The organism is Paenibacillus sp. J5C2022, assembly GCF_025567625.1.
GTDB lineage: Bacteria > Bacillota > Bacilli > Paenibacillales > Paenibacillaceae > Pristimantibacillus.
On the sequence record NZ_JAOQJC010000021.1, the window covers coordinates 1 to 57,671 of the forward strand.

Here is a 57,671-nt window from a genome sequence, read left to right on the forward strand (position 1 = left end):
TTCTATAATTTCAAAACCCATTAATTTATAGTTTTGTTCCTTCAAGACATTTATTTTCTTTAAATAGAACTCCTTAGCTTCTTCATGAGATATTGTAGTTCCTTCTGTATAATGACCATCTCCAGTCTTAGCATCATAATCATATAGCTGTAACTGTTCAAACGCTTTTAACATTTTTTTCTTGTTCGATAAGGTATTCTCATTCCTTGCTGTCTATATAACGAAACCAATCTAAACAATGTTGCAAATATTTGGTTACAACACCATTGAAGCGGTTCATCCATTTCTTCAAGCGACTGTGATAGCTGTTAACAATTCCTCTCATTTTATTCTCCACCAATGCGTTATCCATGGCCTGCTCTTATTTCATGCATTTATTTAAGATTCGTTAAAGGTTAGCCAGCTAACATACAATCATAAGCCGCAACAATAATGATTGGGAGAGGATGGATGCCATAGATGGCCATTGAAGTGTTTAACCGGTATGAGAACAAATATTTGCTTGATGACGCAGCCTATCGATTATTTTTTAACGATTTGCTTGCTTATATGGAGCTTGACGATTACAACAAAAAGCATGAATTTTATTCCATCACAAACCTGTATTTTGACACCAAGCATGATTCCTTGATCCGCAACAGTTTGGCGAAGCCGAAATACAAGGAAAAGCTTCGTTTGCGTGCTTACGGCATACCGAATGAAGAAACAAAGGTGTACTTGGAAATTAAGAAAAAGGTGTTCGGACTGGTGAACAAGCGAAGAACGGCTCTGAAGCTGCAGGAGGCGTATGCGTTCGTCCGCACCGGAATTGCACCGGAATTCAGGGCTTATATGAACAAGCAGGTGCTTGAGGAGATCGGGTACTTGCTTCAGCGGTACGACTTGCAGCCGAAGGTGTATATGGCTTATGAACGCAAAGCTCTGTTCTCCAGAGAGAGCCGTGACTTGCGAATCACGTTCGATACGAATATCAGAAGTCGGCGGTACGCGCTCAATATGGAGCAAGGCGATTTCGGGGAGCCGCTAATCGAGGATGGGAGATGGCTAATGGAGGTCAAAGCAGAGAAGACGATTCCGCTCTGGCTGTCTAAACTGCTTTCCGAGCACGGGCTTTACCGCACAAGCTTCTCCAAATACGGCAATGAGTACAAAAAAATAATGAAATCTACTCACACAGAAAGAGAGAGTGTCTTATATGCTTGATACTTTGTTTAGCGATACGCTAACGAGCACGAGCTTTAGCTTTTGGAGTGCGCTCATGACCATTGCAATAGCTATTGTGCTCGGGGGTCTTATCAGTGTGACCTATATGAAAACGAATCCGAATGGCTATTCGCAAAATTTCACCTTAACGATGATTATTTTGCCCGTTATCGTCGCCATGATTATCCTCTTGATTGGAAACAATATTGCGAGAGCATTCAGCCTTGCCGGGGCATTCTCCATTATCCGGTTCAGAAGCGCGCCCGGCGATCCGAGGGATATCGCATATGTGCTGTTTACGATGGCGGCGGGACTTGCGTGCGGTGTCGGGGCATTCGGCTATGCTGTATTGTTTACGGTGATCCTATGCCTGCTCATGGTTATGCTGAGCCGGTTCAATTTCGCCGCGAATAAGAAGACGCAGAAGCTGCTTAAAGTGACCATTCCAGAAAACTTGGGTTACGAAGATGCATTCACCGAAGTGTTCGAGCAATTTGGCGTTGGATATGAGTTGAAGAAGGTTCGAACGACTGAGCTTGGCAGCTTGTACGAGCTGGTATATAACGTAGTGATTAACGATTCCATTAGCCAGAAGGCATTTCTCGACGCGATCCGGTGCCGGAACGGCAATCTGGATCTTTCACTGACGATGGTTCCTAGCGGAAATACAGACTACTAACTAATTTCGGTCGAAAGGGTTGAACTGCGATGAAAAAACAATGGCAATCAAAAAGCAAGCTGGCTGCTGCTGTATTGTGCTGCATGGCGTTGACCGTATCGGCTTGCAGTGAAGGTGACAGTCTACCCGTTAGTACAACATCGACAGCGACTGCAACACCAAAAACCACTGCAGAATCGGTATCTGCAACAGCCGATACGCAGACGAATAAGCCAGGTTATGTGAACGAGATGGACAAAACGAACATTATGACTATTTCCATCAACGTGGACGAAGCCCAATGGCAGGAGATGCTGGACAATGCATCGGAAGAGGAATATATCTCAACTGATATTACAATTAACGGCACAACGATCAAAAATGTGGGCATACGCCCAAAAGGCAACTCCAGCTTAAGAAAGGTTTTAGACAACGACACAACGGACCGATTCAGCTTCAAAATTAAGTTTGATAAGTATGTGGAGGATCAAACCTGGCTAGGTCTTGATAAAATTGTCATTAATAATATGGATGCCGATAAAAGTTATTTGAAGGAATACATCAGCTATGACATTATGAGCACAATCGGCGTTGATGCACCGCTGTATGCTTTCGCAGATATTCAAGTAAACGGGAAGGCATGGGGATTCTACTTAGCTGTTGAAGTGCTTGACAGCGCTTATCTCGATAGAACGAAGGAAGGCGAGGGCGAGCTGTACAAACCGAACAATGATGGAGACATGGGTCAGATGGGGGGATTTGGGGGGCGCGCGCCGGAAAATGGAGAAGCGTCCGGGAATTTGCAACAACCGTCGGACATGCAGTTCCCAGAAGGCATGCGGCCGCCGTCGGACATGCAGCTCCCAGAAGGCATGCAGCCGCCGTCAGATATGCAGTTCCCTAATGGGGATATGGGCGGTCGGGGTTTTCCGGGAGGGATGAATGGCGCTCAGAACGGGGTTTCTCTAGCGTATAGCGACGATGCCATCAGCAGCTATTCCGCTATTTTTGACAATGCCGATACCAAAACGACCGAAGAGGATCATCAGCGGATTATTACTGCGCTAAAGCATTTGAATGACGGGACTGATTTGGACACCTATGTGGATGTTGATGCGGTATTGAAATATTTTGCGGCTCACACCGTTGTCGTCAACATGGACAGCTATACGTCCACCATGGGTCACAATTATTATCTCTATGAGCATGATGGGCAAATCAGCATCTTGCCGTGGGATTACAATTTAGCGTTCGGGGGGTTCCAGGGAGGCACTGCAGGGGATGTCGTCAATCTTGCAATCGACACACCCGTATCTGGCGTCAGTCTCGAAGACCGTCCGCTGCTTGGCAAGCTGTTAGAGGTACCGGAATATAAAGAAAAATATCATGCCTATTTGCAACAAATTATGGACGGCTATTTTGCTAATGGGAAATTCGAACAAACGGTTGCCAGCCTTGATCAACTCATTTCAGATTATGTAAAGAATGACCCCAGCTCCTTTACGACTTTCGAAGCGTATAAGCAAGCAGTTGTCGAATTGACAAAGCTTGGCACGTTGCGGGCGGAAAGTATTCAGGGCCAGCTGAACGGTGAAATTCCGTCTACGACTGAAGATCAAAAAGCGGACTCCGGCAAGCTGGTCGACGCATCATCTGTTGATTTGTCGAAGCTGGGCGATATGGGAAGGGGAATGCCAGGCGGGAATCGATTCGGAGGAGGCATGCGCATGGGAGAGTCTCCGAACACCTCTGGATAAGTGCAACTGCAATGCCGTTGATACGTGGAAAACGGGACAGCACATAGCGGCTCTATAGAGTCGCTATGTGCTGTTATGTTATATGCCGATTAAAAATTGCTCATAAGTGCCGGCTTCCCAACACGGGGGTAATAATATCCCGCTTATATTGCTCTACCGCTTCGTCGGTATCGATCGTATAGCCGCACTCCAACCCGACGAATCCGGAGAAGCCGGTTTGTTTAATCGCGGTCAGTATGTTCACGTAGTTAAGCTCGCCCGTCCCCGGCTGCTTGCGACCCGGATTGTCCGCAATGTGGAAGTGGTTGATTCGGTCGATGTAGCCTGTTGCGTTCCGAATGACGTTCCCTTCCGTAATTTGCTGGTGGTAGACATCGAAGACGAGCTTGACGTTCGGACTGTCTACCCGGTCGATGACTTCCACCGATTCGTCCGAACGCTGGAGGAAGTGTCCCTTATGGTCGACAAGGCCGTTAAGCGGCTCGACTTCCAGGACAATTCCCGCTTCTTCTAGCAGTGGCGCGCAATGCTTGAGCGTCTCCACCATGACAGACCTTTGATCTTCGCGAGGTACACCGGCCAGCTCATTGCCCGTCTGAGAGATAATGGAGGTGACATTCAGCATCTTGCACGCTTCAATCGTATCCCGTACGCCGGCAATATAGGCGTCCCTGAGCGATTCGTCGACCAAGCTGATAAATCTTGTGCATGTCGCGTTGATGCCAACGCCGATGCGCTCCTGCTCTTTCGCGATCCTTCTCAGATCGCCAAGATCCCACCACGCATAATACTCCAAGCCGTGCAGGCCATGCTCCTTCAATTTCTCCAAATGATAGATGACATCTTTGCCGCTATAAGCGCCGATGCACAATGAAAATTTCATAGTAAATTCCCTCCATTCTATAAAATTATGCAAGTGATACGGGTTTGCCGGAGACGGCGGATTCGTTGGCTGCCACCGTAATTTCGTGGGTGCGCAGCGCATCTTCGTAATCGGACAAAATAAGGGAGGTGTCACCAGTCCGAAGCGCGTGGATGAAGGCTTCATCTTCGGCGGCAGTAGGCTGCAGCTTATTGGTATGTGTCTGAACGCCTTCCGTCCCGATCTCCTTCAGTGAATGTCCGCCAACCTCCAGCACGCCTTTGTCCGTGTAGATATTTAGTCCGACATGGTGTCCAACCGGCATCATACATGTATTGGAGATGGTGGCGACCATGCCGTTCGCAAGCTTCATGGTAACTGTTCCGACATCGGGAACGTCGGTCCCTTCCACCTTCTCACCCATGACTTTAAGCGAATATGCCGCGTAAACCTCTGTCACCTCGCCGCACAAGTAGCGAAGCAAATCGACGATATGCGTTGTTTGTTCGACGAACTGGCCACCCGATCCCGCCTGGACTCTCCACCAAGGCACCATCGGCATCCCGCCCATCCAATAACCGAGTGCCATGCCAGGAGTTCTATCCGCCAGCAGCTTTTTGGCCAAATGGGTGGCCTCGCTGTAGCGCCAGTGATAACCGACAGATGTGATCAGCATATTGGTTTTGATCGCCTGACTAATGGCGGAGGGTGTGTCACGGTCGATGCCAAGCGGCTTTTCTACCAGAAAGGGTATGGCCCGTTCAATCACTTGCCGTTCAACATCTCCGTGGGCCAGCGGTGGTACGCAAATGTAGACGCCATCAAGCTTATTGTCGTCAAGCATATCGTTCACTTTGGCATACGCTTTGGCACCTTGGTGTTCCGAAGCCGCTTTCTGCGCACGCCCAAGGTCGACATCGCAAAAGGCGCTTAGGGATACGCCCTCTATCTGAACTAAGTTGCCAATATGATGATTGGCGATGCCTCCGGTTCCGATAAACCCAATCTTCACAGTCATAATCGTTATCACTCCCATTCCTGAAAGTCGGATATTTTAACTATGTAAGTTATTTTAATTGATCCATTTCCGTATTAATATATCATATATAGCGCTTTCAATATCGAAAAATGAAACTGGAGGAGCGGTTATGAGCAGCAGCTACGGCAGGCATTTCGTAACAACGGAACGGGATAGGGGGCTGCCGCTGCATCTGGGCAGCGTCGGCCTGTCGACGCATCAGGGGGCCATCTATCGGGAAAACGGATTTCATAATTTCCATTGGCTGCACACAGTTGCCGGAGTCGGCGAGTTCTCTGTGAACGGAAAAACGGTGAAGCTGTATCCCAATCAGGGCATTCTGCTCAAGCCGAATGTCAGCCACAGTTATTATGCGGAAACAAGCGTCTGGTCGACATGGTTCATGACCTTTGACGGAGCGCTCGCCAATCCCATCACCGCATCGCTTGATCTTCAGCACATGCAGCCGCTGAGCTGGGATGCCGATTCTCCGCTTGCAGAGATCCACCAGCAATTCTATCGTAAATGCAATCACAGCTTCGACCTCGCAGGGGTCAACGGTTCGCTTGAGGTGTATGCCTTCCTGACGCTTATCAAGCAGTTCGGACAAGCCGGCAGGAAGCCCTCCTTGTCCGAGGGCCATGAGAGGCTGACGCCTCTTTATTTACTTATTGAAGAAGCATACGGGGACCCCGGTCTTGGGTTGGAACAGATGGCGAATACATTGCGGATTAGCCCACAGCATTTGAATGCGTTGTTCCGCAAGAGCTGGGGGATAAGTCCATATCAATATTTGCTGCAATTCCGAATTCAGAAATCGAAGGATATGCTTCTTTCCGGCAATTGTCCTGCTGTGAAGGACATTGCCATAACGGTGGGCTTCCAGAGCGATAGTCACTTTGTATATTCGTTCCGTAGAATGACCGGCATGACGCCGCTGCAGTTTCGAGCGCACTATGGGAATGGCTGAATCAGAAATACAACTTTACGGAGCAATCCAATCGGCTTCGAACGATTATGAGGAGGACGTGTTAGCATTGCGCTAGCAGCATTTGAATGGCACTCAATAGGGTGCCTCATCAGCCTGTTGAGAGAAACCTCTCAACAGGCTTTTTTCGTCCATTTTTTTCTATGTCCATGTCTTCCGGCGGCTCGTTTACGCTCTGTTTTTTCGATGTTATACTACTCTAAGAACAGAGAAATAGAATAGATTATGTCGAATTGTGGGGAATTTTAAATAAGCAGGGATGATTATGGCAGAAAAAATGGGAGAAACGGTTGTCCTTATTCCGTCGCTAGAGCCGGATGAGAGGCTGATATCATATGTGCATCAATTGCGAGAATACGGTCTGAAGAATATTGTCATCGTAGACGATGGATCCGGCGAGGAGTACCAGCCCATTTTTCACGAGCTTGATAAGAATGGTTGTGTCTTGCTGCAGTTTGCGGAAAATCAGGGGAAGGGTGCGGCGCTTAAGCACGGTTTTCAGTATATAGGCCAGCAGTTCGAGAAGGTGTCTTGCGTAGTAACTGCCGATTCAGACGGACAGCATGCCGCGGAAGATGTATATCGTCTTGCGGAAGAAGTGAAACGGTATCCTGAGGCGCTGATGCTCGGGGTAAGGGATTTTAGCGGGAAAGGGATACCGGCCAAGTCCTTGCTGGGGAATCGCACTACTTCTGTTATTTTTGCTCTGCTATACGGCAAGAAGCTGTCAGATACCCAGACAGGACTTCGCGCATTTGGTCCCCGGCTGCTCGCATTCATGCAGAATGTTCGAGGCACTCGATTCGAATACGAGTTGCAAATGCTCATTGCCTGTATTCAATCCGGCGTACCCATTGTTACTCTGCCCATTCAAGTCATCTACGAAAATGGAAATGCAGGGACTCATTTTAAAGCGGTCAGGGATAGCGCCAGAGTGATGAGAGTTCTGTTCTCCAACTTCTTGAAGTTTATTTCTTCTTCGGCTGCCAGTGCTATCGTCGACTTGGGAATTGCATGGCTTCTAATGGATTTACTGAAGCCCATGCTTGAAGATCAGGATTACTTGAGAATTCTATTGGCAACTGTAATCGCTAGAATCATATCCATTATGGTCAACTATTTGCTGAATAAGCATTTTGTATTTCATAAAGAGGAAAGCCGGGGAAGTCTATGGCGTTATTTGACGCTATGCGCATTGGTCATATTGCTTTCCAGCACAGGGGTATATTTCATCCATACAGTCTTCAACGTAAGTGAGAAATTAGCGAAACTCGTCTTTGATGCAATGCTGTTCCTGCTGAGTTTTCAGGTGCAGCGTCGGTGGGTCTTTGCAGCAAGGAGGCAGCGGCTCTAATGATTAACGAAAAGCGGCAGAATGTTATGTTTGTCGTCACAATGATCCTCATGTCAATCTATTTGCTATGGCGAATGCTGTTCACCTTGCCATTGGACCAAGGTTTTCTTAATCTCTTTTTTGGCATCCTGCTTTTGGCAGCTGAGACGGTAACGGTGTTGACAACCTTTGAATTGTTCATTCAGAAGATGCAGAAGAAGCGGACGAAGCTGGACTTTCCGACTATACCGCCGGACTATTATCCAGATGTCGATGTGTTCATAGCTACACACAATGAACCTGTCGATATATTATATAAAACGGTCAATGCCTGTACATGTATGGATTACCCGGACAAGCGAAAGGTTCATATCTTCTTATGCGACGATGGGGGACGACCTGAGGTTGAGGAGCTCGCCAGGCAGTTTGGCGTCGGTTATATCGGCTTTCCCGGAAACACGGAGGCCAAATCCGGCAATTTAAACAATGCGCTGAGCAAAACTTCCTCCCCGCTCATTGCTACATTTGATGCCGATATGATTCCGCAGCATACGTTTTTGATGAAAACCGTTCCCTATTTCCTGCTCTCGGAGTTCGTAAAGGAAAAGGGGGAATGGAGGCTCCGAAGAGCGGACGAACGGGATGATCACTTTAAACTCGGACTGGTTCAAACCCCTCAGAGCTTTTACAATCCGGATTTATTCCAGTTTAACCTTTATGCCGAGCAGGGCATTCCGAACGAGCAGGATTTTTTCTCAAGAGAAGTTAATATTTTGCGGAATGCCTCCAATGCCGTAGCTTATACAGGGAGCAATACGGTTATTTCCCGGAAGGCAATGGAGGAAATTAACGGCTTCCCACTGAAAACAATCACTGAGGATTTCGAAACGAGTATTCGTCTGCAGCAAGCGGGCTATATGACTTATGCAACCGAAGAGGTTCAAGCTGCGGGTCTGACTACGACAACGGTTCAAGGCATGGTTAAGCAGCGTATCCGCTGGGCAAGAGGTATTATCCAAAGCTTGCAAAATACACGAGCTATCTCTTCCAAAAAACTGCCCTTCTGGACGAGAATCACCTATATGAGCAGTTTCCTGTACTGGTGGTCTTTTTTTAATCGGTTAATTTTCATTCTCGCCCCTATTCTGTTTGCGTTATTCGATTTCCAAATTGTAAGTGTGAGTTTTTGGCAAATTTTGATTTTTTGGCTTCCGTCTTATTTTTTCTATAGCATGTCCATGCGTTATTTATCGAGCAATATTCGCAATCAGCGATGGAGTCAAGTGATCGACACGATTTTTATGCCGTATTTGATCGTACCCGTGCTGCTTGAAACCTTGCACATTCACGAAAGAAAATTCAAGGTGACGAACAAGAAGAGAGCGTCCGGCCAAGAATGGATGAGATCATTAAAGTATGCGATTCCTCATCTCTTCCTGCTATTTCTTTCGGTTGCGGCTCTCATTCGATATGTGGACGGCAAGTACGGTGTGGCTCTCTTCTATAGCAGTATCATCATTTTCTGGTTGGTTCATAATATGATTGCATTATGTTATGCCTTATTCTTCATGATCGGACGCCGCGCTTATCGAGAGACGGAGCGTATCCGGGCGGAAGAGGATGTGACGATCAACCATGAAGCGAGCACCCTTCGCTATGAGGCCCGAACCGTAGACGTATCGGAGCAAGGCATTGCTCTCTATGTCGCTCACCCTATTTATTTGCCGCCGAAGACAACCGTCTCCTTGCATGTTAGAAGCAAGCGCTACGAAGCGAATCTGGAGGCAGTCATCGTCTATGTCAAGAAGGATGGAGAGGGCTGGCGATATTCGGCAACGGTCAAGCCAGTCAGTGAGACGGATAAACGCCAATACATGCAACTCATCTATGATCGCAAGCACTCCTTGCCGGAGCAGATGAACTTATGGGATACGGCTTATGACGATATGGTTCGCAATGTGAAGCGGCGCGTGGTTCAGCCCCTATCGCATCATAGGAATATGCCTCGAATTCCGCTTGAATATCCAATTGTTTTTACGAATGGAGATAGCTGTACGCTGCGCAGCTTTAATTTCCTTTATTTTTCCGCCACCGATTTTCAAGGCGATACTTCGACCGGGGAGCGGGTTGCTTTTTACACGAGAAATAATATTGAGGTTATCTTGGAGCATACGAGAAAAACTAGAGCCCGTCGTCATGAGCTGCTTCTCTCGGTCGTTAATATTGACGATCTTGTGGAGCGCGGCCTTATCGATCTGTTGATGGATGATCTGGGCCATTCACATGCCGCGAGCGCTTTAGAGGACTAGGAGAGATAGAGATGCAGATTATGCTTCAACTTTTGATGGTAGCACTTCTGGTATTCTCCTGTTTGGGTTACATGCTGCTTGTTCGAAAAAAATTGTCATTGCCATGGGAGTTTATTCCTGTATTTGTGTTCTCATCGATTGCTTGTATTGTGTTTCTTGGCGGCTTGGCGGGACAGCTATTTTCGGTCAGCCTTGCAGTCCTGATTCTGGGCCTGCTTGTCTATGCGGTGATCGCGTTTCATTGGATGCAAAAAAGTGCTGCTATTTCTTTTCGATTCTCCTTCTCCATTTTCCATGTCGCTTTTTTGCTGGGAAGCTCAGTTTTTTTGCTGATGCTCCTCCAGAACAAATTGACGCACTACGATAACTTTTCTCATTGGGCGATTGTATTAAAGGTCATGTTGAGCACAGATGCTTTTCCGACCCCGGCCGCCGATCTTATTGATTTCAAAAATTATCCGCTGGGCGTCACATCGTTTCTTTATTACATCTGCCGGTTTGCAGGGCATGGTCAATCCGTTATGCTGCTTGCGCAAGGGCTGCTTATTTTTTCCGGATTCTATGCCGTGTTTGGCATCATTTCCGAGAGGAGGCGTTTTCTCCTTTATGCTTTTCTCGGATTAGGCTTATCTACGCTTTCCTTTTTTAATATCACGATTCGTATTACCAACTTGTTGGTGGATTTCTTGCTCCCGGTATATGCTTTAGCTATTTTTGCGGTAGTTTACCGGTATCGAGATGAGTTGACACGTGCGTGTATAATCATTCTCCCGCTTGCGGGACTGCTGGCGGTTATGAAGAGTACCGGTATTATTTTCGCAGCAGTCGGACTAACCTACCTCATCTATACATGGCTGACGCATTGGAGCAAGCCAGTGCGGAAGAATATGCTCGCTGTTGCCGGTCTGCTCTGCGGCGCCTTTCTTCCTTATTTCGGCTGGAGCTGGCGTATGTCGACAGTCTTCCATGGAGTTGAGAATAAATTCGACGTTTCTTCCTCTGGCTTGCAGAATATGGATCAGGCCAAAACTGCGGAGCAATTGCAGGATATTGTTTCGCTATTTCTGAAGTCCGGCACCGATCTTACGACAAGGCCGGCGATGGGGATCGTGGCCTTCGAGCTACTGGCAATTGCCGCTTCTATAATCGCGGCAGTTGTGTTCAAGAAGAAGTGGCATCTGTGGAAAGTGCTGCTTGCCCTTAATCTTGTGCTGTTGTTGTACTATGCAGGAATTCTGGGACTGTATCTCTATTCCATGCCGCTGGACGAGGCAATTCGGCTAGCCGGCTTCGAGCGTTACGCATCGAGTATCGTGGTACTCTTCGTCGGCGGTCTGGTCATGTGCGCAACGGTCGATCTGGAGCGTTCCTTTCATGTGCAAATCGGTGACGTGTCCGGATATCGCGCATTTAAGAGTGTCAAGACGAAAGGCTATTATCAAAAAGGCATTATGGCCTGTACGGCTGTTGCCATCATCGTGCTATTATCGGAATACAATGGCATTCTCACCATTGCCAAAAGCTACGAATCAACGCTGCCATACCAGATTCAAACGGTTACCGGCGATCGATGGTACGAAAGCGGTCGAGAGGATAACAGCAAGTACCTGCTTTACGCCACGGACACAGATGAACAGATAACGAGTTATTACATGCAGTATGTCGGGAAGTATTACTTGTATGCCCCGAGCGTGGACGGAATCTGCTGCTTCTATGAAGACAATATGGATAACCTGCTCGGCGGCTATGATTATTTGGTCGTCGTGGAGAGCGACTCTGACGGGAAACGGTTGTTGAAGAAGCATTATGGCATCGACATGCAGGAAGGTATCTACAAAATTACACGTTCCGGGGAGCAAATCGCTCTCACTTTAATGCCAAGCCCTCTCCCAACTTAAATCTTCCTGCCCACAATAAAATATTCTTGAGAGCTTTTCTTCAAGCAATCCACATCAACAATTGAAAAGCTCTCCTTCATTTCTGTGACACCTCTTCTCCTGAGCATTCCTTGAAGCCCTTCAGGATTAACCAAAGAGCCACAACCAATTGCTGAATGGCAATCGGCACGTTCAACAACATGTAGGCCGTATCCAGGCCGATGGAGCCAAGCATAAATAATAAGCTCGCCAATATGGACAATGCAGACCCGATGAGCCCTGAAAGCGACAGCCAGCGCGGAATTAATTCGGTGCGGTAGAGCTGGCAGTTGAATAAGAACATAGCTATAACAAACGCCAGTGTCGTAGCGACATGGTTGACCAAGTCACGTCCTTCACGCAGCAGTTCGCCGAGGGCCTGATAATACGATTCATGAGCAGTTCCAGCTATTGCGAAGTGATGGCTTAATGCCAAAAGCAACAGAAGGATGATGACACCCAGAACAATGAATACTCCCGCCATAATGCCGAAAGCAACCGATCCCAACGCAATCCCTTTATGATGATTGCTTACAATCGGATACAGCAAAATAGGTATGCCAACATAGGCGATCACCATTAACAACTGAGAAAATGCTCCTAACAATACCTGAGTTTCATTCGTGGAAGCCTTGACCAGATAGTCTGCTCCATCGATAACGGGAACAACACTAAATATGCCTGTTACCAATCCGGCGATGAATAACACCCCAATAATGACGGCAGATCTTCTACTGGAATTTGTGTGCGTTCTTGCCATAGTCATTCTCCCTTCTCCTGTTAGACATATGGACCTCCTCATGAAGACATTTGTGTGAACTAAATTATACATAATGTAATTTATATGTGTCTAAATGTCAAGTTTACTTTACTTAAAAGGGGTGATACCGCCAAAGCTCGATGAGGTGCTTTGCGTGGTAGGGCAAGCGTTACGAAGAGGGACATTTGTACAATTGTCTTGGTCAATCGATGTCGGGCAAGGGCTATCGTTAAGATAGCCCGCCCTTTTTTATTAATTCTCGATATTCTTCCTTTCATATTTTATTTTGATTCATATACATGGCTCATGTAGCCATTTAATATTTGTAATGCATCGCCTCCCAATCGTTAGAATGCGCATTTATTTAGCTCTACTCATTTACAAACCGATGGTCGGTATTTATAATGGGATTAAGTTCATAATAACCACAAGGCAACGGAGGAACGATTATGAAACAAGAGGAACGCAGGCAACAGACCATTAGGCGGCTGATGGCTACCACCAAGGAATTGATTATGGAGAAGGGCTGTCAGTCCATGACGATGCAGGATATTGTGAACAGATCGGGGATGTCCAAAGGCGCCATCTTTCACTATGTAAAGAACAAAAATGAAATCTTCATCTGGGTACTGCAGGAGCGGCTGGAGGAAACCAACGAACGCTTTATGAAAGAAGTGGAACAGGGCAGCCCCAACTTCGACGATCCAATGGAGAAAATCAGGGAAAGCATTATCGCTTACGAAAATCCGAATGACGTAACGAATAAAGTGCTGCTGTACTTGCTGGGAAAAGAAGAAGACCCGCTGGTCGCGCAAGCGTTGAAGAATTATTACGATCGCTCTGCTTACTTATCCAAGCTGTGGATTGAGACGGGTCAAAGGCACGGCGTCATTCCTGATACTGTCGAGTCGGAGAAAACGGGAGATATGTTCACGCTCATCACATTCGGATTAAGAGTCCGCTCAGGCATTCCACAAGCGCAAGCAGCTTTTAAAGCTCAAGATTTATCGGAGTTTATCCGCGATAGGTTATCGTGGCAGGTTAGATGACAACCAATGGAGAAGGAAAGGGTGAAGGAATATGAATGTATGGTTAACGCTGCACTTGGTCGGCGTCTTATTCATGGTTGGAAATGTTATAACAGCAGCCTTTTGGAAGATAAGGGCCGATCTGACCGGGAAACCGTCGATTATTCATCATACGGTCAGAAATGTCATGATCGCCGATTATGCTTTTACCATTCCCGGTCTTGTCCTCATCATAACCTCAGGCGCTGTAATGGCCGGAAATAATGGCGTTTCGTTGCTGGGGTTCAATTGGCTTACACTTTCGCTGATCTTATTTGCAATGACCGGTTTGATCTGGCTGGCCATTTTCATTCCGCTGCAGAACAGAATGATTCGGCACAGTCACGAATGTATGAAGACGGGGGCGATCACGACCGAATATCGCCTTGCATCCCGTCAATGGGCCATTTATGGTGTAGCTGCCACACTCCTGCCGATCGTCATTTTGTACCTGATGGTGATGAAAGGGTTTTAGCTTTTCTTCCCCAATACAGCAACCAGATGACAAGCCCTAGTTCGCCTATAATCATGGGTATGCTCAAGCCGGCTTCCAGCAGCTTGATTAACCCATCCAGTTCGGGCAAGAAGTTCTTCAGCGAATGAATGACCATATAACTGACTCCTGCCGCAAGCAACAGAATGCTGACCAGCTTCGGAATATGTCTGGCCTTTAATGCTATGAAGCTGCTGACGAGGAGATGGACCCCGAATATGATTAATCCGAATGACCAGATCGATTCAAAAGAGGAGATGGACAGCATCACTTGCGAAGCCAGCCGCTCTGTCGACTCGCCGAACATAGCGTTATCGGCTCGTATAATGTGCTGCGCCACGACAAGATGGGATACGGCAACGGCCAGCATACCGGTATAGACCAGACGAAGCCAACCGGCCAGCAGGGCGTACTCCCGATGAACGGGCTTCAGGAAAACATAGAAGGACCAGGAAACGATAATGTCGGTGATGATAATGATAAGCCAGCCAAGTATCTCCAAGTTAAATAGTGAACTCGACTGTTGGATGTTTGTTAAAGTCATTACGGCATCTTCGCTTACGATTAATGTGCTATGGACGTAGCCATAAGCGAAAAATGCGGCAAGTGTCATGATCAGCAAGGATATTCCGGCAATGACGGCAGCTTTATGCGATATGTTCTGATCGTTGTTCAGGTTTTTCATCACGAACCTCCTCTGTTTGCTTGTATTATAGTCTTCGATCGCGACGATCTCATTGACTTAAGTCAAGGGACAGGCTGCTGCTGCAAAAAAATAGGGGTCAACCGGAACGTTCCGGTTGACCCCGTCATACGCTTATTGCACGATGACATGGCTATTGCGCTAATTCAGGCCGGCTCCTTCCGAGATCGGCTCCTGATTCGCGCTCATCGAAGCCAGTTCTTGAGCTATGTTGATCAGCTCCTTCTTCGTCACATCGGACGCTGTGCTTCCAACGCCGTATACAATCGTGTAATGCTCCTTGGTGTCCAGCCATTGTACCTCCTGCAAGCTGTTCGAAGCGGCGTACATGAAAGGCTCCGTACGCAAGTAGTGGGCGTTGTGCATTCCCAAGTCCACTTCTTCCGCTTCGGACAGGCTGGTTGCCATCTTTGTCACCGTATTCTCTTCAATAATGGACATCTTGACATATAGCTCTGCTTGCTCCGAGTTCCGGTAATAGGCTGTTAATACGTCCGAATCGGTAGAACCGCTTACGTCCACTTTCCTCCAAACGAAACCGTCCCCGCTATGTACGGACTCCTGCTTCAGTTCCGGAAGAAGGCTGTTCATCAGTTCGATCGAGATCATCCCTCCGAAGGGCCATTGCTCCTGCCCCCGCTGGAATGTCCAATCATTGAGTGTTGCCGGTGCGTAGCCGTCCTCCCCCAAGTAATCTGCCACAAGAGCTTGCCACGCAGCTACATCGGTAATCTGTACTGGCTCCGACACGGCGAGCAATGAAAATTCTTCCTGCTCGGGGAATACCTCCGCCAGGCTTGGAATATAGACAACCGCCGATTCGCCCTCCTCGAGCGAGGCCTCCACCTTCGATAGCATGCCATAGATTTCGGCCGAATGCTCAGCGTCCAGCCATTCTGTCGACGATTGCTTATACTCGATACTTATCCGTTGATCGCTGATGTTCAGGTAGTAGTACCCGGTAAACCCTGTTACAAGGGCTACTACGGCAGCCACAAGAGCAATCTTGACGAGAGCCGATCGTCGCGGCTTCGCCTTCCTGTCACGACTCACCCGATATTGCATATAGATGTGCTCGACACGCTGTTCGTGACCAGCCCCCGGCTGAATATTGGCCGCCGTTGTCTTGTACGCATAGGTCAGCTTCTCGCTATTGAACATGTATAGAGGCCCCCTTCTCCTTATTGTCCGTCTCCATGAAATACCGCAGCTTGCGAATAGCCGCATGATGGCGCGATTTGACCGTGCCGACCGGGATATGCAATAAGACGGCGATGTCCTCAAATGAGCTTTCATGGTAATAACGGAGCACAATGACTTCTCTCAGTTTGAACGATAAACGATCTACTACTTCCAGCAACTCGTGACGTCTCTCGTCACGGAATAGCTCTTCCCCCGGCAACGCGCGATCGGACGGGGCTAGCGGCAGAAGCAGGCGACTTCTCCAACCCAGCTTCATCCTTCTCCATACTCGCCGTTTCCAACTGCTCGTCTGACGCAATATAATGCCATTCAGCCAAGCCTTGAACGGCTTGGCGGGGTCGTAAGCGGGCAGCGTCTGGAACAAGGCCGCGTACACCTCGCTGACCACGTCTTCTACTTCATGCTTGTTGCGGACCAGGAAGTAAACCGTCCGGTAGACGTGAAGATGGATGCGGGCATATACTTCCCGGAAAGCATCCGGATGACCTTCCGTCATACGTTGAAGCCATAGTCTCAACTCTTGATCCTCCACCACCCCTACACACCTCCTTTTCTCTTTACTTGTTTCATTCTCTATATTGGTCCGATCAGGCGAAAAGGTTCGAAATAGGAACGGATTTTTCTCGCGAAATGCCATGATATAATGGGGGTATAATAAATAAATCCATAGCAGAGGTATCGAAACTTCATGAAAATAGGGAAATTTGCCCAAGCGCATCACTTAACCATCGACAGCGTTCGTCATTACATGGAGATGGGATTGTTGCTTCCTGACAAGAAAGGGGGGCAATATCACTTTGACAGCCAGTGCAGTGAGGATGTTCAGGATATTGTTGAACTGAAGAAATATGGCTTCACATTAAGTGAAATACGAGGCATCTTATATAAAAAGCGCCTATCCACCTCTATCGACTATGATAAAGACAGAAACTATAAGGCGCAATATATCCGGAAGCACCAACAAATTCAACGGGAAATCGAGCAATTAAAAGAGATGGAAAGCAAACTACAACATCGCATTGAAGAAATATCATCGACGGAAAGCTCCGGCACCGGCCATCACGGTGTCAATGTGAATGCACTTAGTCTGTTGGCCTGTCCTGATTGCCATCAACCGTTAGTGTTGAAGAAATGTCAAATTGTGGAGACGCAAATTCAGTCGGGCAACCTCGATTGCCAATGCGGTCGGTCAATCCGTATAGAGGACGGCATCTTATTTTCTGACAAGAGCAAGTACGGGGAGTATCCATTCGATGATAGTATCGAACAATTCTTTGAGAACACAAGCCCGGAGTTTAAGTATGAGCTGGCAAAGGGCTTTCGCTGGTTAAGCAATAAGTTCAGAAATGAAATTGACGCAAATGCCGTTGCACTGGAGCTTGGCGTCGGGTATGGCATTTTCCTGAGAAATGTGTATGAAGCCTTATCCGAGCATAACGTCTACATAGCCGTTGATCACAATATTCAGCTTCTAAAAGAGCTGAAAGAAGTGCTGCAAGGACTGGAGCCGAGCACCATGGTCATTCTTATCTGCGCGGATACGCTGGATCTTCCGTTAAAGCCGGATATAGCGGATTTTCTTATTGATGTAGGCGGAGATGCAACTCAAAATGCACAGTTATTGAAAGAAGTAGATCAGTATGCAAAAGACCGTTCCGCTTTGCTAGGCGGTTATATCGTCTCCGATTGCCCGCCGCACTTAACGGATATAGAAGAACATATCGCAAGTGTAAACTATACGGTTGTTGAAGAGAGAAGTTCGCAGCAGGTGCCTAGACTCGAAGAGGATGGAACAAAAATAGGCGAAAAAAATAATGTACAAATTTATGCCGGATTTTTTAAAAGATAGGGTGCGCCCTATCTTTTTTTGTTGCCCTACAGCGGGGAGAAAAACGGTTTGGATAGGTTTTCAGTGAATCAGGCTATCTATTTTGTTGGATGCCCTATAGGAATGCACTATTTTCATCCAATTGACAGGGGGCGCACCCCATAACGTAATCTACTTACAAAATAACGAACAGGAGATACGTCTATGAAAAAGCTGAAAAAAATAATGAAGGTGCTAGTCGCCGTGTTGGCAGCAATAACGATCATATTCGGTATATTGGCATTGCTCCCCTCCCGAACGCCGCAAATTAAGATGGATGGCAAAGTAGTCCCGAACAGCATTGCAGAGCTTCGAAAGGTGGAAATAGGAGGTATTGACCAGACGCTTCTTATAAGAGGGCACAATAAGAACAATCCCGTTATCTTATTCCTGCATGGAGGGCCTGGACAAGGGGAAGTCGGATTTATGAGAGGGTATCAGAAGGCGCTGGAAGAGAAGTTCGTCGTAGTGCGATGGGATCAGCGCGGAGCGGGAGCGTCCTATTCCAAGGATGTGCCGAAGGAATCGTTCACAATCGAGCAACTGCTGAAGGATACCGACGAGGTGACGGATTACTTGAGAGAACAATTCAATCAGCCGCAAATTTTTATCAGCGGACATTCATGGGGAACGGTGCTGGGGACGCTTGCAGCCAAAAGCCATCCGGAGAAATACTTGGCTTATATCAGTGTGGGACAAGTTGTAAATATGAAGGAAAATGAGAAGCTGTCCTATCAGTTCGCATGGACTAAGGCGAGAGAGGCGAACGACGAAGAGGCGATTAAGCAATTGGAACAGATCGAGCTCACTTACACCTCCGACAATATGATGAGCTACAGAAAATATGTGGACAAGTTCGGAGGAGTCATTCAAACAAAACCGGAGAAGGGCATTGCGTCATCACTTCTGCTGTCACCGGAATACCGACTAAGCGAGAAGCAGAACTTTCAAAAAAGAACGTTGGATGTCGGCAGGCTGATGATACCGGAGATCATGAACATCAATTTTATGGAGGAAGTAAAGGGGCTGGAAGTGCCGACCTATTTTATTATCGGCAAGCATGATTATACATCGGTCTATCCGCTGGTCGAGGAATTTTACGAGCAGCTGGAGGCGCCTGTCAAAGAGTTGATTGTATTTGACAACTCGGCGCATCTGCCTCAGTTGGAAGAAAACAAGAAATTCAACGATACGGTTATTCGCATTATGGAAGAGGTGACGGGGAGGGGGAACTAGAGACGAGCAGCGCTGCAACTCGCCTCACCTTGCTTCCAGGGAAGAATGCTTGCTTAAAACAGCATCAGTTTGCGATATTGCCCCGGCGTTCTTCCCATCTTCCGTTTGAACAGGGCACAGAAGTAAGCTTCATTCGCGATACCTACCCGGTCGCATAATTCTTGATTGGAATACCTGCTGACCTTCATCAGCTCTACAGCCGTTTCAATTTTCCGGCGATTCATGTAATCAACAAGACTCTCCTTCATCTCCTTCTTGAATACAGTGCTGAAATAAGAAGGTACCAGATTCGCCTGTCTTGCAATCGTCTGGAGCGATAATCGTTCCGTGATATGGCGATTAATGAAATCGACAGCTTTGGCAATGTCCGCCCGGTCAGGCTTGCTCCGCTTGGATGTATGACGCGGCAGTAATGGTTGCGTCCGTCTGGCCGAGATTGTCCAATTGAGCCGATTGATCTCCCCTGGAGCCAATTCCAGAGCACCTGTCTCGGAAGGAGACAATGATAAATTGAATGCATTCGGCACACAAGTGTGCGGTTCAAGCGAGATAGCATTGCTCCATTCCGGAAGGAACAGAACGAGCTTGGAGAACTGGGAATCCACCTCATACTCCATTTGCAGCGATGCCGCTTCATCTACAATTTGAAAGGAATAGCAGGCCTCGTCCACTGTTTCCGGATTGCGGCATTCCAGAACGTACAGACGGGGCTCAACAGTATTTAAACGAGCCCCTCTTCGTAGCAGCTCTGCCGTCTTGCGATCACTCTGTATATGCAGCGCATGCCCGGCATTGTCGTACTCCCACTCTGCCCATGCCGGAATTTGCACGTGAATGCGCTCCTTTCCCCCGGTTAACCGGAAGTAGGGATGAAATCCAAGTGCGAACGGCGCATAACGCTCACCTTTATTTTCTGCGCGAACCTCTAACGATAAGCTGCCCTCCTTCAAGCGATAGGTCATCGTATATTGGACCGCATGCGGAAAATAAGCAAAGCGCTCCGGGTCGTCCGTATAAGCATAGCATGCCGTGATGAAAGCTCCGTGCTCTTCATCGGCACCTACTTTCAACACTTTCCAGGGAAGTCTGCCTATCTCTCCATGGAGATGATGGGGGCCCCTATTCGGCGGCAACGTATACGTAACCCCCCTATGGACCAATTTTCCTTGTTCGGTTGATCCTGGAAAGCTGAGCACAGGTATGCCGTATCGAGTCGGATGTTCCCTTAGTGCCGCAAGCGACGGGGGAGATAATATCAACTCTTGTCCTTGCCAACTGTATCGGATCACATTCATTCCGCATGCCGCAGTAATCTCGACCAGGCCATTCGCAGCCCGGTCAATCAAGCGGTAAAGAGTTTCACCCTCGCGTTCAAATGTCATAAACGAATATCGTCCCATGTTTGTACCCTCCCCTCTGTCCCATCAGTAGAGAGGCTGCTCCCCAGACGAAGATTCTGAAGGAATCAGCCCCTCCGACCATGTTGAGCTATCCTTCGCGAACCGTAACTGAAAGGGTATCGCTGGAGACTGCACCTGCGCGATTGATCAGTTCTGCCCGGTATTCGTACACACCTGGTCCCCTGTCCATGATGTACGTTATAGCCGACTGTGCATGAGGTGTTTGGGCATTTAGTGCCTGCGTATCGATTAGCACCTCATTTTCATACAGCCTATATTCGGTTGCATTGGTGCCCCACCACATGTTCATTGCAATTGTATAGCTTCCATCCCCGTCCCAATTATCCGAAGACAATACGGGCTTGGCCGGAGCCGCAGCCGACACTGTTACGGTATGCGTATCACTGACCGTTGTTCCATCCGCATTCGTCAGCTCGGCTACATACGTATATGTTCCGTTGCTTCTGCCTCTGACACGTGTAGTCGCTTGTTGCGCGCCAGGGGTATCGGCAGTGAGTGCTTGCGTGTCGATCAGCGTGCCATTCTCATACAGCTTGTAGGTTGTTCCGTTTACCCCCCACCACATATGCATCGTAAGGTTGTAATCACCATCGGCGAGCCCGCTGTCCTGGCCGTTATTGTCCGCCAGAACGGGCTTGCCAGGCACATTGCTTTGCCCGGGGTCTGTGCCGGCTTTCTTGCTGTAGACCCGCACATAATCAACATCCATACTTTTGCCATGCGCAGCATCGGTAATCATACCCGCCCAGTTCAGCACAGCCGTAGACAAGATTGGAGTGACTGGAGCGGCGGCATTGTACACCGGCTTGCGGGCAATTTCCATCCCATCAAAGTAATAGATCAGCTCCTGCTCAGTCCACTCCAGTCCGTACGTATGGAAGTCGTTGCTGAGATCCTCCTCCGCCAAGGTCCGTTTGGACGTAGTAGCACCTGCGCCGTTGGCTTCGTAATGCAGAGTCGTGTTGATCGCATTGGGATAATGACCCTCGTTAATATCTATCTCGAATTTGGGATTTGCCGTATGAATCATCCAGAATGCCTGATTTAATCCCGGGACAGCCGCATAGCGGTATCTGGCTTCCCAATAGCCATACTGCTGTTCGAACACTTCAGGCTTCACCCAGACGTGAGCCGTTGTCCAATCGGCCCCGCCCCGCTGCTCTTTCTTGGTGACAAGCTTAAGCAGTCCATTCTCGACAACCGCATTTTCCTTCCATCGGCTGGACAGAATGTGCGAGGGATAACCGTTTGCCGAATCCCAGACATCCCAATCCAGCGAACTGCCGTTGAACTCATCTTGGAAGGCGAGTTCCCACTCCGCACCCGTATGCGGCCCTGACCATACAATCGTTTGCAGCAGCCGCTTGAGCATCACCGTCATCTCGGCACGGGTAGAGGTTCCTTGCGGCTGGAATGCTTGAGCTTCCGTGCCTGACATTATTCCGAATCCGACGATCTGCTTCACTGCATCCCGGGCCCATGGCGCAATCGACGCGAGGTCTGTGAAGCTGTCGTAAGGGTTCGCTGAGGCATCGTACCACTCCAGATTTTTGCTCACATACCGGACACTATGCTCCAGCATCAGCGCCATCTCTTCTCTGGTTATAGGCGAAGCCGGCTGAAGTTGATCCTGACTGATCGGGAGATTCTGCAGCAGTCCAACTGCCTGGGCCGCACCTGCCGCATCTGCCAACTCACTGCCTGCAGGGACATCATTGAACGAGTTGCCTGCATCATTATCTTCGAGACCGAGCGCCTGTGCCAAGGAGACGATGAAATCACCTCGGGTAGTGGTCTGATCCGGCGCGAACAGAGTTGGGGATACGCCGCTTATCAATCCCTTATTCGACAGGCTGACAATATCGTTCTCGGCCCAATGGCCGTCTATATCCTCGAATGCAGTGACAGGATTCGTAACATGGTCGTCCGTTACAGTATCGGCGTTCACATACAGCGTTTGCCACACTGTGGTATAGTCGGTCGCGCTGTTCAGAATTTCGAAGCGTACCGCGCTGGCCCGGGTATTCACTTCACTTCCGGCCGGTGTTTCTTTGAGAAGCTTTACGAATTCTCCAGGTTGGCCGGAGAAATCATAAGTGCCGAGTCCATACCACCCGATCTGACCATCGGTGAGATCGACATATACCGTATCAATCGTACCTTCATGATGGATGTCGTACCTGACATTCGGGTCGTTTTTGTTATCGTCCCAGAACAGCTTGTAGATGGAGATTCGGACTTTGCCCTGGCTATAAATATAGGGGTTATAGGTGGCTGTGGCATTCGGGTCAATCGTCCATATGGTGCCCGGTGCATTCTGGATCGGTCCCTTGACAGCGCCGCTCCACTGCCAGGCTCCGGTAACCGAGAAGCCAGGTATCGTATCCACATCAATTACGCCGTTCTCAAGGTCCACCGGAGGCTCCTCCGGAGGTGCCTCGTCGAGTGGCGGTAGCGCTGTAAGCTTGATGTCGTCCAAGGATACGGGATCGGCAGCAATCAGCCGCAGGCGAGGAGCGGTCGGATTGTTGTAAGTCGCCCCTGCCTTGTCGAATACATCCCTTTGCCCGATCAACTCAAGTGCTTCCGGGTCAGTCCCCCAGTAGATGTCATTCTTTAAATTGTTAAGGGTCGATTCTATTCTGAGGTAATACCAAGTATCCGGCTGGAGCTCGCTAGTCAGCTTTGTACCGTAAGCGCCGTCAGAGCCGCCTCCCCATCTCACCGAGTCCGAATATAAGGAGAGCCACCACAACTTCTTGGGAATTGGCGTTTGTGTATCGTCCAGCACGAACCTGACGATCTCCACATCGGCAGCTTTTTCGGCTCCCGCTGTCTTCACCTTTGCTTCGAATAACAATCTTCCGTCATTTGGTACGGTTGGAGAAGTGGACAGCGTAACTCCGTCCTGGAATTTCAAATAATTCGTCGGGTTCATTGCATCTGCAGCAGATACAAAGATACTGTTGGTCCGGTTGAGCTGCCATAGCGTGGAAGTGCCGCCATAGCTGCTTTCGTCATTGGGAAAGGGCAACCCGGAGATGACTCCGGGAGCCTGATAGTCGAAAGTCTGGTTGATGGCTACCGTCTCCTCCGCCGCCTCTTGGGCGAGCGCAGAATTTATCGGGGTTCCGATAGCGCTTCCAATTAGAAGTGCAGCCAAACCGGTTGCGATCAGTCCTCTGTTCAGAACGTTCATCAAGCGCATAATTATCCTCCTCACGGATCATTAATCAAGCTGCACGACAATAAATGACTTGTAGCGCAAGCCGCATGCCCACGGGACATACGGCTCGATGAAACTCGGTTCAATCCGAACGTTATTGCGTGCTGGAGATATACTCATTCATTTGCTCGACGTAGGCTTTGCCGCCTTTCTCGTACCATTGGGTAAGCAGGTTGTCGAACGCATCGACCGGCAGGTCGCCAACCATAATCTTCGTGATCGTCTCGTCCCATATCAGCTTGAAATCCATGAAGGAGGGTTGCTTCGCCGCCGGGGGGATAAACCCTTGATCAAGTGAGAACTCCACAGTATCAATTGCTTTATCGACGAACGTCTTCAGACCGGATCTGATATCGTTCGGAAGTTTGGTATCGATGAAGAAGTCGCCGTCGTTGGCTCTTCTGACGATCGCTCTGCGCCATGGGGCGGTGACATCGGGATTGTACTGGCGGTTTCCGTCCACCATCGTATATTCCACGCCTTCCACGCCATACTTCACCAGATCCCATCCTTTGTCTGACAGCAGCCAGTCGAGCACTTGAAGTGTGCGCTCGGGGTTTTTGGCCTTTTCCGTTACGCCCCATACCCCGAAGGTAGCGGTTCCGTAAGCGGCGCCTTTCAGATCGCCTTGCTCGTTTTGGACAAATAAATAAGTAATTTCCGTATTTGGGTCATTTTCTTTTCCTGTCAGCTCAGCGGTATACGCATTGCCGGCAAATTCGGTGCGGACACCCGATATACCCAGCTTGAATCGATCAACCGATGCATTGCGGTCAATCACTGCCGAATCAGGGTCTACCAGCCCCTCTTTAAACAACTGCTGTGTGTAGGCCAGCACCTTCTTGTACGTGTCGGAGTTTTGATCGTACATTGGCGTGATATATTGGTACGGCCCTGCATTGGCCTTCTGCCAGCCGAGATCGCCGAACTGATTGGACAAGAGGGGATCGATCATCTTTGCCGTATTCAGATATGCGGCATAACCATAGGTGTCGTTCTTGCCATTTTTGTCCGGGTCATTAAAGGTGAACTGGCGCAGAATGTCAGTAAATTGATCGACGGTTACTTCATGGTTGGCCGGCATCTCGAACCCGATGTTGTTCAGCCAGTCCTCGCGGACAATAAAGCCGTCATTGCGTGCCACGGAAGTGCGGGGAACGGCATAATAATTGCCATCGCGCTTGGTCTCCAGCGCCTTCCAGGAAATGTCATACGTATACTTCTTCACATTGGGCAGATTATCCAGATAAGGGTTGATCGGAATGAGCACACCGTCGTTAACGGCGTTGATAAAGGACTCGTCAGATTCCGAAGGGAAGAAGATGAGATCCGGATAATCGCCGGAAACGAGTGACAACTGCAGTTGCTCCTTATACCCGGTTGATGGCGGGATGACCCAATTCAATTCCACATTGAGGTCCTGTTCCAATTGGTCGAATATGGCCTGGTCAGCCGGTGCGACATTCGCCGTTGAGAAGTTGGCCATAATCGAGATCTTGGCCTTCTCTTGTGCAGCGGGCTGGCCGCCCTCCGGACTTGTGGACGCTCCGGACGATTTGTCGTTATTCGACGAGCCATTGGAGGAACAAGCGGATACCAGAAGCATCGACAAAACCATGCCGCCGATGAACATACGTTTGTAATTGTGTTTCATGCGGATACTCCCCTCAGTTTATGTGTATTTATAATAAAGGCTTTGCCTCCATTATCCTTTGACTGACCCTAGCATGATGCCTTTGACAAAATACTTCTGCAGGAACGGGTAAACGCACAAGATTGGAAGCGTCACCAGCATCAATGTGGCGTATTGCAGAGTAACGGGGGTCAATTGCTGGCCGCCCGATTCCGCTGCGTTATCCCCTCCCGATATGGAGGCAAGCTTCGCCCCCTCGATCACCTCGCGCAGGAATAGCATCAGAGGCCACTTCTCCACCGTTCGGATATACACGATCGCATTGAAGAAGTTATTCCAATAAGCCACGGCAGTAAACAAGCAAAGTGTTGCGATGATAGGCATAGACAACGGTACTACGATGCGGAACAGAATGTACGGGTCCGAAGCGCCATCGATTCTCGCTGCCTCTTCAAGCTCCTCGGGAATGTTCTCCATAAACGTCTTCATCAGAATCAGATTAAAGCCGGACATCAGCATTGGCAGTACCAGGGCCGCCAGTGAGTCGAGCAATCCAAGCGAACGCATCAATAAGTAGTTGGGGATGAGCCCTCCGTTGAACAGCATGGTGAAGACGATGGCAAGCATGAAAACGGTTCGTCCACGCAAATGCCTCTTGGATAGCGAGTAGGCTGTCAAAATATACAGCAGAATGCCGAACAGCACTCCTGAGGCGGTCACGATTATCGTGTTCCGATAGCTGGACCAGAGCACAGGATGTCGCAAAATTTCTACATACGCTTCCAGGCTGACATGCTTGGGCCATATGCGCAAAGGGTTTTCAATATAAGCCGAGTAAGAGCTGACGGATACGGCCAGTACATTGATAAACGGATACAGCATCAAAATACCGATAAGCACAACGAGTGTGTAATTCACGCCGTCAAACAAACTGAACTTCTTAAGTTTCATCTGGCGCCCCCCTTACCATATCGACTTGCCGCTAACTTGGCGGGAAGCATAATTCGCTGAAATGATCAAAATAAATCCGACGATACTTTTAAACAGGCCGACTGCCGTCGCATAGGACATACGTCCGTCCAATAAGCCGATCCGATACGTGTACGTCTCAAATACATCGGCTGTCTCATAGGTTAGAGGGTTATATAGCAGATACACTTGCTCAAACCCATTGTCGAGCACATTGCCTAACTTCAGCAGCAATAAAATGACGATGGTCACCGCAATACCCGGGAGTGTCACATAGCGGATTCGCTGCAACCGGGTTGCCCCGTCTATCGTTGCCGCTTCATACAAGGTCGGATCGATCCCTGTCATAGCTGCAAGGTAAATAATTGTTCCCCAGCCGACCTCCTTCCAGATCTCCGCGCTAACTACTATCGTTCGGAAATACTCCGGCAATGTCAGAAATTTGATCGGTTCATATCCCAACGAGCCGATCAGATGATTGACCAGACCGGATGAGGGGGACAAGAAGTTGATGATAATCCCGGATAAGACGACCCATGAGATGAAATGGGGCAGATACATGACAGTCTGGGCTATACGCTTAAATGCCATCTGACGCACTTCGTTCAGCATAATGGCCAGCAGGATCGGTGCCGGGAACCCCCATATGATCTGGTAGAAGCTCAGCAGAAGTGAATTGCGAAGCACCCTGAAGAAGTGTTCGGATGCGAATAGCTGCTGGAAGTTGGTTAATCCAATCCAGTCGCTTCCCCATATGCCGCGTACAAGATTCAATTCCTTGAAAGCGATAACAATTCCGAGTATCGGGATGTACTTGAAAACAATCAAATATACAAATCCGGGGACTAAAAACATATACAGCCATTTGTTTCGAATGAGATGGGTGATCAGGGGTTCTTTTTTGATCGATTGTGCCACCTGTCTGCTCCTTTCGTTTTGTGCTGTGCCACTACAGTAAGTATATAGGAGCAGAGAAGGCGTAGAAATCAGGCACAATCTAGAAATAGTGGGGATATGAAAACGTTTTATTTCGTCAAAAAACGACTCAGTGTGACTGCATTTACTTTTTGTAGGGGCTCATTTACTTCCTGCAGTCAGATCTGCTTCGGTAATCTCAGTTCTACGATGGTTCCTTCTCCTTCCTTGCCGGATATTTTTAACCCGCAGCCTTTGCCGAAGATCAATCCGATCCTGCGATTGACATTCATCAGACCGATGTGATCGGCTTCCTTGATCTGATCGGACCCAAAGCTTTGATTAATCCGCTCCGCCTGCAGAAAGCCAATTCCTACCCCGTTATCCTTGATCCGCAGTATGACTGACCGGGTATCTTCGTAGCCGGTAATCGTAATGACACCTGGCCTTCCTGAAGGTTTAATTCCGTGGTAGATAGCATTCTCAATAATGGGTTGGAGAGTTAGCCTGACGGTCAGGTAGTCAAAGATGGACTCATTGATTTTCCAGATGACTTCCAACTCGTCTTTATAATGCATTTGCTGGACCTCTACATACAGTCTGGCATGTTCGATTTCCGTGCGAAGAGGAATGACATTGTTGCCTGTGGACAGGCTGAGACGCAGCAATCTTGACAGTGCATGGATCATGGACGAGGCTTCATTTTTCCCTCCCGTCAGCCGCATGACTTTCCAGTTGACTGCTTCCAGCGTATTGTAGAGCATATGAGGATTAATTTGCGCTTGCAGCGCAATGGACTGCGCCTTGCTCATCAGTTCGTAGCGCCTTTCCAGCTCCTGCTCCATCTCTTTTTTCTGCTCGCTGGATTGCACGATTGCAGCAGCGATATACTTTAGTTCGTTCAAGGCTCCTGCTGTGTTTTTCTCATTATCTCGCTGGGCAGGCAAGTTGTTCGCCAGCAGTGACAGAATGCTGTGAATCGGTCGATAGGTTTTCACAGAAATAAGGAAAGCGATAATGAGACTGGTAACGACTCCCGTAACGATTAGGAGCGCGATGAAGGAACGAAGCCGGTTCTGGCTGGATTCGTAACGCTCCAGCGGAATGGCGGATAGGAATGTCCAGTCTCTTCCCCGTGAAGGAACCGCAGAGACAACCGTCGATCTGCCGTCTCTGTTCCGGGTAACATGCGAGAACGTCCGGTCGAAGCGATCCGCATCCCATTCAGGGTGATAGTTCCCGATTGACTGATGGATGCGCGTCGGGTCATGGGTGAATACAATTTGTCCCTGCCGATCGACGATGTAAATCTCCTGCTCTGGCGTCATTCCCTTCATGAGGGGTTCCAACTGCTTGGCTCCGACACTTACGGTCATTAGACCTTCCTGATTCGCCCCGCTTACCGGAAGCAGCCGGAACAAGACAACCTCGGGTTCTTCGTCTTGCGGCGAATCGATCGTGCGAATCCAGAACTTGTGCGTATCTTTCGTGGCCAAGTAGTCATGATACCACCACTCATATCTGTACTTGTCCAGACTTCCTGCATTGGTCTCGCTCACGAGATAATCCGTCTTCGCAAAATAGAGCTGAATGGAAGAAACATATGGATTCGTCAGTATGGAAATGCGCAGCAAGTCCTGAATGCGGCGAATTCGTTCAATAGTCGAATAATCCAGCGGATAGTCCAGTCGCTCGCTCCTTAAGAACAGATCAACATCCGATACGGTTCCCAGACGGATGCTGAGACTCTCCGCTTCGTTAATAATAATATCAACTGTATCGCGGATACGGGTCAGCTCGCTTAAGCTGGAACGGCTGACTTCTCTCCTCATCGCCGAGTCGTTATACTGATAGACCAGATAATGCACACAAGCTAAAGGCACCATAAGCAAAAAAAGCACGACCAGGAAGTTCTTGATGAAAATACTGTTGAATTTATAGTTTTTGATGTACGTCCATAAGGTCGCTTTCCCGTCCAAGCTTCTTCCCCCCATCACATCTGCCGTTCCCTGTATTCGCTCGGGAGATAGCCCGTATGTTTCTTGAATAGCTTGTAGAAATGACGTACATCCTTATAACCCGTCTGTTCGCAAACCTCGTATATTTTCAGATTGGTATCGCGCAACAGTTCGGCGGCCAGTTCCATTCGAACTCCGGTTACATAATCGGAGAAGCTGCGGCCGGTTTCCAGCTTGAACAACCGGCTCAAGTAGACGGGATTCAAGTAGACCTGTTCCGCCACTTCGCCCAGCGTAATATCTTGCTTTAGCTTCTCCCTAATGTACTGCTTGGCCTGGGTGATTACTTTCCGCTCTGTTGGATTGTCTTTGGTCCGGTGCTCGTCCAGCCATTGATTCAATGCCGGATACACAGCTTCAACCTTCCATTCCAGTCTCAACCCGGACAGAGAGAGGACCCGGGCGGCCGAACGCTCCAGCAAGCCGTTCAGGCGACTGTCGAACCCCACCGGATCGCCTGATACGGACACAGCCAGCATATGCAAAGGCTTGCCGGGCTGGCCGTGCGGCAGCATAACGATGTCGGACGAGTCTTCCGGCAAGCTGTGAAGCATAGCCTTCCGTACTTCATCCACCGGCGATTCGGATGACCAGGATATGAGGACCCGGGCGCAAGGGCTTGTCCCCGGATCGATGCTCATTCCGATCAGGTGCTGGAACATGCGGTCTAACTGTTCTTGCTGCTGAAGCTGGCGGTCCCGTTCCTCTCGCTCCTGATCCAATTGTTCCTTCAAGGAATGGAATACTCTGTACAATTCGTCCAGATCGGTTGGCTTCAAGAGGTAATCGTACACATTGTACCGAAGCGCTTCTTTGGCAAGCTCGAACTCCTGGTACCCGCTAATCAGGACGATCCGGACAGGAAGGTTCTGCTCGTAGATATGCTTGGCCAGGCTCAATCCGGAGAGGAACGTCATTCGGATATCCGACAGTACAACATCTACATGGTGCTGCTCGAGATAACTGATCCCTTCAGCGCCGTCCTTTAATGCTGCCACTACTTGAAAGCCGCAGCTTTGCCAGTCCACGATGTCAACGAAGCCTTCCCGCACCTCTTTGTCGTCGTCCACGATCAATAACCGATATGCCGATTCCCTCATATTCCGTCCCCCGTGATGCTGAATTTTATGAGCTCTTTACTTGAAAATATTCGGTCACAACCTTATTCATCGCCTTCTCGTCTACCTCGACTCCGAGCCCCGGCGCATTCGGCACAGTAAGCTGCCCCTGCTCCAGACAGAAGGATGTATGCAGATACGGGGAGCTTGCCTTCAGGGCATTCGGCTGGTATTCGTAAATTAGAAAGTTGGGAATCGCCGCCGATACATGGATAGATGCGGCATGGCCGATGCCCTGATGCACGCTGAGATGGGGAGTGAATGCTACATGGTGCGCCTCCGCCAGATGAGCGATGCGCATCATCTCTGTAATGCCGTTCCTGCCCATATCGGGCTGAACAACTTCCGCCGCGCCGGATACGATCCAGTCCTTGAAGGCATATATCGTGCGTAGCGGCTCGCCTACAGCGACCGCAGTATCGATCGCCCTCGCAAGCTTGCTGTGTCCTTCCCGATCCTCGAATGTAAGCGGAGCCTCGAAGAACAGTGCGTTGATCTCGCCTAATGATCTGCCAATTGTATAGGCTTCCGTATGCGTGCATTTGCCGTGAGCGTCGAACATCAGATCCAGTTCGTTCACGTCGTAAGCCGAACGCAACGCTTGCAGCAGGTCCATGTAAGCGCTCATGTCCTGGTCGGCTGCGTGCACCTTGAGTGCATTGAACCCCTCTTCTCGGAGGCGTGCGGCATTCTCCATTCTTTCTTCATGATCATTCCCGGGCACACCGGTGTAATAACACTTCAATTTATCGCGATACCGCCCGCCAAGCAGCATATATACGGGTTGCCCCAATGCTTTTCCCTTAATATCCCATAATGCAATGTCCAGACCGGCCATCGCATCAATTAGATATCCTCCTGTATATCCTCTTTCACGTAAGGTGTCAAGCATTTTATCCCATAAATATTGATTTTGCATTGGATTTTCCCCCAGAACAAGCGGTGCCAGATGGTGTTTTATGATGGTCGCCACGATCTCGGGATGCGTTGGGGCCAATATCTCCCCCCAGCCTTCAACGCCGTCATCGGTCGTTACTTTTACGAATACCGTCTCGGCGTTAATGGAATAGATGCAGGAACGACGATTGCCGCTCCTTACAAAGTAATCCGGGGTAATAAATCGCTTACCTTCTACAGGCACATCTGCTATAGGTGGCAGCTTGACAATGTAAACATCAATACGTCTAACTTTCATTTGCAATCCCTCCGAATTGTAGTTTTCAGTTGTCACTCGTCGCTTCCGGGGCAAAGGTGTATGAGCCGGATTTCCAATGCCGTCGCAGATCTGACCGGACCAGCCCCCCCACCGCTTGCAGCGACATGCCTCCATCGACGACCAGGTTCACGCCGTTTACGAAAGAAGCCAGATCGGAAGCCAGGAACAGCGTCGCGTTAGCAACCTCTTCCGGATAGCCTGGCCTTCCAAGCGGATAGCAGTCACAATCTATAACAAAATCAGTCTGCTCCGCCAGCTGTCTCTGCATTTCCGCGCTCAGCGTTTTGCCCGGAGAAATACTGTTCACCCGAATCCGATCTGCAGCTCCTTCCAGAGCAGTCTGCTGCGTGAAAGCGATAATCCCGCTCTTGGCTGCCGAATAAGCGGGCAGGCCGGGGTTCATCTGAAAGGCATTAGTGGATGACATATTCACGATGGCAGGTGCCTTTGCATGCTGCAGCAGCGGCCATGCGTATTTGGTACACAAGAAGACGGAAGTCAGATTGATATGCAGCAGCTCATTCCATTGTTCGAGTGTGCTGTCACCAATTTTGTTTATTCTGGTCACCCCGGCATTATTGACCAATATATCGAGACTGTCCAATTCACTGAATACCCGCTGTACCGCCTCTTCATCCGTCACATCCATGGTGACGGCTGCAGCATCAGCACCCATCTGCCGCAGCCGCAGAGCCGCAGCTTCTGCCTTTGCCACATGAATATCGGCCAGTCGCACAGCACAGCCCTCCGCCGCGAACCGCTCCGCAATGGCCGCGCCAAGCTGCCCAGCCGCTCCCGTAATTAGCGCTTTCCTGTTAGCAAGCAGCATCGTCCATGCCTCCCTTCATTAATTGAGGTTCCGGCGATAGGCTTCTATCGCGCCTTCGACCGTTGCCGCCACCGTAATACGAGCGGGTCCAAATCGGTCAATGTCTCGAACACTTCACTTCGCAGCGTATCATCGATCGGGGCATTGGGATTGCGCACATAAGCGGATTGAATGACTCCGCCCGCTTTAAGCACCTCCTTATGAACTCCCATCGCATAACCGGCAATGGTTCCAATCCGAATAAAGGGCAGCACCCGGTAAAACAGCGCTCTCGCCGCTGCCCGTTCTCCCGATTGGAACAACCGGAATATTTCCACGCACAGGTCGGGAAATTCGCAAGCCGGCATAATGCCAACTGCTCCCCGGCAAAGCTCCTCATAATAGTACATCCCGTTCAGCCCGCCGAAAACAGTAAGGCGGCCCTCGGAACGCTCAAGAACCTCCGATATTTTCACCGTTGTCGGAGGAGCCTCTACCTTCACATAGGTGATATTGTCGCATTCCTCGGCCAGCTTGATCATCGTTGCCACAGGAATTGCCACACCGCTCGCAATCGGTGCGTCTTGCAGCATAATCGGAATGTCTACTGCTCGGGCGATGGCTTCGAAATATTCCGTCATCCGTTTACCGTCCGGCTTGACCATATAAGGGGGCAGCACCATCAGAGCGTCCGCCCCGGCCTTCTGAGCCCACTTGCTCAATTGAACGGCTCCCTCCAGACCGGTGTGTCCGCTGCCGAAGACGAGGGGAACGCGCCCTTTCACTTCATCGGATACAATTTCCGCTATTTGTTCCCGCTCGCGATCCAACAAGGTATACATTTCGCTGGCATTGCCGAATAAGGCAAGACCGTTCACTCCGGCTTCCAACTGAAAGCGGATCAGTTCGCGCAGACTTGACTCATCTACCTCCCCCTTTTCGGTAAATGGAGTGGCGACAATCGGGTAAACCCCTTCCAGCTTAATCGTTGAGTTCGACATGTTCTCCGCTCTCCTTTATGTTTTGCATGTTTTATAACGGTCGGCAGCTTCATCAGATAATCGGTGAAACTAAAAATGCTGCGCCGGCGGCAACAGCTTCACGAGCCATCGTTGCATCCAGCACAGAACCCGCGCTATCGTGCTTATATCGGCAATGCCGCTCTCTCAGCGAATTCCGCTCTCTCAGCGAATTCCGCTCTTATAATGACGGTACAGGCTAACGGCTCCTTGAGCGCTGAGCGTATCGGACTGCTCTTCCGGTACAACCGTAATCTCCAGATGCGGATGCCGTTCCTGCACGATCGGTTTGAAAATAGACGGAAATAAAGCTTTGCCGTATAACACGAGCTTTCTAATATCCGGGGTCAACAGATCGTTCAGCATAGCCAGATCCAGTGATAATAATGCACCTAAAAATATCCCCGCCGCTTCTTGCCGGTCACGCCGCTCCATAACGTTCAGTACACGGGAGCTGAATATCGCCCGCCCAAAGCCCGCCGCCTCGGCAATAGCTAGCCCTGTGCGGACCTGCTTCAGATCGGGTCGCATCTCCGCAGGTGATGGCAGGCTGCTTTTCAAAATCGTGCTCTGCAAGATGGCCATCATCAGCTCGCCGGTGACGGATGTCGAGCAGCGCTTGATCTCTCCACCCTCCAGCAAAATAGCTTTGTGATGGGAGCCATAGTGCATGAATACTAGCGGCTCCTGCGCCGCATCTCCCGAATGGGCCATGAAACCGAAAACTTCCGCTTCCTCGCCGCGCATCATATCCTTACGGCTCAGCTCCGCTTCGCCTATGAATCCCGTCTTTACGCCCGGAATAAAATGAATCGGCTTGGGCGCGACAGCGGGAAAAATACGCTCGACGATTCCGGCGGACACTTGAGCGGCAGTGGCCGGGGCCGGGAGATGCGGAATGTCCATTAGCCCCATATTCGACGTGATCATACCCGACGCAACAATGGCTTCAATATCCTCCAGACTGATCGAGTTGCTACTCAAAATCTCCGAGATAGCCTCCCTCAATGCTCGCTCCAGCACTTCCGTATGACCGGCAATGGCAACGTCCCTGGACCCGACACTTCGGCAGACCGAAGCTGCGATCCGGTCTCCGTCCATGAGACGCACCCTGCTATTCGTTGTGCCGGAGTCAATCACTAGCAGCTTCATGAATCACACTCCTGAAATGATTAGTCATTCTTCCCTTATTCATTATAGAACCCGTCTGCCAGACGTTATTTATATGATCTTTAGAACTTTTATTGAGATTTTTAGTTATATGCAGATGAGCGCTATTATCGGGGCGCACCAAAAAAATCCAACCGTTTTGAGGGATAAGATGACTCAAAACGGTTGGATTTTCGTTTGCTTGCGTAGGCTTGGCGGCCTGTTCAGGGGCATTAATCGCCGACAATTCTAAAGTCGATATTGTTCGGTGGCGGACAGTTCCGCTTGGCTTCCTCCAGATGATTGTCGGACAGCGGCTCATTCATCCGTTCGGCGATTTTCTGAGCCTGATAGCTGTACCACAGATTGATAATGAGCATTTCGCCTTCACGAACCACCGCAAATTCTTTCTTGAACAATTCATTCAGGAATGCTTCTTCGTTAAGCTTCAAGGCAGCGGCTCCGACGATAATCTGGATGCGGTCATTGCCGGCATGCTCCTCCGACAACGTATGATAGAATCGCCACGCTTCCTCGTAACGGCCGCTGTCAATGAGCAAGTTCAAGTATTCCTCGGCCAATGCGCGGTCCGGGAATGACTGCGACACCTGGAAGGCTTGTTCCATGTATGCGAGCGCTTGCGAGAAGTCGCCTTTATGCTTCATGGCTACGGAGAGATTGCGATACACCCAAGCGGAGGGGTGCAGCTTAATGGATGTCTCCCATACCTCAATCGCCTCGTCTTCGCGGCCAAGCTCATAAAGCATGACGCCCAGATGCATATAGGCGTTCCAATTCCCGCTGCTTGAGGAGGTGCGCAAGCTCGCTTCCAGCAATGCCAGCCACTCCGGCTGCACCATCCAGGCCGGCGGAACGCTGTTCGCATCACCCGCAGGGAAAGCTCCGCTGTCAAGCAGATGCTTCCACTCCGAGCCTTCAGCTGCTGCATCGTCCGACAGCAGGGAGAAGTCGAAGCCGGCGGGAATGCCGCGATGCTGCTCATGCTTGCGGCGCCGTGCTTCTTCCAGGCCGCCCCATCCCGACCCGTCATAGAGCTTTTGGAGGGGGGATTTTGTCGCTTCCGCTTGAACTCGCTCGTGAATGCTGTATAGGTCGGCTTCTGTAATCAGCTTGTCGACACAGCCCTTCACATATTCGTTCGCCCTTCGCCAATCCTCGCCATGAGACAGCACTGTATTCACATCGGACAGTCCGATCACCTGTGTGAAGTCCCATTCCGAATGGGCTGGCATATCCAGTCCGTGCAGCTGAGTGGGAGCGAATCCCGCCTGAATCTCGATGTAGTTGCCTTTTCCTGGATCGGACAAGAAGTCGCACCAGCGTCGTCCGCCGGGATGATGTCCCCAGCAGAACATCTTCCGGTAGCGCAGAAGCGATGTGGAACGCTCGTAGAACAGCTTTCCATCCTCATAGGCTACGGCTTCCCAAGGGGCTCTGTCCCCGGCAGGCGTCTGGAAGAAATACTCATTCGAGAACGGGAAGTTCATGGGATAAGTGACGTCCTGCCCGGGTACCGACGCAAGCTCGGGCAATTCGCCGTGGCCGAAGCCCTTGATGCGCTGGTCGAAATAGATGACCTCATCCGTCGTGGAGAACAAGCGAGCTTTCTCGGTTTCTTCAACGGCCGTATTGGTCCACCAGTACATAGGAACGGAATGATCGTTATCGTTGATGATGCGCACATACACAATCAGCTTGTCTGAGCCCGGCGGCAGATGGAAATCGATGTGCCAGAACACATTTTTGCAGCGCTCGTATTCGTATAGACGCAGAAATTCATGGCCATCCTTATCTTCCAGCATAGCCGCGTGCAACGGAGAAGAAGTGGTGAACGTATGTCCCAGCTGTCCTATATTCCACTCAATGCCGCCTGAGAACCAGGCATTCAGAATCGCCAGATTGCCGGGCTGAAAGACGGGATTCGTATAGAGCAGGTTGCGATTGGTGCGTTTGTCGATCAGGGAATAGAGTCTGCCGCCATATTGGGGCATAAATACAGCTTCCAGGATGCCATTGTCCAGAACGATGGTATCCACAGTCATATCCGTCCGTCTGCGCGTATACCGGTCCTGCATGCGATAGGGCAGGTAACGCTCTCCAGCTTCATACCCCAGCATTGGCCGGAGCCGATCCGGATAACTGGCGTTGACAGGCACGTCGCGATCATGTCTGCGGTTTCTGAACATCGGAAGCGGATTGACGCCCTCAAGCGGCGAGCCAGAGAGCCGGATGGTTGATAATTGGATAGACATTGCGCATTCTCTCCTTCAAGTACGCATAATGGATACAGCTAAGCATTATTCTTTTTGCGGAATTCAGATGGGCTAAGTCCAATCATTTTTTTGAATAACCGATTGAAATAGAAGGGATTGTCGATGCCTACCTTGTAGGCTACTTCTTTAACTCGAACATCCTTTTGCTTCAGCAATTGAACGGCATAATTGACCTTCAGCTCATTAATATATTGAAACATGCTTTTGCCGGTATCCTGTTTGAAAATTCTGCACAAATAGCTTGCATTCAGATTAACGGCATTGGCTAACATATCCAGTGTGATTTTCTCATGAATCCGATCATGCAGAATCTCTATAATTTGCAGTGTTTCCTTACGGCAAGCGCGCTGCTTGGCTTCCTGGAGACGGGTACCGGCTTCTTGCATGACATCGTGCAAGACCTGCTGGAACCTCTCCAGAGATTGCACGTCCATGAGCGTCGTTCGGAAGGCGTGGGAGCCATATAGATTTTTCCATCGCCATAAGGCTTGGCAAAGTCCAAAATATCGTCCATGATAATATCCTTGAGCGGCACGTCTTTGTCCAGCGCTTTACTGTCGAACAGTTCCGTCAGATCAAGGAAAGCTCTTTCTATCAGCATTTTCTGCACCGTATTGGTCTGGTCGGATAACGGCGCGTATATGAAGTCCGGCGGATTGCCCGATACGTTCAGAGGCTTGATAATATCCATTACCTTGGGATTGGAAATCATCGTAATACGGACTCCGGGGAAATCGGCCTCGAACCGTTCAATAACGGCTTCCCAATAGGCTTTGCCGTAAGCGCCTTCAAACACGGCAATGCTCAGCTCTTTGTTCGCAAACTTAACTTCTTCTCTTTCCGGATATATAGAGTTCGATTCCGAATTCAGGTTAGGGGATGGCATTAGCCCACAGCTTGCCAGCACGATAGCTGTGATCAGAATGAAACTGCCGTATGCGGCTATTTTAGCGGACATCATGTACCTTGACCTCCTCTGGCATCATAAGACCATTATAGAGGGAAAGCAGTCCGGCTTGCACCAGTAATTTTAAGTTCCTTCTTTTCCATTTCAAGAACAGAGTTGCTTTAGGAGTGCCGACTGTGCGAAGATTTGCGTAGTTTTTATCTTTTGGTGCGAAAGGAGCAGGCTTTTGAAACCGATCTCAACCCTTCACAAGCTTCTTCGAAACACAAGTATCAAGTCTCGTCTAATTTATACGCTGTTGGTGTTGACGACGGTTCCGATCATATTGTCCGGGAGCTACTCATACCTAGGGGCCAGCGACGCCATTAAAATGAAAATAAGCACGTATTCGGCCGAAATTATGAAGCAGCTGCGAAAAAACGAGCAACTTGAAAATAAAAAATATGTCAGTCTAAGCGATTCGATTATGCTGGATGGCGATGTACAGCACTATATTCAAAATTATGCCGAAGTCGATGAAACGGGAAAAAAGGAAATGAGCGTGTACATCAACAATTTGCTTAGCGATAAGCTTGATTTGCTGCAGAAAATAAAAAACGTCAGAATAATGACCCCCGATGCCAACACCGTTTACGATATGGGCTTCAACGTCATTAGCGACAGCAATTTTGAACGGTTGGTGGAGCGGATCGATAAGGCGGACGGCAAGGACCAATGGTCGTACTTGACGACCGAGCAAGGAGAAGCCTGCATTGTGCTGGCACGCAAAATCAATTCCTTGAAAAACTGGGACCAGTCGCTCGGTTATATTTTTATCAGCATTGGCGAGCAGCTTTATTCAGAGGAGCTGTATTCCGACGTGGATATGGGAGACGGCACGGATGTATTTATTTTGGATGACAGAGGAAGCGTTGTCTCCAGCCGCAGCTCCAAAATACCGCTCCACGAGCCTTTTAAGGACAAGAAGCTGATGGCGGCCATTCAACGTCATGAAGCGAACGGAAGCCCTTCGTTCTCGATGGACATATCCGGAGAACATCATCTTGTGGCCTACAGCTACGATGTATACTCCGGCTGGTATTTGATCAGCACCATTCCCGACAGTTACTTGAATAATGAAACAAAGTATATTCAGCGCAGCATTGTGGTGACGTGCGTCTTGCTTATTGTCGTATCGTTCGTCATCGCTCTGCTCATATCCAATACGATCTACCGTCCGCTTACGAAGCTTGTCGAACAGACGTCGCGCATTATTCGAGGTAACTTGAATACGACAGTGCAGGACGACAGCAAGGATGAAATCGGTTACCTGACCGATCGCTTTAACGTCATGGTAGAACAGATCAATAGCTTGATTGAAGAGACAAAGCGGGAGCAGCAGCAGAAGCGGGAGATTGAGCTGCAAATGCTTCAGGCGCAAATCAACCCGCACTTCTTGTTCAACACACTTAATTCCTTGAAGTGGACAGCGCAGCTTAGTCAGGCGGAAAGTGTCAGCATCGGCTTAAGCGCCTTGGCCGAGCTGCTGCGCAATACGATTATCGACAAGAAAGAATTTGTCACTTTAAGAGAAGAGCTGCGCAATATTGATAATTATGTGGTTATTCAGAAGGTTCGCTACGGCTCGACCTTCGAAGTCGCTATCGATATGCAGCCTGGGACGGAACAATGCCAGGTGCCGAAATTCATTCTGCAGCCGATAGTAGAAAACGCGATTATTCACGGGCAGGAAGGGATCACGCATAATTTGTCCATTACGATCAATGGCATGCTTCAGGAGAAGGAACTCGTGATTACCATTGCGGATAACGGAAGGGGAATGGACCAATCCAAAGCGGAGCAGCTGCTGTCCGGTGAGTATATTTCGGGCGAAGGGCGGCTTGCGAATATCGGCATTACCAACGTCGTAGAGCGGATCAAGCTGAATTTCGGCGAGGAATACGGGGTTGCAATTCGCAGTAAGGAGCAGGAAGGGACGGTTGTGACAGTAAAGCTTCCGGTTGTGATGGATTCGGAGGAGGAAAACAGCGCTGAGCGGGCAAAAAAATGATTGTGGTGGAATTTCTCATGTCTACTGGCCTATCAATTCCCTTTTATCCATCTTATAATAGAATTATTTAAATCTATCGCTAATAGTGATACACTATTATGAGGTATAGAATCGATCCAGAAATGGTGTGTGACTAGGTCGCGCTCTGGCTTTCTGTGACACTGTTAAGAGCGCCTGCATCCTTTCTGCAAATATTAGGGTATAAGGAAGGTAGAAATGAGTAACAAACAATCGAAAACAGACGTGATCTTAATCGGTGCCGGAATTATGAGCGCGACTTTAGGCGCGTTGTTGAAAGAATTAGTGCCGGACTGGAAAATCAAGGTATTCGAGCGGCGTGCAACCGCTGGCGAGGAAAGCTCGAACGAATGGAACAATGCGGGGACGGGTCATGCGTCGCTATGCGAGCTGAACTATACGTCCGCCAAACCGGACGGAACCATAGATATTAGCAAAGCGGTCAAAGTGAATGAAGAGTTCCAGGTATCCAAGCAGTTCTGGTCCTATCTCGTGGACAGCGGTCTGATCAACAATCCGAAGGATTTTATTATGCAGGTGCCGCATATGAGCTTTGTGCAAGGGGAGAAGGATGTCGCGTTCCTGAAGAAGCGTTTTGAAGCGATGTCCAGCAATCCATTGTTTGCCGGCATGGAGTTTTCCGATGATCCGGGCAAGTTGAAGGAATGGATTCCGCTTATGATGAAAGACCGGGTAGCGTCTCAGCCGATGGCGGCGACAAGAATCCAATCCGGCACGGACGTCAATTTCGGCTCCTTGACCAGAATTTTGTTCAAGCATCTGAATAGTAAAGGCGTCGGCATTCAGTACAAGCAAAATGTAGATGATATTAAGCGTGCCGCCGACGGCTCCTGGGAGTTGAAGGTGCGGGACATCGATAGCGGAGCCGTCGAGCGCCATAACGCCAAGTTCGTCTTTATCGGCGGCGGGGGCGGAAGCTTGCACCTGCTGCAGAAGTCCGGCATTCCGGAAGGCAAAGGCATCGGAGGCTTCCCGGTAAGCGGACTGTTCATGGTCTGCCAGAATCCGGACGTTGTCGCGCAGCATCGTGCGAAAGTTTACGGGAAAGCTCCTGTTGGCGCTCCGCCGATGTCCGTTCCGCATCTGGATACCCGCTTTATCGAGAACAAGGAATCGCTGCTGTTCGGGCCGTTCGCCGGCTTCACGCCGAAGTTCCTGAAGTTCGGCTCCAATCTGGACTTGATCACTTCCGTGAAGACAAGCAATCTGACCACGATGATGGCGGCAGGCGTGAAGAATGTCCCGTTGACGACTTACTTGATCAAGCAAGTGATGCAGTCGAAGGAGAAGCGCATGGAAGCGCTGCGGGAGTTCGTCCCGAACGCCAAGAGCGAAGACTGGGATCTGCTGGTCGCCGGCCAGCGTGTGCAGATTATTAAAGATACGGCTGCAGGCAAAGGAACGCTTCAGTTCGGCACGGAGGTCATTAGCGCGGCTGACGGCTCGATAGCCGCATTGCTGGGCGCATCTCCAGGCGCTTCTACTGCGGTGTCCGTCATGCTGGAAGTTCTTCAGAAGTGCTTCCCGCAGCAGGTGAAGGCATGGGAGCCGAAGCTGAAAGAGATGATTCCTTCTTACGGTGTAGCTTTGCTGAAAAAGCCTGAGCTTATACAAGAGATTCATGCATCGACAGAACGGACGCTTGGCCTTAGCACTGAACAGGAGCATGTCCTTCAGACGGTATAAACGGATATAGATAAAACGGCCATAGTCATGCGTGCCGCGACTAATGGCCGTTTTTCTATTCTAATCAGGCGCAGAAGGCGTGTTGACATTGCTGGCTCAGAGAGCTATGATTGGTTGCGTAAACGTTTAACCTACAATCTGATCCCCTCCTATTTTCGAGCGGGCAGCGCATACGTATGAGGTGAGATGATGTCAGCGACAATTAAAGATATAGCCAAAGCTGCAGGTGTCTCCATCGCTACTGTATCCAGAGTCATCAATCAACTGGGCGGATACAACGAGGAAACAGGGAAGCGGGTCATTGCCGTCGCGAGGGAGCTTGGCTATCGGAAGAACGAGAGTGCGAGAAGTCTGGTGCAGAAGACGACGAAGACGATCGGCATCATTATGCCGGATGTGGCGACATCCTTCTATGGCGACATTACGAAAGGCATCGAGGACATTTCGTTCGAGCATGGCTATAGTGTTATCCTGACGCATGCGGGCTCCCGCGGCTCCCGTATCCGCGAAAGCCTGAATCTGATGGGCGAGCGACGAGTGGACGGGCTGATTATCGTATCGGTAGAACTGCAAGCAGAAGGAATCGAATTGCTGCTGTCGCTGGGCATTCCGCATATTCTGCTATCCACCAAGACGGCGTCGGAGCAAGTGCCTTATATGAAGGTGGACGATTATGGGGCAGCCTATACGGCAGTGAAGCATCTTATTGACTGTGGCCATCGCTTCATCGGCATGGCGGGCGCAGATCCGGAGGATGCGATAGCAGGCGTGCCGCGCATGGAAGGCTACAAGCAGGCGCTAAGCGATTGCGGGCTGAAGGTAGACTCTCATGTCATCAAGACCGGTGACTTCAGCTTTGACGCCGGGAAGCGGGCCATGCAGGCATTCATTGAAGAGCAAGCACCGATTACGGCTGTCTTCTGCGTTAGCGATGAGGCGGCGCTCGGCATCATATCCGCATGCTACGAGCGGGGAATCCGCGTGCCGGATGATATCTCTGTGGTAGGCTACGATAATTCGAAGGTGTCACAGATGTCGATACCCCCGCTAACGACCGTTGCGCAGCCGCTGTATGAGATGGGAAGAGCGGGCTGTTTGGAGCTGATACGTTCTATTCAAGGGAAGACGAATATTGTCTCCAAAGTAATCCCTCATGAACTGGTTATACGTCAGTCGGTACGGAAAATTTTATAGTCTATGTAAACAATATGAGCGATAGCTTCCCCTTTTGAATCATGATATTTTTTTACGTGTTACGTAAACGTTTACGTTACGTATGACAGGGCATATGGATAGAATAATAAGAAGGAGTGAGACAGAATGGTCAAAGGATATGAAGCGAAAGGGATGGAGAAGGAAGTGAAATGGTGGCAGACGGCGGTCGTGTATCAGATCTACCCGCGCAGCTTCCAAGATAGCGATGGGGACGGGATCGGCGATCTTAGAGGAATCATTAACCGGATCGACTACTTGAAGCTGCTGGGCATTACGGCCATCTGGCTCTCGCCGGTGTACAAATCGCCGAACGACGATAACGGCTACGATATTAGCGACTACCAAGACATTATGGACGAATTCGGGACGATGGCGGATATGGAGGAGTTGCTTGCCAAGGCGAACGAAGCGAGCATCAAGATCGTTATGGATCTTGTCGTGAATCATACGTCGGATGAGCATAAATGGTTCATCGAGGCGAAGAAGAGCCGCGACAATGCTTACCGCGACTATTATATATGGCGTGACCCCGTGGACGGCGCTGAACCGAACGAGCTAGGCTCCATCTTCAGCGGCTCCGCATGGGAGTTCGACGAGGCCAGCGGCCAGTATTATCTGCATTTGTTCAGCAAGCGTCAGCCGGACTTGAACTGGGAGAATGAGAAGGTGCGCCGCGAAGTGTACGATATGATGAATTTCTGGCTGGATAAAGGGGTGGGAGGCTTCCGTATGGACGTCATCGACCTGATCGGCAAGCTGCCGGATCAGGGCATCACCGGCAACGGTCCGAAGCTGCACGAATACCTGCAAGAGATGAATCGGGAGACATTCGGCTCCCACGACGTCCTGACCGTCGGCGAGACTTGGGGAGCGACGCCGGAGATCGCGAAGCAGTATTCCGATCCGAAGCGCAATGAGCTGTCGATGGTATTCCAGTTCGAGCATATCGGCCTGGACCAGCAGGAGGGCAAAGACAAGTGGGATCTGAAGCCGCTCGATATTGCCGAGTTGAAGGAAGTGCTGGTGAAGTGGCAGACGTCGCTCGGCGATGAAGGCTGGAACAGCCTGTTCTGGAATAACCACGACTTGCCGCGCATCGTATCCCGCTGGGGGAATGACCGGGAGCTGCGCGAGCAGTGCGCGAAGATGTTCGCCATTCTGCTGCATATAATGAAAGGCACGCCTTATATTTACCAAGGAGAAGAGATCGGCATGACCAATTGTCCGGTGACGAGCATTGACGAAGTGGAGGATATCGAAGCCGTCAATATGTATCATGACCGGTTGGCGAAGGGCTATGCCGTGGAGGACATTATCCGGTCGATCAATGCCAAGGGGAGGGACAATGCGCGTACGCCGATGCAGTGGGATGACAGCGTCAATGGCGGCTTCACGTCCGGCACCCCTTGGCTGCATGTGAATCCGAACTATGCGGAGATCAATGTGCAGCGCAATCTGGACAATCCGGATTCCATCTTCTACACCTATAAGCGTCTCATTCAGCTTCGCAAGGACAATCCCATTATCGTGTGGGGAGACTTCGAGCTGATTGCGCATACAGTGAAAGAAGTATTCGCCTATTATCGCTTATATAACGGCGAGAAGTGGCTAGTGGCGGCGAATATGTCGGAGCGCGAGCATGCATTCGGCGTAGAAGAAGATGCCGATGAGATCCTGATAAGCAACTACAACCGCTCGTCCATCGATATCAGGCAGCTGACGCTGCAGCCGTATGAGGCTTTTGCCGTCAAGGTCAGAGGGTAATGGTGAGCCCGCATGCCAGAGCATGCGGGCTATGAAGCGTCAGAGGAAAGCGATGATCCCGGCGCCAAGCGCCAGTATGCCGACGGCCGCTATGAATATCTCGGTGCGGACGACAGATTTCTTCATGAGCTTGCCGGCATATAAATTGACGAAGCTGTGTGCGGGGATCAGCAGTACTACTAGCCATGGGGATTTCGCGACGAGCAGGGTACAGCCGATATGAAATGCGCTTGCAAATATGCGTTCCACGATGCCCCATAGTGGAAGACGAGCCAGAATAGCAACGGGACCAAAACATAGAACGGTATCATGTATTTGGCCTTGTTCATCGTGCTTTGAAACTGCTGATGAATATCGTCGCCTTGATGAGCGTCGCTCGACAATGTCATTTGCTTTCATCTCCTTTAATTGGCGGCGATTCCGCACTGATGCTTGCATGTGGCTTGGTCTCCGGGATGATGATCGTCGTGATGGTTCTTCTTCTGCGATCGGGAGCGGGCTTATTCCCGACATGCTTCATGAGCTGTGTCCGCAACCCTTGAACCAGCTCCATATATTCCTCATCGGACAGGAGAAGATCCGGCTGTCGGAACGATACGCCGTCTTGTCGAAGATCGAATTGATCCTGTTGAAGATACTTCCCGTAATCTCCAAGCAAGGAAGCGATAAACTTCATGAACAATTTCATATGCTCGTCAGGTGTCATAGCGGCCAGCTCTTGAGCTGGAATATCTGCACCGTTCTCCGCCAGACTGTAAACTTTCAACATGGCACCACGAATTTGCTTATGCTCTACAACTTCAACCAGTTGAGCCTTAAGCAGCTTGTTCAGATGGCGATACATCGTAGCTTGCGGAATATCGGGCATAAGCTGTGAATAAGGCCGGTCAGTGGATATGGATATATTTGGAGTCTATTTCGACCGTCCTTATGCTGTGTATACTATGTAGGAGCGCACTAGAATCAGACGTTACCTAATGGTCATCGTGAGCATAGCAGCTAATCTGCTGCAGTCGAAGGTTGCGTTCACCGATTGCAAGCGGCAGAGGCAGGCCGGAGGGCCTCCGTGTTCCACAGGAACAGCATCCCCGGCCTGAAGGGTGTTCAATGTTGGGATGAAGGTGGCGATGTCAAGACGCAGCGGTTGAATTCACTTCGGATAGAAGAAGGAAGACAGCTTCCATAACGGCGAGTGATCAATAACTAAAGCTTGGTCATTCCCAGCGATAGGGTCATTCTGATGGATAACCTTCACTTGTTTATCCTTATGCTCCGGGAATCGTTCATGCAGTACGACATATACCGCATTCGCCTGAGCCCAGGAGGCATTGCCGGAAGCTAATCCAAACTCGTCATACTTCTTATAAGGTGCCAACGATCTTGCCGGATTGTCCGAGTCTGGTGCTACATAATAGATCGTCTGAGCAGACACAAGCTTATCTGCAGTCAGTTGCATGCTCACGTTGACCAGCTCCGTGAATTGCGGGATAACAATCGCGGCTGTCACATTATAGATCGCCCATACGGAGAATAGCGGCAGCACGAGGATAACGCCCGCCTGGCTCCACTTCTGTACAAACGTCTTGTTGGCTATAAGTTGTGAGAGGCCTTTCAGCGACATGATGAGAAACAATAGCAGCAAGGAAGACAAAGCGACTTGCGTACGGTAACTGGGCGGGCTTGATGCGACAAGAAGATTGGGCGTATAAGAGAATAGAATGATCGACAGGCCCATAGCAATGAGGACAAGCTTCCGCTTCACGGAATGGTCGAGGTAAAAAAAAGCGCCGACGAGGGTGGTCCCCAATACCAAGAGGGCTGTCCAGAAGGTAGAATGAATATTGACGAAGTTGGCCGCATCGGTCAGCGGGTAGGTCGCGAACCATTTCAATTTAACCAGAACGTCGTAGAAGCTGGAGATTAATTGCGAGCGCTCCAGTCTATGAACGAAAAACGTCTCTGTCAATTTCAGTATCAGATAGGAAGCAAGCAGGGAGGAAAGGAATACGAGCATATAATAGCCGAACATTCTCACCTGTGTTTCATATTGCTGCCTGTATCGAACGAATAACTGGATAACGGCAAATACCCAGAAAAACATGGCGGCAGGCTGATATATATTAAGCGATACGACCAGGATAAGAGCCGATAGTGCCAGAAGCCCCGCTTTCCTTCTTAAGGCAGCTTCCGCTCTGAATGCTATGCAACGGACGGACAAGGCTGTAAGAGCTGTCGCCCAGGGGAAGATGAAGGTGATAGCCCAAGAGGCATACACTTGAAATGCAGGCAACGTGCCGATAAGAAATCCGCTCACCAGCGATGCTCTTCTGCTCCATCCCGCTCTTCTTAAGCTGATGGAGACGAGCCAAGCCGTGAAGGCTATGCCGAGCACACTAATGAATCGCAGAATGCGCAAGGAATAGAAGGAATCCACCGAAGAGAAGGCCACTATCATCGCCCCGGCATAGAGGGATCGTCCCCCCGCCACTACGTGCTCAAGCGATTGCTTCAGAGTTCCTTGATAGGTCGCGGCCAAGCTGGCATAATCGTCAGTGAACAGGTAAGGAACAAGCCAGCACACGGAATAAAGAGTGAGGAAACCCCCGATTAAAGCTAACAAATCCAAAACAATGGAATGTGTTTTGAATAGAGGTTTGGCGCCCATCAGTTTTTCATCTCCTTGAAAGTTCTTCATTAAGAACATCGTAGCTCAATTGGGCAATATTGTAAAGTAGTGTGTTCCCGATAAAACCTCTGCAGTTGTCATAAAGCGGAAAGTGATATATTGTTTTTATATGAATTTAGTCCTGGTTCGTATAGTCGAAAAGTCCCATATTTATTTCAAATGATCCTTTATAGCAAGGGGTAATAGCTGTGACGATTAAAATGGAGATACCGTTACGAAAATTTCTGCAAAGAAATACAAACCATTGTTCCGACTATTGCGAGCTTGCCCTGAGCTTCGTGGACTGGATCAAATCGCGCCATGAAAGCGGTTATTATTTGCACGCCTATGATCCGGATTGCGTGCATATCCAGTATTTGAAGGAAGGGTTCGCCCTTCGCGTTGCAGCTGTCTCTGCCGAAATCCGCGACGATATGCGACAGTCCGCATCGGACGCCTCACAGACTTATCTTTCGCCGGAGCATGCCGGCCGTATGAAGCATATCATCGACCATCGCAGCGACATGTATGTGCTAGGCATGATCTTTTATGAAATGTTCACCGGAGAAAAACCGTTTCAAGCGGAAACGGCCAATGAATGGAGGCATGCCCATCTCGCCGTACTTCCATCGCCTATGCGAAGCATTCGTCCACATGTCCCCGAAGCGCTGGATGACATTGTTATGAAATTATTGTCGAAGAAGCCCGAAGATCGGTATCAGACCGTATTCGGGCTATACGACGATATGAGGAACTGCAGAGATCAGCTTCGGGACAAGGGGGTCATCGCGCCCTTCACGATAGGAATAGTCGATGAACTGTGCCGATTCCAGCTTCCGACGGGGTTATACGGTCGGCATGAGGAGACGCGTATGCTGCAAGAAGTGTACGAGAGCGCCTGTTCCGGCGTCAAGTCGCTTGCTGTGATAGCGGGCCATCCGGGAAGCGGCAAGACGGCACTCGTCCGGGCATTCGCACAGTCTGTCGGGCAGGGGAAGGGACGCTTCATTGCCGGGAAGGCGGATCAGATTAATCATTCCGTTCCCTATGCGCCGCTGATTATGGCGCTGCGCGAGCTTATCCGGCAAATACTGACGGAATGCGAGGAACGCATCCAGCAGTGGAGAGCGAAAATTATGGCGGCGGCAGGCAACAGCGGCTACGTCCTCTGCGAGATGATTGCCGAGCTTGCCTTGATTATCGGGGAACAGCCGCCTGTGGAGGAGCTGCCGCTGCAAGAGGCGACGATCCGCTTTCAAACGCTACTTAGCCGCTTCGTTAAAGTGTTCGCCGAGGAAAGAGCTCCATTGGTGCTCTGGATTGACAATCTGCATTGTGCCGATTCCGCTACGCTTCATATGCTGCAATTCATTCTGCATGACCCGTCCAATCGGCATATGCTGATTATCGGGACTACTCGCCATCAAGAGTGGAGCAGGGACAGTCTTCTGACGCAGGCCGCTCATCGGCAATCGCTCGGGAACACGCATATCGTCGAAATAACGCTCAATCCTCTCGATTACGCGACAGTAACAGCATATGTTACCAAGACGCTGCGTGCCGACACGACCAACGTGAAGCCGCTAGTGGATACTCTGTTTCAGAAGACGGCAGGCAATCCCTTTCATCTCAAGCAGATGCTGCAGATGATCTATAAGGAAGGAATGCTGCGCTTCCATACGGAACGCCGGCGGTGGGAATGGGATCTGGAAGCCATTCGGGAGAGGAAGGGCTTCAGCGATATAGCGAGCATGATTACGGACAGATTCAATTCCCTTCCGGCGGCTACAAGGCAAGTGCTGGGACTGGCCAGCTGCATTGGCAATCCTTTTCCTCTGGATATACTGACAAGACTGAATATGCACACTTCCGCGGAGACGGAAGAGGCAGTATACGCCGCCCTATCGGTCGGTCTTATCGTTCGCGAACAAGATGATTTCGTATTCCTTCACGATCATGTGCAGAGAACGGCTTATGACCTTATCTTTCCGGCAGAGCGGGAGCGCATTCATTTGGAGATCGGTCGCTTGCTGTCCCAACTGTATCAATCGTCTGCGGAGGACGATCTTCTGTTCGATGTCGTGCATCACTTGAACAGAGGCAGCCGTCACATGACGGAATCCGCGGAGAAAGAATGGACAGCAGAGCTTAATCTGAAAGCGGGCAGAAGGGCCAAGGCTTCCGCCGCGTACGACGGAGCGTTGGAGCTGCTCGACCAGGGGGTCGCGTTAGTTGGGGGCGACGGCTGGTCATGCTGTTCGCCATTATATGCGCAGCTCTTGCTGGAGCGCTCGGAATGCCAATATTACTGTGGCGATACTAAGCGGGCTGAAGCGGCACTGGAGGAGCTGTTGGCTCATGTCCGGGACCCGGGCGGACGGGCCAGAATTTATGTGACGCAAATTAATATGTATGCCTTCGGCAAGAAGGAGAAGAAATCGGCCGAAATCATCTTTCGGGCAATGGCCGAACTGGGGCAGCCCATTCCTTCAAAGCCGTCCAGGCTGATCATGGCTCCCGCCATTGCTTTTACTGGAATGTGGGCCAGGAAACAGAAGGTACCATTGAACGAAGATCCGGCGCATAAAGCGTTAGGCGACATTTATATCGCTTCCTCGTCCATTCTGTTCATAACGGATGCCTCGCAGGCTATTGCGCTAACGACCCGCTGCGTGCGATTGTTTCTGAAGCAGCGCAATAGAGAGGCCTTTCTGGTGGCATTGGGCTCCCTTGCAATCGCTTTATGCTTTGGGCTTAAGAGCTATAAGGCGGCGCTCCGGCTGGTAGAGATGCTGGTCAGCCATTGCGAGACGCTGGATAGTGTGAAAGAAAGAGGGAAGCTCTACTATATGGTGGCCTTTGTATTGCAATTGCTCAAGCCTGGTGAATCCGACGATTACTTTCGCAAAGCGGAACATCTGAGCCTGGAGGCCGGCGATTTGGTGTATGCGGGCTATGCGATTTCTTCCCGATTGATTCTTCTGCAAGGAGATTTGAACAGGCTGAGCCGGCTTTGTCGGCAATATGAGGAATTAGCGGGTATCGTGCTCGACGATATGACGTTAAATGTTCTTCATATCGCCAAGCGCTATGCGCAGCTGCTGCAAGACTCGGCTATGGCTGACGCCAATGTTGAGCAATTGACGTTCCGCAGCGAGCATTTCCGTGAGAGTGAATTTCTGAAGGCGGGTATTGACAACGACTCGTTCAAATCCAACCTGCTCTATTACTATACCTGCAAGCTAGAAGTATATTATCTGTACGGCCATTATACGGAGGCGATAGACTGTGCCGAGCGGTCGGCAAATTATGAGACGGCTACGGTTCTTTCCTTTAATCAGCGCTATTGCTTCTATTATGCGATGGCCATGATGGCTCGCTATGCCGAAGCGCCGCGGGCGCGACAGCAGAGTTATCGCGCGGCGATACGCCGCTTGGTTCGTCGTATGAAGCAATGGGCCGGGAGCGTTCCGGAGAGCGCATTGTCCAAGTATTGGATCTTGCAGGCGGAGTATGCCCGGCTGGTTAAGAAGAAGCGGGGGGGAATCAAGCGCTACAACGACGCCATAAGGCAAGCCCGGGCAATCGGGTGTACATCTGACGAAGCGATTGCTCATGAGCTGTTGGCCAAGCTGTTGATGAGGAACGGTGAAGAGCAAGCTGCCGAATTCCATCTGTCTCAGGCCTGCAAGGCGTATCGGATATGGGGAGCCGAAGGCAAGGCAAGACAGATGCGGGAGCAATATTCTGTGTTGCGGGAACTTGAACCCGTGATGAGGAACGATGATGCTGCGCCGAACGGGATGACGGACAAGAACCAATTATGGTCGGCTCACGGATATATGTCCTACCCTGTTAAGGATGATCCCGACCTCAGCATGCTTAGGCAAGCGACGGAGCTTGATTGGGAGGAAGGCGCCGAGGAGGGGTGGCAGAGCACGTTCGTGAAGATGGCTATGTATAATGCCGGTGCCGACAAAGGAATCTTGTTGCTGGGGAAGGAGAGCCAATGGCACGTTATTGCATCCGAGACGCCCGAAGACGATTCCGATATACAGCCATCCAGTTCAGACCAGTATTCCTCTTCGGTAGTCCAGTTCGTCATGAGATCGGGAGAGCCTGTCATTATTGGCAATGTCGGCAGCGGTTTATTTGCAGCGGACCCCTATATGGTTAAAGTGCGTCCCGGTTCGGTCTTATGTATGCCCGTTCGTTATCCCGATGACTCCCGCGGTGTACTGTATCTGGAGAATCACTTCACCACGCATGCCTTCCGTTCGGAGTGCCTTGCCATACTGGATCTGCTCTTTGCCCGTCTGGCCTACATGGGTCTGCATCGAACGCCTCAGGGAGACGTTCTTGCGGAGATGAAGACGTCTGTGGCGTCCTCGCAGGAGGAAGGGAACGAGCCGCTGACCAGCCGAGAGCTGGAGGTGTTGCGGCTGATGGCGGAAGGGTTGTCCAACAAGGAGATAGGAAGGCGCTTGACGATTACGGAAGGAACGGTGAAAATTCATGCATCCAATATTTATGGCAAGCTGCAAGTGAAAAGAAGAGCGCAAGCCATAGCGAAAGGCAGAGAGCTTCTGCTGATCGGCTAACTGTTGAGCATTGAGCTGTTGGAGTCACGAGGAACGTGCTGCTTGTTCTTGCCGGTGCCGGTCAAGCAGCTCTCCGCGAATGATGGATATTTCCTTGGGAGCGTCAATCGCCAGGCGCAATTGTCCATCATCGCTCTTGATCACCTTGACGACAATATTTCCGTTAATGACGATATATTCCCCCGGCTTTCTTCCTACTACTAGCATGCGTACCGCTCCTTTAATATGAAGAGATGATTCGTATTATAGGCTTTTGCGGCTATCTTGTGATCTGTCGAAAGTTATAGTTGGGCGGAATATGCTTGTCAAATGATGGTTTCCATCTTATTTTCATAGCTGTTATAATGAAACTGGATTCATATTTTACATATGCTGGAGGTCATCATTGTGAAAACGTTGGGATTTTATCATGTAGGCATTGTTGTATCTGATCTGGCGAAATCTGTTGCATTCTATCGCGATACGCTCGGCCTGGAAGTTGCCGTAGACATTACGGACACCTTCGACGGAGAAGAGATCTCGCAAGGGCTGGGAGTTCCGGGTACGAAGCTGCGTGTCGCATACTTGAAGTCGGCCGACAACTTCATTCAGCTGATGGAGTTCGAAGAGCCGAAGTCTCCTATCGAATCGCACCTGCCGCTGCATGCGTATACGACAACACACTTCAGCTTCTATGTGGAGGATCTGGAGCAGACGATGGAAGAGCTTGGAGCGAAGGGCATCCAGTTCTTTTCGCCGATTAATATTGTGCCGGATTCGCTTCGCAATGTGATTAACGCGCGCAAGTGGGTGATCTTCCGCGATCCGGACGGCGTCCTGATCGAGCTTGTGGAGAAAGTATAACGGGGCTGCTTGCAGCTGATAGACGAGCGACATCCCGGCCTGCTTGCAGGCCGGGATGTTCGCGGTTATAGGGATGCCTGACTTAATTCCGTCAGGCGCCAGTCTTCAGGGGAGATGCATATAGAAGGTGACCGATTGGCCGACTGCGCTGCGGGCATAGAGCTTGCCGCCATGCTGCTCTACGATGGACTTGGCAATAGCCAGACCGAGACCGTAGCCGCCTTGCTGGCGCGAACGGGAGGAGTCGGTGCGATAGAAGCGGTCGAAGATGCGGTGCAAGTGCTCCGGCGCGATCCCTTCCCCTGTATTCATCACCGATAATACCGTATCATGGTGCTGCTTCTTCAATGTGATGGCCATACTGCCCCCGGAAGACGTATACTTGACGGCATTGTCCAACAGAATGAGGATAACTTGCTTGATCTGCTCGCTGTTGCCATATACCATACAACCGGGTGCAATATCGTACTGCAAGGCTATTCGCTTCTCGAACAAGACCGCCTCCATCGTCAGCAGGATGGATTCCGCCGCTTCGCTCATATTAAAGTTCGAGAGCATCATAGCCGTACGGCTGTCGTCCATCTCCGTCAGGTAGAGCAAGTCGCTCGTCAGCTTCCCCATCCGTTCCGTCTCCAGCTGGATATAATTCAGCCACTTGGCCTGATTGGCAATGGTATCCTCCCGATTGGCCAGCAGCACATCCGTATTGGTGCGGATAATGGTTAGCGGCGTCTTTAATTCATGCGAGGCATCCGCGATGAACTGCTTCTGCTTATCGAACGCTTCCTTGACAGGAGCGATGGAGCGGCTGGCGAAGAAGCGGCTTAGAAAGTAGATGACGACGAGCATGGCGACGCCCACCGCTACCACGGTATAGATGAGATTCGTGACGATCTTCTGCTGAGCGGTGGCATCCCGATAGACGAGCATATAACCGTCCGGAATGGGCCGAACGAGATAAGCCCAGTCCACTCCATCGTGTCCGAATTGCCCGCGTTCATTGTTCCCGTCCGCTGCTGCCTGCAGGGCAGAGGAGTAGACATCGTCATCCAGTTGGAAGGGAGAAGAGATCTCCACCAGATTCCATTCTTGATCGGTCGTAAGAACGAAGAATACGGGAAGCGCCTTTGGCATCGGAGCCAAGTTTTCAGGAGGGATATCGTGGGGCTCCTTCCTGCCTATATCGGGATGGCGCGATTTCAGATACGATTCCTGAATTCGTTTCAACTCGTTATCGATATCCCGCTGCACGTTCTGATACGTTATCGCGTATACCGTGGCGAAGGACACCAACATCATGACGGATATCATGATCATATTCAACAGCAAGAAGCGGTTTTTCAGCTTTTTGAACATTATACCGGCACCTCTAACACATAGCCGACGCTGCGAATCGTCTGAATACGGACTTTGGATTGAAGGAAGGAGAGCTTCTTCCGCAGGAAGGAAATATACACTTCGACATTATTGTATTCCACTTCGGAATCGAAGCCCCACAGCTTCTCAATAATTTGCTCTTTGGATGTTATCGCTTGCTTCCTGGTGATGAGCAGCTCCAACAACTCGCTTTCTTTTAAATTCAATTTGATCTCCTTGCCGCCTACCGTGAGCTTCAGTTGGGATGTGTGCAGGGACAGATCGCCATACTGCAGGTTATCCTCGGGTATGACCTCGCCTTTCCGTCTTAATGCCGCCCGTATTCGGGCGAGCAACTCGTCCGTAGAGAATGGCTTGGCAATGTAATCATCCGCTCCCACATCAAGCCCGGCCACCTTATCCGGCACGTCCCCTTTCGCTGTAAGCAAAATGACAGGAGTAGAGATCCCTTTGCTTCGAAGCGCCTTTAAGACACGGATTCCGTCCAGCTCCGGCATCATGATATCAAGCAGCAGCAGATCGTAGATACCGCTGAGCGCATAGTCGAGCCCGGTTCTGCCGTCATGGACGACGTCGGTGGAATAATGCTGTTTTTTCAGAATTTGAGATAAAGCCTCGGCAAGATGAATCTCGTCTTCCACAATCAATATTCGCATGGTTCGCCATCCTCACAGTTCAGTCGTCATTCTTTCTTACCATTATGATAACAGTCTAACCTTTAATCAATCTTAATCGGACGTACAGCGACAGGATTAAGACCTTGTACTCTTATTTAAGATTCATTAAAGGTTGAAGGACTAAGCTACTTACAGGCCTATATGGAGCCCGGTGATTATCGTTGCCGATGGCGCCTGCATCGACTGCGAATTAGCAATGGAATGAACGGGGAGTGGGGAAGAATGGATAAACGAAAGTTAAGAGGGGCATTATGGGTGATTCTGCTAGGCATACTGCTAGTCTCTTCAGGATGCCGTCAAGCGATAGCCACCCAGAACGAATCGGACAAAGAAGAGATGGAAGCCGTCAATTGGAGTGAGGATACAGCTACCGTCATAGCTCTGGAAGGGGCGAGTGCTGTCATAACCGGAGAGGGGGCGGCATCCGATGGCGGTTCTGTCATGATTACAAAGGCAGGAACTTACGTATTGAAAGGGAAGTTGGATGACGGTCAGATTGTCGTCGATGTGCCGGACAAGGAGGATGTGCATCTGGTGCTGTACGGGGTGGAGCTATATGATAGCGACAGCGCTCCGCTCTATGTCAAGGAAGCGGGCAATGTCATCCTCACCTTGCAGGAAGGTACGGAGAACCTGGTGGCGGACGGCGCGGAGTATGTATTCCCGGATGAAGAGCCGAACGAGCCGAACGCCGCTATCTTCAGCAAGGACGACCTGATCATTAACGGGACGGGCAAGCTGACGGTGACAGCGAACTTCAACAACGGCATTGCCAGCAAGGACGATCTGCTGATCGAATCGGGAACGATCGAGATTGATGCTGCCGATGACGGATTGATGGGGCGGGACAGCGTGGTCATTAGGGCTGGAACGATAACCATTAAGGCCGACGGAGATGGAGTGAAGTCGACCAATGACGAGGAAGAGGACAAAGGTGTTGTGGTTATGGAAGGCGGCAGCTTGCATATCGAAGCCGGAGCCGACGGCATGCAGGCGATCACCTCTCTGCGAATCGAAGGCGGCGAAGTATCCATCGCATCTGTGGATGATGCATTGCACAGCAACGGTGAGTTGACGGTGACCGGCGGCGAGATTGCCCTGGTATCCGGTGACGATGCCATTCATGCGGATGAGGCGGTTACTATAACCGAAGGGAAGATTGCGATTACGGAAAGTTACGAAGGCATTGAAGCGAAGACGATTGCCATTGAAGGAGGCGAGATCCATGTTGTCTCCTCCGATGACGGAATCAACGCCGCCAGCGGCGACAGCGGCGGGGGCTTTATGGGCGGGCCTGGCAGAGGCGGGGATCAATCCTCCATCGTCATTAGCGGGGGAACGATATCCGTCGATGCGGAGGGCGATGGGTTCGACTCCAACGGGCAGATTGCGATGACGGGAGGGACGGTCATCGTACACGGACCTGTTATGGATAGGAATGGCGCTATCGATTATGACGGCAGCTTCGAGATAAGCGGAGGCTTCCTTGTTGCCGCAGGCAGTGCGGGCATGGCGCAAGCCACCTCCGAGACTTCCAGTCAGAATGCCGTTCTTATGACCTTCTCGCAGCAGCAGCCAGCGGGCTCGCTCGTCCATTTGGAGGACGGCAATGGAGGCGATATCGCGACCTTCGCACCCTCCAAGGCGTATCAAGCGTTGTTAATCAGCTCGCCGGAGCTGGTGGAAGGGGAGAAGTACACGCTCTATACCGGCGGCAGCTCGACAGGTCAGGAAGCAGACGGTCTCTATACCGGCGGCGATTACAAGAACGGCAGCGAAGTTGTCGGCTTCGAGATCGTGAGCCCAATCACATGGCTGAACGAGCAAGGCGTAACGACGGGAAGAAGCGGATGGGGAGGCATGTCGGGCGGCGGAAGAGGCAATATGTCGGGTGGTGGAAGAGGGCAAATGCCGGAAGGAGGACCTGGCGTGATGCCGGGCAACGGTCCAGGTGAGATGCCGGACGGCGGAACAAGTGAGAGACCGAACGGCGGAAGTGGCTCATAGGAAAGGGAATAATGAACGAGGAGCTGAAGAGGCCCCGATTCCAACAGGAGTCGGGGCCTCTTCGCTGATGGCGGATTACAAGTCGTCCTTGAACACGCCGGAGAGTTCAATGGCAAGGCAAGGGACGGTAGCGGAGACGAGCCGATCGTCTTCTGTGAACGTTGCCGTCAGCCGGTATTGTCCGTCCATCAGGATGAACTGGTCGATGAACTTGTGGATGGGGTCGGCCAGCCAGTACTCCTTCACACCGAACTTCTCGTATCCGGATTTCTTAATGGTCTTATCTCGTCGTGCTGTGCCTTCCGATAATATTTCCACAGCCAGATCAGGCACGCCGTAGATGAAGCCGTCGCGGATAATGCCCGTATTCTCCTTCGCTATGTAGATGACATCGGGCTGGAAGACGTTGTCCTCCTCTCGGTAATAAGAAAGCACCCCGCAAGCGACACCTGATCGTGTTCGGCTATGCGGGGTGCTTCCCTGCGCTCTTTCCCTTATTATGGTCGAATTTGTCGGAGGATGTCAACTGTCTCCGGCAAGAAATGCGCTTATTCCGCAATAACCAGGTTGGTGCGCAGCTTCTTGAACTTATGCACAAGTTCGGCATTGGCATGATGATCCGTAATAATGGCATCCACCCGGTCCAGAGGGGCGATGGAGATGGTGACATCCTTGCCGAAT

General features: G+C 50.3%; 47 protein-coding genes and 1 pseudogene (1 of these 48 running past the window's edge). 19 read left to right on the plus strand and 29 right to left on the minus strand.

The window, feature by feature from the left end; translation table 11 throughout:
* Nucleotides 1-211: 211 nt before the first annotated feature.
* A pseudogene (locus M6D81_RS31845) lies at nucleotides 212-313 on the minus strand (IS1595 family transposase); the annotation flags it as partial.
* A 146-nt stretch (nucleotides 314-459) separates the two neighbouring features.
* Here M6D81_RS31845 and M6D81_RS17335 point away from each other — a divergent pair.
* From M6D81_RS17335 to M6D81_RS17345, 3 genes are read left to right on the plus strand one after another with little or no spacing between them, the layout of a single operon-like run.
* Nucleotides 460-1,203: a polyphosphate polymerase domain-containing protein gene (locus M6D81_RS17335; RefSeq protein ID WP_262678177.1), complete on the plus strand. Its 744-nt coding sequence runs from the start codon at nucleotides 460-462 to the stop codon at nucleotides 1,201-1,203.
* A complete protein-coding gene (locus M6D81_RS17340; RefSeq protein ID WP_262678178.1) occupies nucleotides 1,196-1,882 on the plus strand; it encodes a DUF4956 domain-containing protein in 687 nt (228 codons plus the stop codon). The genes M6D81_RS17335 and M6D81_RS17340 overlap by 8 nt, the downstream gene beginning before the upstream one ends.
* A gap of 29 nt (nucleotides 1,883-1,911) precedes the next feature.
* On the plus strand, nucleotides 1,912-3,618 hold the full coding sequence (locus M6D81_RS17345; RefSeq protein WP_262678179.1) for a CotH kinase family protein: 1,707 nt from the start codon (nucleotides 1,912-1,914) through the stop codon (nucleotides 3,616-3,618).
* A gap of 100 nt (nucleotides 3,619-3,718) precedes the next feature.
* Here the strand turns inward: M6D81_RS17345 and M6D81_RS17350 are convergent, their stop codons facing one another.
* Nucleotides 3,719-4,501 (minus strand): TIM barrel protein, encoded by a 783-nt coding sequence (locus M6D81_RS17350; protein ID WP_262678180.1) that lies wholly within the window; start codon nucleotides 4,499-4,501, stop codon nucleotides 3,719-3,721.
* Between the two features lie 25 nt (nucleotides 4,502-4,526).
* Nucleotides 4,527-5,498 carry a Gfo/Idh/MocA family protein gene (locus tag M6D81_RS17355; protein ID WP_262678181.1) on the minus strand — a complete coding sequence of 324 codons (972 nt, stop codon included), beginning with the start codon at nucleotides 5,496-5,498 and terminating at the stop codon, nucleotides 4,527-4,529.
* Nucleotides 5,499-5,628: 130 nt separating this feature from the next.
* On the opposite strand from M6D81_RS17355, the gene M6D81_RS17360 reads away from it, so the two are divergent.
* The 4 genes from M6D81_RS17360 to M6D81_RS17375 all read left to right on the plus strand — a co-directional run bounded on the left by M6D81_RS17360 (nucleotide 5,629) and on the right by M6D81_RS17375 (nucleotide 12,026).
* Nucleotides 5,629-6,468, plus strand: coding sequence for an AraC family transcriptional regulator (locus M6D81_RS17360; RefSeq protein ID WP_262678182.1), 840 nt, complete (start codon nucleotides 5,629-5,631; stop codon nucleotides 6,466-6,468).
* Between the two features lie 283 nt (nucleotides 6,469-6,751).
* Nucleotides 6,752-7,840: a bifunctional glycosyltransferase family 2/GtrA family protein gene (locus M6D81_RS17365; protein ID WP_262678183.1), complete on the plus strand. Its 1,089-nt coding sequence runs from the start codon at nucleotides 6,752-6,754 to the stop codon at nucleotides 7,838-7,840.
* On the plus strand, nucleotides 7,840-10,128 hold the full coding sequence (locus M6D81_RS17370; protein WP_262678184.1) for a glycosyltransferase family 2 protein: 2,289 nt from the start codon (nucleotides 7,840-7,842) through the stop codon (nucleotides 10,126-10,128). The genes M6D81_RS17365 and M6D81_RS17370 overlap by 1 nt, the downstream gene beginning before the upstream one ends.
* Nucleotides 10,129-10,139: 11 nt before the next feature.
* Nucleotides 10,140-12,026, plus strand: a complete 1,887-nt coding sequence (locus tag M6D81_RS17375; RefSeq protein WP_262678185.1) for a hypothetical protein — start codon at nucleotides 10,140-10,142, stop codon at nucleotides 12,024-12,026.
* Nucleotides 12,027-12,102: 76 nt separating this feature from the next.
* Here M6D81_RS17375 and M6D81_RS17380 read toward each other — a convergent pair whose 3' ends face one another.
* A complete protein-coding gene (locus tag M6D81_RS17380) occupies nucleotides 12,103-12,810 on the minus strand; it encodes a DUF4386 domain-containing protein (protein ID WP_262678186.1) in 708 nt (235 codons plus the stop codon).
* Between the two features lie 443 nt (nucleotides 12,811-13,253).
* Here M6D81_RS17380 and M6D81_RS17385 point away from each other — a divergent pair, with 443 nt between their 5' ends.
* Nucleotides 13,254-13,853 (plus strand): TetR/AcrR family transcriptional regulator, encoded by a 600-nt coding sequence (locus tag M6D81_RS17385; RefSeq protein ID WP_262678187.1) that lies wholly within the window; start codon nucleotides 13,254-13,256, stop codon nucleotides 13,851-13,853.
* A 31-nt stretch (nucleotides 13,854-13,884) separates the two neighbouring features.
* Nucleotides 13,885-14,346, plus strand: coding sequence for a DUF2269 family protein (locus M6D81_RS17390; protein ID WP_262678188.1), 462 nt, complete (start codon nucleotides 13,885-13,887; stop codon nucleotides 14,344-14,346).
* On the opposite strand, the gene M6D81_RS17395 is transcribed toward M6D81_RS17390, so the two are convergent.
* From M6D81_RS17395 to M6D81_RS17405, 3 genes are all read right to left on the minus strand, one after another.
* Nucleotides 14,312-15,049, minus strand: a complete 738-nt coding sequence (locus tag M6D81_RS17395; protein WP_262678189.1) for a DUF4386 domain-containing protein — start codon at nucleotides 15,047-15,049, stop codon at nucleotides 14,312-14,314. The two genes, M6D81_RS17390 and M6D81_RS17395, sit on opposite strands and share 35 nt — an antisense overlap.
* Nucleotides 15,050-15,208: 159 nt before the next feature.
* Entirely contained in the window at nucleotides 15,209-16,228 is a 1,020-nt protein-coding gene (locus tag M6D81_RS17400) for a DUF4367 domain-containing protein (RefSeq protein WP_262678190.1), read from the minus strand.
* Nucleotides 16,218-16,805 carry a sigma-70 family RNA polymerase sigma factor gene (locus tag M6D81_RS17405; RefSeq protein WP_262678191.1) on the minus strand — a complete coding sequence of 196 codons (588 nt, stop codon included), beginning with the start codon at nucleotides 16,803-16,805 and terminating at the stop codon, nucleotides 16,218-16,220. Before M6D81_RS17405 ends, M6D81_RS17400 begins: the two co-directional genes overlap by 11 nt.
* A gap of 153 nt (nucleotides 16,806-16,958) precedes the next feature.
* Between M6D81_RS17405 and M6D81_RS17410 the strand changes: the two genes are divergently transcribed.
* Together M6D81_RS17410 and M6D81_RS17415 are read left to right on the plus strand one after the other, a co-directional pair.
* Entirely contained in the window at nucleotides 16,959-18,119 is a 1,161-nt protein-coding gene (locus M6D81_RS17410; RefSeq protein WP_262678192.1) for a MerR family transcriptional regulator, read from the plus strand.
* Between the two features lie 183 nt (nucleotides 18,120-18,302).
* Nucleotides 18,303-19,373: an alpha/beta fold hydrolase gene (locus tag M6D81_RS17415; protein ID WP_262678193.1), complete on the plus strand. Its 1,071-nt coding sequence runs from the start codon at nucleotides 18,303-18,305 to the stop codon at nucleotides 19,371-19,373.
* A gap of 53 nt (nucleotides 19,374-19,426) precedes the next feature.
* Here M6D81_RS17415 and M6D81_RS17420 read toward each other — a convergent pair whose 3' ends face one another.
* From M6D81_RS17420 to M6D81_RS17485, 14 genes are all read right to left on the minus strand, one after another.
* Complete coding sequence (locus M6D81_RS17420; RefSeq protein ID WP_262678194.1) at nucleotides 19,427-20,773, minus strand: aldose epimerase family protein; 1,347 nt, start codon at nucleotides 20,771-20,773, stop codon at nucleotides 19,427-19,429.
* A gap of 88 nt (nucleotides 20,774-20,861) precedes the next feature.
* The gene (locus M6D81_RS17425; RefSeq protein ID WP_262678195.1) at nucleotides 20,862-24,002 is read right to left on the minus strand and encodes an S-layer homology domain-containing protein; all 3,141 of its coding nucleotides are present in this window, start codon (nucleotides 24,000-24,002) and stop codon (nucleotides 20,862-20,864) included.
* A 112-nt stretch (nucleotides 24,003-24,114) separates the two neighbouring features.
* Entirely contained in the window at nucleotides 24,115-25,674 is a 1,560-nt protein-coding gene (locus M6D81_RS17430) for an extracellular solute-binding protein (RefSeq protein ID WP_262678196.1), read from the minus strand.
* A gap of 51 nt (nucleotides 25,675-25,725) precedes the next feature.
* Nucleotides 25,726-26,604, minus strand: coding sequence for a carbohydrate ABC transporter permease (locus tag M6D81_RS17435; protein WP_262678197.1), 879 nt, complete (start codon nucleotides 26,602-26,604; stop codon nucleotides 25,726-25,728).
* Nucleotides 26,605-26,616: 12 nt separating this feature from the next.
* Complete coding sequence (locus M6D81_RS17440) at nucleotides 26,617-27,540, minus strand: ABC transporter permease (RefSeq protein WP_262678198.1); 924 nt, start codon at nucleotides 27,538-27,540, stop codon at nucleotides 26,617-26,619.
* Between the two features lie 176 nt (nucleotides 27,541-27,716).
* Nucleotides 27,717-29,516 (minus strand): cache domain-containing sensor histidine kinase, encoded by a 1,800-nt coding sequence (locus M6D81_RS17445; protein ID WP_262678199.1) that lies wholly within the window; start codon nucleotides 29,514-29,516, stop codon nucleotides 27,717-27,719.
* Between the two features lie 14 nt (nucleotides 29,517-29,530).
* Nucleotides 29,531-30,655 (minus strand): helix-turn-helix domain-containing protein, encoded by a 1,125-nt coding sequence (locus M6D81_RS17450; RefSeq protein WP_262678200.1) that lies wholly within the window; start codon nucleotides 30,653-30,655, stop codon nucleotides 29,531-29,533.
* Between the two features lie 25 nt (nucleotides 30,656-30,680).
* Entirely contained in the window at nucleotides 30,681-31,868 is a 1,188-nt protein-coding gene (locus M6D81_RS17455) for a mandelate racemase/muconate lactonizing enzyme family protein (protein WP_262678201.1), read from the minus strand.
* A 25-nt stretch (nucleotides 31,869-31,893) separates the two neighbouring features.
* Entirely contained in the window at nucleotides 31,894-32,718 is an 825-nt protein-coding gene (locus M6D81_RS17460; RefSeq protein WP_262678202.1) for an SDR family NAD(P)-dependent oxidoreductase, read from the minus strand.
* Nucleotides 32,719-32,762: 44 nt separating this feature from the next.
* Nucleotides 32,763-33,698, minus strand: a complete 936-nt coding sequence (locus M6D81_RS17465; RefSeq protein ID WP_262678203.1) for a dihydrodipicolinate synthase family protein — start codon at nucleotides 33,696-33,698, stop codon at nucleotides 32,763-32,765.
* Nucleotides 33,699-33,881: 183 nt separating this feature from the next.
* Nucleotides 33,882-34,868 (minus strand): 2-dehydro-3-deoxygalactonokinase, encoded by a 987-nt coding sequence (locus M6D81_RS17470; RefSeq protein WP_262678204.1) that lies wholly within the window; start codon nucleotides 34,866-34,868, stop codon nucleotides 33,882-33,884.
* Between the two features lie 230 nt (nucleotides 34,869-35,098).
* Nucleotides 35,099-37,138: a DUF5107 domain-containing protein gene (locus M6D81_RS17475; protein WP_262678205.1), complete on the minus strand. Its 2,040-nt coding sequence runs from the start codon at nucleotides 37,136-37,138 to the stop codon at nucleotides 35,099-35,101.
* 38 nt (nucleotides 37,139-37,176) lie between these two features.
* Nucleotides 37,177-37,557 (minus strand): helix-turn-helix domain-containing protein, encoded by a 381-nt coding sequence (locus tag M6D81_RS17480; RefSeq protein WP_262678206.1) that lies wholly within the window; start codon nucleotides 37,555-37,557, stop codon nucleotides 37,177-37,179.
* Nucleotides 37,473-38,120 carry a hypothetical protein gene (locus M6D81_RS17485; protein ID WP_262678207.1) on the minus strand — a complete coding sequence of 216 codons (648 nt, stop codon included), beginning with the start codon at nucleotides 38,118-38,120 and terminating at the stop codon, nucleotides 37,473-37,475. Before M6D81_RS17485 ends, M6D81_RS17480 begins: the two co-directional genes overlap by 85 nt.
* Nucleotides 38,121-38,292: 172 nt before the next feature.
* On the opposite strand from M6D81_RS17485, the gene M6D81_RS17490 reads away from it, so the two are divergent.
* The 5 genes from M6D81_RS17490 (at nucleotide 38,293) to M6D81_RS17510 (ending at nucleotide 44,964) form a co-directional block, all read left to right on the plus strand.
* A complete protein-coding gene (locus M6D81_RS17490; protein ID WP_262678208.1) occupies nucleotides 38,293-40,116 on the plus strand; it encodes a cache domain-containing sensor histidine kinase in 1,824 nt (607 codons plus the stop codon).
* Nucleotides 40,117-40,332: 216 nt separating this feature from the next.
* Nucleotides 40,333-41,841, plus strand: coding sequence for a malate:quinone oxidoreductase (locus M6D81_RS17495; protein ID WP_262678209.1), 1,509 nt, complete (start codon nucleotides 40,333-40,335; stop codon nucleotides 41,839-41,841).
* Between the two features lie 186 nt (nucleotides 41,842-42,027).
* Entirely contained in the window at nucleotides 42,028-43,035 is a 1,008-nt protein-coding gene (locus M6D81_RS17500) for a LacI family DNA-binding transcriptional regulator (RefSeq protein WP_262678210.1), read from the plus strand.
* Between the two features lie 126 nt (nucleotides 43,036-43,161).
* On the plus strand, nucleotides 43,162-44,820 hold the full coding sequence (locus M6D81_RS17505; RefSeq protein ID WP_410795753.1) for a glycoside hydrolase family 13 protein: 1,659 nt from the start codon (nucleotides 43,162-43,164) through the stop codon (nucleotides 44,818-44,820).
* Nucleotides 44,821-44,832: 12 nt separating this feature from the next.
* On the plus strand, nucleotides 44,833-44,964 hold the full coding sequence (locus tag M6D81_RS17510) for a hypothetical protein (RefSeq protein WP_262678211.1): 132 nt from the start codon (nucleotides 44,833-44,835) through the stop codon (nucleotides 44,962-44,964).
* A 35-nt stretch (nucleotides 44,965-44,999) separates the two neighbouring features.
* On the opposite strand, the gene M6D81_RS17515 is transcribed toward M6D81_RS17510, so the two are convergent.
* The 3 genes from M6D81_RS17515 to M6D81_RS17525 form a co-directional block, all read right to left on the minus strand.
* A complete protein-coding gene (locus tag M6D81_RS17515; RefSeq protein ID WP_262678212.1) occupies nucleotides 45,000-45,209 on the minus strand; it encodes a hypothetical protein in 210 nt (69 codons plus the stop codon).
* Complete coding sequence (locus tag M6D81_RS17520; RefSeq protein WP_262678213.1) at nucleotides 45,206-45,664, minus strand: helix-turn-helix domain-containing protein; 459 nt, start codon at nucleotides 45,662-45,664, stop codon at nucleotides 45,206-45,208. Before M6D81_RS17520 ends, M6D81_RS17515 begins: the two co-directional genes overlap by 4 nt.
* A gap of 306 nt (nucleotides 45,665-45,970) precedes the next feature.
* Nucleotides 45,971-47,485 (minus strand): glucosyltransferase domain-containing protein, encoded by a 1,515-nt coding sequence (locus tag M6D81_RS17525; RefSeq protein ID WP_262678214.1) that lies wholly within the window; start codon nucleotides 47,483-47,485, stop codon nucleotides 45,971-45,973.
* A 209-nt stretch (nucleotides 47,486-47,694) separates the two neighbouring features.
* Here M6D81_RS17525 and M6D81_RS17530 point away from each other — a divergent pair, with 209 nt between their 5' ends.
* Nucleotides 47,695-52,086: an AAA family ATPase gene (locus tag M6D81_RS17530; protein WP_262678215.1), complete on the plus strand. Its 4,392-nt coding sequence runs from the start codon at nucleotides 47,695-47,697 to the stop codon at nucleotides 52,084-52,086.
* Between the two features lie 24 nt (nucleotides 52,087-52,110).
* Here M6D81_RS17530 and M6D81_RS17535 read toward each other — a convergent pair whose 3' ends face one another.
* Nucleotides 52,111-52,293 (minus strand): carbon storage regulator, encoded by a 183-nt coding sequence (locus tag M6D81_RS17535; protein WP_262678216.1) that lies wholly within the window; start codon nucleotides 52,291-52,293, stop codon nucleotides 52,111-52,113.
* Between the two features lie 180 nt (nucleotides 52,294-52,473).
* Between M6D81_RS17535 and M6D81_RS17540 the strand changes: the two genes are divergently transcribed.
* Nucleotides 52,474-52,929: a VOC family protein gene (locus tag M6D81_RS17540; RefSeq protein WP_262678217.1), complete on the plus strand. Its 456-nt coding sequence runs from the start codon at nucleotides 52,474-52,476 to the stop codon at nucleotides 52,927-52,929.
* Nucleotides 52,930-53,034: 105 nt separating this feature from the next.
* On the opposite strand, the gene M6D81_RS17545 is transcribed toward M6D81_RS17540, so the two are convergent.
* Together M6D81_RS17545 and M6D81_RS17550 are read right to left on the minus strand one after the other, a co-directional pair.
* Complete coding sequence (locus M6D81_RS17545; RefSeq protein WP_262678218.1) at nucleotides 53,035-54,285, minus strand: sensor histidine kinase; 1,251 nt, start codon at nucleotides 54,283-54,285, stop codon at nucleotides 53,035-53,037.
* Complete coding sequence (locus tag M6D81_RS17550) at nucleotides 54,285-54,962, minus strand: response regulator transcription factor (protein WP_262678219.1); 678 nt, start codon at nucleotides 54,960-54,962, stop codon at nucleotides 54,285-54,287. Before M6D81_RS17550 ends, M6D81_RS17545 begins: the two co-directional genes overlap by 1 nt.
* Before the next feature lie 243 nt (nucleotides 54,963-55,205).
* Here M6D81_RS17550 and M6D81_RS17555 point away from each other — a divergent pair, with 243 nt between their 5' ends.
* The gene (locus tag M6D81_RS17555) at nucleotides 55,206-56,990 is read left to right on the plus strand and encodes a carbohydrate-binding domain-containing protein (RefSeq protein WP_262678220.1); all 1,785 of its coding nucleotides are present in this window, start codon (nucleotides 55,206-55,208) and stop codon (nucleotides 56,988-56,990) included.
* 75 nt (nucleotides 56,991-57,065) lie between these two features.
* Here M6D81_RS17555 and M6D81_RS17560 read toward each other — a convergent pair whose 3' ends face one another.
* Both M6D81_RS17560 and M6D81_RS17565 read right to left on the minus strand, forming a co-directional pair.
* Complete coding sequence (locus M6D81_RS17560) at nucleotides 57,066-57,425, minus strand: Uma2 family endonuclease (protein WP_262678221.1); 360 nt, start codon at nucleotides 57,423-57,425, stop codon at nucleotides 57,066-57,068.
* Nucleotides 57,426-57,538: 113 nt separating this feature from the next.
* Nucleotides 57,539-57,671 carry the 3' portion of a DeoR/GlpR family DNA-binding transcription regulator gene (locus M6D81_RS17565; protein ID WP_262678222.1) on the minus strand. It continues 629 nt past the right edge of the window, so 133 of the gene's 762 nt are visible here — the last part of the coding sequence; the start codon falls outside the window, past its right edge; the stop codon is at nucleotides 57,539-57,541.

Bases quoted from the DNA above. Each gene is read 5' to 3' on its own strand.
- M6D81_RS17520 (WP_262678213.1), bottom strand. From the start codon at position 45,664: ATGTATCGCCATCTGAACAAGCTGCTTAAGGCTCAACTGGTTGAAGTT.
- M6D81_RS17455 (WP_262678201.1), bottom strand. From the start codon at position 31,868: ATGAAAGTTAGACGTATTGATGTTTACATTGTCAAGCTGCCACCTATA.
- M6D81_RS17420 (WP_262678194.1), bottom strand. From the start codon at position 20,773: ATGGGACGATATTCGTTTATGACATTTGAACGCGAGGGTGAAACTCTT.
- M6D81_RS17350 (WP_262678180.1), bottom strand. From the start codon at position 4,501: ATGAAATTTTCATTGTGCATCGGCGCTTATAGCGGCAAAGATGTCATC.
- M6D81_RS17340 (WP_262678178.1), top strand. From the start codon at position 1,196: ATGCTTGATACTTTGTTTAGCGATACGCTAACGAGCACGAGCTTTAGC.
- M6D81_RS17450 (WP_262678200.1), bottom strand. From the start codon at position 30,655: ATGAGGGAATCGGCATATCGGTTATTGATCGTGGACGACGACAAAGAG.
- M6D81_RS17355 (WP_262678181.1), bottom strand. From the start codon at position 5,498: ATGACTGTGAAGATTGGGTTTATCGGAACCGGAGGCATCGCCAATCAT.
- M6D81_RS17335 (WP_262678177.1), top strand. From the start codon at position 460: ATGGCCATTGAAGTGTTTAACCGGTATGAGAACAAATATTTGCTTGAT.
- M6D81_RS17345 (WP_262678179.1), top strand. From the start codon at position 1,912: ATGAAAAAACAATGGCAATCAAAAAGCAAGCTGGCTGCTGCTGTATTG.
- M6D81_RS17435 (WP_262678197.1), bottom strand. From the start codon at position 26,604: ATGAAACTTAAGAAGTTCAGTTTGTTTGACGGCGTGAATTACACACTC.
- M6D81_RS17400 (WP_262678190.1), bottom strand. From the start codon at position 16,228: ATGTTCAATAGCGAGAAGCTGACCTATGCGTACAAGACAACGGCGGCC.
- M6D81_RS17465 (WP_262678203.1), bottom strand. From the start codon at position 33,698: ATGTCGAACTCAACGATTAAGCTGGAAGGGGTTTACCCGATTGTCGCC.
- M6D81_RS17370 (WP_262678184.1), top strand. From the start codon at position 7,840: ATGATTAACGAAAAGCGGCAGAATGTTATGTTTGTCGTCACAATGATC.
- M6D81_RS17475 (WP_262678205.1), bottom strand. From the start codon at position 37,138: ATGTCTATCCAATTATCAACCATCCGGCTCTCTGGCTCGCCGCTTGAG.
- M6D81_RS17495 (WP_262678209.1), top strand. From the start codon at position 40,333: ATGAGTAACAAACAATCGAAAACAGACGTGATCTTAATCGGTGCCGGA.
- M6D81_RS17510 (WP_262678211.1), top strand. From the start codon at position 44,833: ATGCCAGAGCATGCGGGCTATGAAGCGTCAGAGGAAAGCGATGATCCC.
- M6D81_RS17500 (WP_262678210.1), top strand. From the start codon at position 42,028: ATGATGTCAGCGACAATTAAAGATATAGCCAAAGCTGCAGGTGTCTCC.
- M6D81_RS17415 (WP_262678193.1), top strand. From the start codon at position 18,303: ATGAAAAAGCTGAAAAAAATAATGAAGGTGCTAGTCGCCGTGTTGGCA.
- M6D81_RS17550 (WP_262678219.1), bottom strand. From the start codon at position 54,962: ATGCGAATATTGATTGTGGAAGACGAGATTCATCTTGCCGAGGCTTTA.
- M6D81_RS17385 (WP_262678187.1), top strand. From the start codon at position 13,254: ATGAAACAAGAGGAACGCAGGCAACAGACCATTAGGCGGCTGATGGCT.
- M6D81_RS17535 (WP_262678216.1), bottom strand. From the start codon at position 52,293: ATGCTAGTAGTAGGAAGAAAGCCGGGGGAATATATCGTCATTAACGGA.
- M6D81_RS17485 (WP_262678207.1), bottom strand. From the start codon at position 38,120: ATGATGTCCGCTAAAATAGCCGCATACGGCAGTTTCATTCTGATCACA.
- M6D81_RS17365 (WP_262678183.1), top strand. From the start codon at position 6,752: ATGGCAGAAAAAATGGGAGAAACGGTTGTCCTTATTCCGTCGCTAGAG.
- M6D81_RS17505 (WP_410795753.1), top strand. From the start codon at position 43,162: ATGGTCAAAGGATATGAAGCGAAAGGGATGGAGAAGGAAGTGAAATGG.
- M6D81_RS17460 (WP_262678202.1), bottom strand. From the start codon at position 32,718: ATGCTGCTTGCTAACAGGAAAGCGCTAATTACGGGAGCGGCTGGGCAG.
- M6D81_RS17470 (WP_262678204.1), bottom strand. From the start codon at position 34,868: ATGAAGCTGCTAGTGATTGACTCCGGCACAACGAATAGCAGGGTGCGT.
- M6D81_RS17395 (WP_262678189.1), bottom strand. From the start codon at position 15,049: ATGAAAAACCTGAACAACGATCAGAACATATCGCATAAAGCTGCCGTC.
- M6D81_RS17545 (WP_262678218.1), bottom strand. From the start codon at position 54,285: ATGTTCAAAAAGCTGAAAAACCGCTTCTTGCTGTTGAATATGATCATG.
- M6D81_RS17410 (WP_262678192.1), top strand. From the start codon at position 16,959: ATGAAAATAGGGAAATTTGCCCAAGCGCATCACTTAACCATCGACAGC.
- M6D81_RS17525 (WP_262678214.1), bottom strand. From the start codon at position 47,485: ATGGGCGCCAAACCTCTATTCAAAACACATTCCATTGTTTTGGATTTG.
- M6D81_RS17555 (WP_262678220.1), top strand. From the start codon at position 55,206: ATGGATAAACGAAAGTTAAGAGGGGCATTATGGGTGATTCTGCTAGGC.
- M6D81_RS17375 (WP_262678185.1), top strand. From the start codon at position 10,140: ATGCAGATTATGCTTCAACTTTTGATGGTAGCACTTCTGGTATTCTCC.
- M6D81_RS17430 (WP_262678196.1), bottom strand. From the start codon at position 25,674: ATGAAACACAATTACAAACGTATGTTCATCGGCGGCATGGTTTTGTCG.
- M6D81_RS17360 (WP_262678182.1), top strand. From the start codon at position 5,629: ATGAGCAGCAGCTACGGCAGGCATTTCGTAACAACGGAACGGGATAGG.
- M6D81_RS17515 (WP_262678212.1), bottom strand. From the start codon at position 45,209: ATGACATTGTCGAGCGACGCTCATCAAGGCGACGATATTCATCAGCAG.
- M6D81_RS17425 (WP_262678195.1), bottom strand. From the start codon at position 24,002: ATGCGCTTGATGAACGTTCTGAACAGAGGACTGATCGCAACCGGTTTG.
- M6D81_RS17390 (WP_262678188.1), top strand. From the start codon at position 13,885: ATGAATGTATGGTTAACGCTGCACTTGGTCGGCGTCTTATTCATGGTT.
- M6D81_RS17380 (WP_262678186.1), bottom strand. From the start codon at position 12,810: ATGACTATGGCAAGAACGCACACAAATTCCAGTAGAAGATCTGCCGTC.